A 56771-nucleotide genomic window follows, 5' to 3' on the forward strand; every position below is an offset into this window, starting at 1 on the left:
GTGGTGCTGGTGCCGGACGACGAGCTGCTGGCCAAGAACACCGCCACCATCGAGGAGATCAAGGCGCGCGGCGGTCCGGTCATCGCGGTCACCGACGCCGAGCTGCCGCCCGGTCTGGCCACCGACGTCATCCGCGTGCCGAAGGCGCACGACGCCTTGGCCCCGATCACGCTCTCGGTGCCGTTGCAGCTGTTCGCCTACCACCTCGCGCACGCGCTGGGCCGTGACGTGGACCGGCCGCGCAACCTGGCCAAGAGCGTGACCGTCGAGTAGCCACCCGGCCTGGACCGTTCAGGCGCGGCCATTCGCGTGACGGCATCGGGGATCGCTATCGGCTCATATCGGGCGGGTCGGGGTGGGTGTTGACCGGCGTCGTCCCCGCACGGAACTGTTTGCGTATTTTCGCCGACACAACCCGCGGGGGACGCCGTGAACCACCTATCGTTCGGGATCACGCTGGCCACACCGGCCACGCACGACGCGCTCGTCGAGGCCTGCCGCACGGCCGAGGGGTTCGGGTTCGACTCCGTGCTCGCCGTCGACCACCTCGGGCCGAACCGGACCTCGCCGTTCTCGGTGCTGAACCTCGCCGCCCAGGTGTCGCCCACCCTCAAGGTCGGCACGTACGCGCTCAACGGGGCGTTCTGGAACTCGTCGCTGCTGGCCAGGGAAGTGCAGACGGTGCAGCGGATGAGCGGCGGGCGGCTGCAGCTCGGGATCGGCGCGGGGATCATCAAGCAGGAGTTCGACCTGGCCGGCATCCCGTGGACGCCGATGGACGCCCGAGTCGCCCACGTCGGCTCGCTGCTGGACGAGCTGGGCAAGCTGCTCGACGCCGAGCCCGACGTCGAGCACCCGCCGGTGCTGATCGGCGGCACCGGTGACCGGATGCTGCGCCTGGCCGCCGAACGCGCCGACGTCGTCAGCGTGGGCGGCATCAGGCACATCAAGGGCAAGGCGACGGGGAACTTCCGCGTCATCGGCTCGGACGAGACCGAGGAGCGCGTGGCGTTCGTGCGGGACGCGGCGGCGGGGCGCGAGGTCGCGCTGAACGCGTTCGTCCAGGTCGTCGAGGTGACCGACGACCGGGAGGCGGCGGCCGAGCGGATCGCCGCGGACTGGGAGCTGACGGCGGAGGTCGTGCTCGACTCGCCGTACATGCTGATCGGCACCGCGGCCGAGATCGCGGAGCAGGTCGTGGCCTCGCACCGCCGGTTCGGGTTCACGTCGTTCTGCGTGCAGCGGCCGTACCTCGACGCGCTGGGGCCGTCGATCGCGCTCGCCCGCGCCGCCGCATGACGGCGACGAAGGGCGGTCGGCTGACCGTCGGCCAGGGCACCGCCATGTACGTCGGCGCGGTGCTGGGCACGGGTGTGATCGCGCTGCCCGCGCTGGCGGCCGAGATGGCGGGTCCGGCGTCGCTGCTGGCGTGGCTGGCGCTCGTGGTGCTGTCGGCCCCGCTGGCGGCGACGTTCGCGGCACTGGGCGCGCGGCACCCGGACGCCGGCGGCGTGTCGACCTACGCGCGGCTGGCGTTCGGCGAACGCCTCTCCGCCGTGGTCGGCTGGTGCTTCTACTTCGCCGTGCCGCCGGGCACCACGGCGGCGGCGCTGTTCGCCGGCGCGTACGTCGAGGAGGCCGTCGGCGGCGGGCAGTGGACCGTCGTGGTGACCGCGCTGACGCTGCTGACCAGCATGGCCGTGACGAACTGGATCGGCCTGCGCGCGTCGGGCGCGGTGCAGTTCGTGCTGGCCGCGCTCCTGGTGTTCCTGGTGCTCGGCTCGGTGCTGCTGGCGGTGCCGCACGTGGACATGGGCAACCTGACGCCGTTCGCGCCGCACGGCTGGCTCGCGATCGCGCCGGCCGCGGGCCTGCTGGTGTGGAGCTTCGCCGGGTGGGAGGCGATCACGCACCTGGCGCAGGAGTTCCGCAACCCGCAGCGCGACCTGCCGCGGGCCACGGGCATCGCGGTCACGATCGTGGGCCTGCTGTACCTGTCCGTGGCGTTCGCGATCATCGCGGTGCTCGGCCCGGCCGCCGCGGACGGCGAGGCGCCGCTGGGCCAGCTGATCGCGCGCACGGTCGGCGGCGACGTGAAGGTGGTGGCGGCCGTCGCGGCGGTGCTGCTGACCATCGGGTCGATCAACGCCTACATGGCCAGCGCCTCGAAGCTGAGCGCGGCGCTGGCGCGCGACGGCGCGTTCCCGCGCAACCTGTCCGGCGGCACGGTCGCGGGGGAGGTGCCCCGCCGCAGCCTGGTGGTCGTGGTGGCGCTGTGCTTCCTGTCCCTGGCGGTGGCCATGGGCACGGGCACGGGCGCGAAGCTCTTGGTCCTGCTCACGACCGGGCAGTTCGTGGCGGTCTACCTCATCGGCACGGCGGCGGCGCTGAAGCTGCTGCCGACGCGGTCGCCCGCGTGGTACGCCGCGCTGGTGGCGTTCCTCGGCGTGGTGGGGCTGACGGTCGCCACGGCGGTGTACATGCTGTGGCCGCTGGTGGTAACCGCGACGGCGCTGCTGTTCCTGCGGTGGAACCGGAAGCGGCGCCGGGACCCGGTGGAGGAAGTGGTCACGTGACAGGTCGTCCGGGGTCGCCGCGGTGGGCGGCGACCCCGGACGACGTGGTCAGACGGAGCCGGTGAAGCGGTCGTCCAGGTACGCGAGCTTGGCCTGCTCGTCGCGGTCGGAGTAGAGGTAGCGGATCCAGGCCTGCTGCTCGTGCAGCAGCGCGCCCATCTCCCACACGCACAGCACTTCGCGGTGCTTGCCCTGCTCCAAACGGCGGAAGCTGTCGTGCTGCTTCATGTCCCGGATGTAGACGGTCTCCCACATCTCGTTCTCGTTGCGCCAGGTGCAGACGATGAGGAAGTAGAAGTCGCCGCGGCACAGGTGGTGGATGACGAAGCCGAGGTCGCCGGAGATGTCCAGCTCGCCGGAGGCCGCTTCCGCGCGCAGGAACGACTTGGCCTGGTCGCGCAGCGCCGGGTCGACCACGTCCTGCGGCTCGCGCACCTCGTACCACTTCAGGTGCGCGTCGGGCAGGGCCAGGTCGTCGTCGGGCAGCGCGACGACGTCCTTGGCGTAGTGGCGGTAGTCGGCGTCGACGTTCGAGATGGCCGCGAGGTGCGACAGGTTCCTGGTCACCGGGCGATCCTAGGCAAACGCGCCGGGCTCGGACAGGAGCTTGACCGTGCTCTCGGGCACGGGCACCAGCGCCGTGCTGTAGTCGGCCATCATCTCGTTGATCGGGCCGTCGAACCGCGCCCACTCGGGCCGCTCGTACAGCGAGCCGGCGAGGCGGACGCGCTCCTCCATGCCGGGGAACGCGCGCACCAGGTGCCACTCGTCCTCGTCCAAAGGGGACGGTCCGAACGCGAGCACCGTAATGCCGATGCTGCGCATGAGCGGGATGGTGCCGTCACGGCTGATGCGGTCGAACTCGGCCCGGGTGCCGGGCTTGAGCTTGAACACGCGGGTTTCCAGCAGCCAGGGTTCGGTCATTCGGGCACTCCAAGGACGCGGCGGTAAGCCGAAGCGGGTTTGGGGTGCGCGCGGCTGGGGCGGGCCGAACGCCGGGCTCGCCGACGTTTCTACCGACGACGACACCGGCGCGCAAGGGGTGAACTAGGGTGCCGCGTCGTGAAACCGGATCTGAGCACCCTGCGCGCCGCCGTGTCCGAGTTCGGCGGCTCCACCACCCCGGAGAAGTCGTGGACGGTCCTGACCGCCGCCACCGCACCGGCGTTCGACCTGGGCGTCGCCGCGCACCGGGAGGCCGCGCACGTGTGGCTCAACGCGTGGGGTTGCCGCATCCGCACGCCCCGCCCGGGCGAGCCGCGCGTGCTGGACGAGGGCCTGGCGGCCTGGTGGGAGACGTGGCGGGACGCGCTGCCCGACGCCGGGACGTGGCTCGCCGACCTGACCGACGAGCAGGTGCGGCGGCTGGCCGAGGGCTTCGCCGCGCTGTCGGCGAGCACGGCGGCGGCCACGCCGCGCGGCACCCGGACGCTGGGTCCGACGGCGGCCTCCAAGCTGCTGTTCGCGTTGCGGCCCAACAGCCTCCCGCCGTGGGACAACATGATCGCCGACCGGCTGCACGGCGCCCGTGACGGCGCGGCGTACCGGGCGCACCTGCTGCTCACCCGCGGCTGGGCGGCGGACCTGCTGGCCGAGGCCGGCGTGCCCGAACCCGAGCTGCTGGCCGACCTCGGCCGGCCGGGGCGCTCGCTGGCGAAGGTCATCGACGAGTACTGCTACCTGGCGTTCACCCGCGGCTGGACGGCGCCGCGCCGGGGCGTGACCTCCGACGACGTGCGCCGGATCGCCCGGTCGCTCCCCCGCACGGAGGAAGCGCTGGTCCGCGATCGGGTCAAATTCCGCATCGGGCGCATCGTGTACCTCGCCCTGTCACCCGATGAGCTGACGATGGGATTCGCGTTCCCCAAGGAGGAGCGAGCGGCGCTCATTGCCTCGGACCCCGACAAATTCCATCCGCCGGTGACTTCGGACGAGAGGTACAACTGGGTTCGGGCCACTCTGTCTCGATTGGACGAGGCGGAGTTGACCGAGTTGGTCGTGGATGCTTGGCGCATGTGCGTGCCGAAACGCGTCGCGCGCGACTACCTGGGGCGATAGCGGCCCCGATACCGCCGGACGGGCGAAACGGCGGTATCGGGATGCTGCCCGAGCGGGTCATCAGCATTTCTTGGGCAGACCCTATAAGGGAACCGAATTGGGCCGTTGACGTGGCACAAGGCGTGTTTACGATCCTCCCTACCAAGCAGGAGGGGGCGCCGCATGGCCAGTTTGACCCGATCCGAAGCAGCCGCACGGGGCGCTTTATTGGAGGTCGACTCGTATCACGTGGACCTGGTGCTGACCGGCGACGGGAAAGTGTTTCGGTCTACGACGAAAATCGCTTTCACCGCCGAGCAGGGCGGGTCGACGTTCGTGGACGTGAAGCCGGAGGTGCTGCTGGGGGCCCGGCTCAACGACCGCGAGCTGGACGTGTCCGCGCTGGTGGACGGCCGGTTGCCGCTGACCGGGTTGGCCGCCGACAACGAGCTGGTCGTCGTCGCGGACATGGCGTACTCGCGGGAGTCCAAGGGGCTGCACCGCTACGTCGACCCGGCCGACGACCAGGTGTACGTGTACGGAGCGGTGTTCCTCGACCACGCTCCGCGCATCTTCGCGTGCTTCGACCAGCCGGACCTGAAGGCCCCGTTCACGTTCGACCTGACCGTCCCCGACGAGTGGACGGTCCTCGGCACGGGTGCGGCCACGAAGCTCGCGCCCGGCCGGTGGCGGGTCGTGCAGGAGGTGGCGCAGGCGACGTACCTGACCACGGTCGTCGCCGGCCCGTACGCCTCGTTCGAGACCGTGCACGACGGCGTGCCGCTCGGCGTGCACTGCCGCGCGTCGGTCGCCGAGGCGCTGGAGGCCGACATCCAGGAGGTCTTCGACGTCACGGCCCAGTGCCTCGACGAGTTCCACCGCCTGTTCGGCGTGCGCTACCCGTTCGGCCGGTTCGACCAGGTCTTCGCGCCCGAGTTCAGCTACCTGTCGCTGGACCACCCGGGGTGCGTGCTGCTCAAGGAGCTGTACCTGTTCCGGACGCCCGCCCCGCGCAGCGAGCACGAGACCCGCGCGGTGGTCATCGCGCACGGCCTGTCGCTGATGTGGTGGGCCGGCCTGGTGACCAACAAGTGGTGGGACGACCTGTGGCTGGGCCAGGCGTTCGCCGACTACCTGGCGCACCGGGTGCCCAGCGAGGTCACCGAGTTCACCGGCCCTCTGACGACGTTCTCCGCCCGCCGCAAGGGCCAGGCGTACACCGCCGACCAGCGACCCTCGACCCACCCGGTGTGGATCGACGGCGCGGACGCCATGTCCGCGCTGCTGGACCTGGACCGGATCTCGTACTTCAAGGGCTCCTCGGCGCTGCGGCAGCTCGCGCACCACATCGGCGACGACGCGATGCGCGAGGCGCTGCGGATCTTCTTCGCCCGGCACGCCTACGGCGCGGCGACGTTCTCGGACTTCAACGCGGCGATCGGCGAGGCCGTCGGCCGGGACATGTCCGACTGGGCGGCCCGCTGGCTGGGCACCGCGAACGTCACCACGCTGGCGCCGGACTTCACCGTCGCCGACGGCGTGATCACGTCGTTCGCCGTCACGCAGACCGCGCCGCCGTCGCACCCGACGCTCCGGCCGCACACCATCGACATCGGCCTGTACGGCGACGCGCACGAGACGGTCCGCGTGACCGTGGACGGCGAGCGCACCGAGCTGCCCGAGCTGGTGGGCCGCAAGGCCCCGAAGTTCCTGCTGCTCAACGAGAACGACCTGACCTACGCGAAGATCCGCTACGACGGCGCGTCGCGCCGGGCGCTGCCCGAGGTGCTGCCGACGCTCGCGCCGATCAACCGCGCGATGGTGTGGGCGCAGCTGTTGCAGGGCGTGGTGGACGGCGCGGTGCCCGCGACCGACCACCTGGACCTGGTGACGCGGATGCTCGGCTACGAGACCGAGCTGTCGATCGTGATCGAGGTGCTCGAACAGGCCCGCGTCGACGTGGCCGACCGGCTGCTGGACCCCGACCTGCGACCGGGGCTGCTCAAGGCCGTGGCGGACGCGGCACGCGACCGGCTGTCCCGCACCGCGCCGGAGGACGAGCTCGGCCTGGCGCTGCTGCGCGGCCTGGTGGAGTTCACCTCCGACACCTCGGAGCTGCGCGGCTGGCTGGACGGCGTGCCGCTGCCCGCCGGGCTGGAGCTGGACGCCGACCTGGCGTGGCGCGTGCGGTACCGGCTCGCGGTGCTGGGCGCGTTCACCGAGGCGGAGATCGACGAGGCCTACGCGGCGGACCCGAGCACGCACACCGAGCAGTTCGCGGTGAAGGCGCGGGCGGCGATCCCGACGGTCGAGGCGAAGCAGGCCGCGTGGCGCGCGATCACCACCGACGCCGAGCTGTCGAGCTACCGCCTGTGGTCCACCGCCGAGGGGTTCTGGCAGCCCGAGCAGCGGGAGCTGACCGCGCCGTACGTGGCCCGGTTCTTCACCGAGATCGTGGACGTCGCGCGGCTGCGCGAGGACAAGGTGCTGGACACGCTCGTGCTGTGGCTCTACCCGCGCTACGCCGCCGAACCGGGGACGATCGCGCGGGCCGAGGAGCTGTTCGCGCGCGACGACCTGCCCCTGCCGCTGCGCCGACGCGGCGCGGACCTGACCGACGACCTGCGCCGCGCCGTGCACGCGAGGCACGGGTGAGAGCGGCGGTGGTCGGCGGCGGCGTCGCGGGGGCGGCGCTGGCCTGGCGATTACGGGGCGCCGGTGCGGACGTGACGGTGTACGCGCCCGGTGCGGCCGACGCCTCGGGCGCGTCCGGTGGGCTGGTCCGCGGGTTCGAGGTGGACGCGGGCGCGGCCCGGGACGCCGCCGAGTCGCTGGCGGAGCTGCGGTCCGACGAACGGGTCCGGGACTGGGCGGGCTACCGGGAGACCGGGTCGGTGTACGTGACGGCCGACGACGTCACGCCGTCCGTGGACGCGGTCGAGGCGGTGCTGCCGGGTTCCGCGTCCGTGGTGGACGGCGTCGAGCTGGCGCGGCGCTTCGGGTTCCGGGACCTGCCGGCGGACGCGGCCGGGGTCGTGGAGCGGCACGCCGGGCACTTCTCCCCCGACCGGTTCCGCGGGAACGTGCTGCGGTGGCTGGGCGGGCACGGCGGCGACGTCCGCACCGAGCGGGTTGCCGAAGTCCTGCCGGGGCCCGCGGTGCGGACTTCCGCCGGCGTGACGGCGTTCGACGCGGTGGTCGTCGCGGCGGGCGCGTGGACGCCGCGGCTGGTCGGCGGCGAGCCGTTGCGGGCCAAGCAGATCCAGTACGGCCTCTACCGGCTGCCGATACCGTGCGTGGCGTCGTTCGTGGACGACCGGACCGGGCTGTACGGGCGGCCGGACCGCGACGGCGCGTTCCTGCTCGGCCTGGGGTGCGACCGCTGGGACGTCGACCCCGACGGGGTGACGCCCGACCACGACCTGGCCGCGCGGGTGCTCGACACGGCCCGCCGCCGGTTCGGCGTCGCGGACGGCGAGGTCGTGGCCGACCGGGTGGTGGCGTCGTTCGACTGCTACCGCTCACCGGGCGGGCTGCGCCTGGTGGACGTCGGCGACGGGGTGTCCACGTTCACCGGCGGCAGCGGCGGCGCGGCGAAGACCGTGCTGGCGGCGAGCCGGCGGGCGGCGGCGGAGCTGGTGGCGTCGTGATCCTCGGCATCGACCACGTCGGCCTGCTCACCGCGGACCCCGAGGGGGTGGGCGCGCTGCTCGCCGTGCTCGGTCTGTCCAAAGTGGACGGCGGGGCCGCGGACGACTACGGCGTCTCGTGCGACTTCTGGCAGGTGGGCGCGGATCCCGCGGCGCCGGCCGTGGAGGTGGTCGCGCCGACCCGGGAGGACTCGGCGGTGGCGGGACGGCTCGCGCGCGGACCGGGGCTCTACCACGTCGCGTTCGAAGTGGACGACCTGCGAGCCGAAGCGTCCCGCTTGCGCGCCAACGGTTTCGCGCTCGTGGACGCGGAGCCGTGCCGCGGCGCGCGGGACGGGATGGCGGTGCAGTACCTGTACGCGCCCAAGCCCGCCGGCGTGCTCGTGGAGCTGGTCCACTACGCCACCGCGCGCCGGGGCCTATCGCGGCCATCGGGAATCCCGATCGGCGCACCACCGGAAACCGGTCACTGAACATTGCTTCCGCCGCACTGGCGGTAAATAATTAACCACAGACGGTTGAGTAGCTGGCCAAGCAATCCGGCCGACTGGGCTCGTCGAATCCAGGGTTGCGTTTCATCGCACCATCTACGCACGTCAGCGCGTCGCGGCCGTCAGGGGTGACGTCTTCGACGCACATCTTCCCGCTTTCCCGACAATTATCGCCAGGCCCGGGACGAATGTCCGGGGCGGACCTTCAACGTGCCGAAAAGCAGTCACAGGACAGGAGTGCTCCATGGCCAGCCAGCTCGTGGATTTCGGAGTCGCGGGCTTCGGGTACGCCACCGGCGAGGACCAGGACGTCGCGCAGACGGCCGGTGACTACGTGGGCGACCCCGAACGCGTCGTCCGGTGGGGCTACCACACGTTCCACCGCGCACCCGACGGCATGACCGCGACCGACCTGGCGACGCTCGCCGGGCAGGACGCGCTGGACCGCCTCGGCCTCGGGCCCAACGACGTCGACCTCGTCGTGGTGGCCGCCTCCGAGGTGCCCGACTACCACCACTGGGACACCTCCGCCGCCGTCGCGCGCCGGCTCAAGGTCGAGGGCACGACGCAGACGCTGCTGCTCACCGAGGGCTGCGCGTGCGGCGTCACGGGCCTCGGCTACGTCGCCGGTCTGCTCGCGCTCCAGCCCGAGCTGCAGACGGTGCTGTTCATCGCCGTCAACCGGGTCAGCGAGTTCCACCGCAACCGGATGAACGTCAACAACGCCGTGCACAGCGACGGCGCGGTGGCCGCCGTGCTCAAGCGCGGCCACGAGAACGTGAAGTGGCTGGCCACCGACCAGTTCGTGGACCCCGACCTGTCGGACTTCTTCCGCACGGAGGTCGGCGGCGCGGCGAACCCGCTCCCGTTCGACGGCTGGACCGCCAAGGACGCGCCTCCCGGGCACGCCCGCATCCAAGCGCACTTCGACAAGGACCCGGCGAAGCTGCGCGAGTTCGTCGCCACGCTGAACCAGCGCATCACCGACACCGTGGACAACGCGCTGCGCCGCGCCGGGCTGACCCGGGACGACCTCAAGCACGTCATCTACATCAACGACTCCACCGACACGATCGAGGAGGTCGCGGAGCCGTTCGGCGTCACGGTCGAGCACACCAACGCCGAGCTGTCGCTGGGCCACGGCCACATGGGCGCGGCGGACCAGCTGTTCTGCCTCGGCGAGCACATCGAGCGCGGCGACGTGAAGCCCGGCGACGTCGTGGCGCTGTGCGGGATCTCGATCGGCATGCGCTGGTACTGCACGTTGGTGCGGATCTGATGGGCGACCGGCCGGAGCTGGTGGAGTCGTTGCGCGCGGCCGTGGCCGAGGGTCGCGCGCCGTCACCCGCGGACCTCACGCGGCTGGCGAGCGTGTCCGACCCGCTCGTGCTGCGCAAGGCGGGCAAGCTGTTGGCACGCCTGGAGGACGCCGAGGGCCTGCGGCCGCTGCGCGTGGCCGTGCTGGCGACGTGCACGATCGGCTCGTACGAGCAGATCCTCCGGGCGAGCCTGGTGTCGGCCGGCGTCCTGCCGGACCTGGCGCCCGGCCCGTACGGGCTGTTCGAGCTGACGCTGGCCACCGACCCGTTCGACGGCGTCGAGTTGATCACGCTGCTGCTGGACGAGACCTGCTTCCTGCCCGACGACTGGGCCGCGACGGACGTCGACGGCCTGGCCGGGCACCTCGAAGCCCGGCTGGCGGACCTGCGGGGCCTGGTGCTCTCGGCGGTGGAGCGCTCGACCGCAACCGTGCTGCTGCACACCGTGCCGCTGCCCGCCCAGGTGCGCGACTCGGTGATCAGCTGGCGGGCGCGCGCCGCGCTGTCCAAGGCGTGGGCGAAGCTCAACGAGGGCCTGCTGGACCTCGCCGCGCAGCACCGCCAGGTGGCCGTGACCGACCTGGTGTCGGTGCTCGCGGACTCGCCGTTCCCGGCGCGCGACGACCGGCTGCACCGCTACGGCGACCTGCCCTACACCGACGGCGCGCTGTACCTGCTGGCGCGCGAGGTCCGGCGGTTCGCCCAGGCGCGGGCCGGCCTGTCCCGCAAGGTGCTGGCGCTGGACCTGGACAACACGCTGTGGGGCGGCGTGCTCGGCGAGGTCGGCGCGGAGGGCGTGCAGCTGGGCGGGCTGTACCCGGGCAACGCCTACCGCGAGGTGCAGCGCACCGCGAGCAGGCTGCGCGACCAGGGCGTGGTGCTGGTGCTGGCCAGCAAGAACGACGCCGACCTGGTGGACGAGGCGCTGACCGCCCACCCGGAGGTGCTGCTGCGGCCGGAGGCGTTCTCCGCCAAGGCGGTCAACTGGTCGCCGAAGGCGGGCAACCTGCGCGAGGCCGCCTCCGCCCTCGGCCTGGGCATCGGGTCGTTCGTGTTCCTGGACGACTCGCCGTTCGAGCGCGGTCACGTCGAGGAGGAGCTGCCCGAGGTCGTGGTGCTGGCCGCCGACGGCGACCCCGCGCACATCGTCCGGACGCTGCTGGCGCAGGGGTGGTTCGACGTCGCGGAGCTGACCGAGACCGACCTGGCCCGGCCGGAGCTGTACCGCAGCCGGACGCTGCGCAACGACTTCGCCGGCGGCTTCGGCTCCTCCGAGGACTACCTGCACGCGCTGGGCGTGCGGCTGGTCGTCGCGGAGGCGGACGGCTTCGCCGTGGCGCGCGTGGCGCAGCTGGCCGCCCGCACCAACCAGTTCAACCTGACCGGCCTGCGGTTCGACGAGGCCGAGACCGGTCGGCGCATCGCCGACCCGGACCACCTGGTCGTCACGTTCGCCGTGGCCGACCGGTTCGGCGACGAGGGCGTCATCGGCGCGGCGTGGGTCGACCGCTCCGCCGCCGAGTGGCACGTGGACAACCTGGTGCTCAGCTGCCGGGTGCTGGGGCGGGGCGTGGACCTGGCGATCGCCGCGTGGCTCGCCCGCCGGGCGCACGCCGCCGGCGCCACCGCGCTGCGCGGCCGGTACGTGCCGTCGAAGAAGAACGGCCTGGCCAAGGGCTTCTGGACCGACGCCGGGTTCGCCGACGAGGGTGACGGCGCGTACGCGCTGGCCCTGGACACCGGGCTGCCCGACGTGCCCGCGTGGATCAACCTGCTGGAAGGGAACGAGGTGGCCCGATGACCGACACCCCGACGACCGACACCACGGTGGAGCAGTCCGTGCTGGAGATCCTGGCCGGCGCGCTCGACGTGAGCGTCGACGTGCTGCGGGGCGATCCGGTGCTGGCCCGGCACGAGTGGGACAGCATCAGCTCGCTGGACGCCTTGGCCCAGCTGGAGAACCGGTTGGACGTGACGCTGGACCTGCGCGCGTTCCACGCCGCCCGGACCGTCGAGGACGTCGTGGCGCTGGTGCGCCCCGCTCCCTGACCCCGCCCTCCCGACGCCGGGGCCGCACGACGTACCCGGCGACGCGGACCGGGCCGCGCACCCGCGCCCGGTCCGCACGTCCCGCACTCCGGCACCGCCGCCGCGGCGCCACCCGACAAGGCTTGGAGACTGTGTTGGACCACCAGGATGTAGAACTGCTCGCGATCGGAGCGGGCCCGGCGAACCTGGCCCTCGCCGTCGCGCTGGAGGAGCTGTCCCCCGACCTCGCCGCACGCGCGCTCGTCGTGGAGCAGCACGACGACATCGTGTGGCAGCGCGGGATGCTGCTGCCCTGGTCGCGCAGCCAGGTGTCCTTCCTCAAGGACCTGGTGACGCTGCGGAACCCGACCAGCCCGTACTCGTTCGTCAACTACCTGCACTCGACGGGCCGCCTCGACGAGTTCATCAACCTCGGCACCTTCACGCCCTACCGCCTGGAGATCTCGGGCTACCTGGCGTGGGTGGCGCGGTCGTTGACGAAGGTCCGGCTCCAGCACGGACGGCGCGCGGTCGCCGTCGAGCCGCAGCACGGCGAGACCGGTTCGGTCGACCGGTGGCTGGTGCGGTTCGCCGACGGCAGCACGGTGTCGTGCGCGACGCTGGTCATCGGCGTCGGCCGCGACCCGCACCTGCCGACGGAGTTCGCGGCGCTGCCCAGGGAACGCGTGGTGCACAGCACCGAGTTCGTGACCCGGATCGGCGCGCTCGACCCGCAGGGCGAGCACCGCATCGTCGTGATCGGCGGTGCGCAGAGCGCGGCGGAGATGCTGTGGTCGGCGCACGAGACCTTCCCGCGCGCCAAGGTGACGATGGTGATGCGCTCGATCGGCCTCAACGGCTACGAGAGCAGCAAGTTCACCAACGAGCTGTTCTACCCGTCGTTCGTGGACAAGTTCAACGAGGCGCAGCCCGACGCGCGGACGCAGCTGCTGCGCGAGATGCACCGCACCAACTACGCGGGCCTCTCGCCGGCCATGCTGGACAACCTCTACCACACGATGTACCTGGAGAAGCTGACCGGCACCCAGCGGCTGTCGATGGTGACGATGGCCGAGGTCGTCGACTCCGCGCTGGTGGACGACGAGGTCGTGCTGACGCTGCTGGACCGCCGCACGGGTGAGCACAGCGAGCTGCGCTGCGACCGGGTGATGCTCGGCACCGGCTTCGACAAGCGGATGCCGACCCTGGTGCGCTCGATGGCCGCCGAGGTCGGCCAGGAGGACTTCACCGTCACCCGCAACTACCGCCTCCAGCTGCCCGAGGCCGTGTCCGCCCGGGTGTACCTGCAGGGCGTGAACGAGGCCACGCACGGCATCGCGGACTCGTTGATCAGCGTCCTGGCGATCCGGGCCGCGGAGATCGTCGCCGACCTCGCCGACACCGGCGAGGACACCGTGCCCGTGGTGCCGCAGCGCGTCACCGAGCTGTTCGCCGAAGCACCCCAACCCGCCTGACCCGAGAGGAGCCGTCACCATGATGGAAATCCGCCCCCTGGACCGGGACAACCTGAAACTCGACAACGGCCTGGTCGCCCAGCGCCTGATGCCGTGGGACCTGGTCAACGCGCCGTTCGAGGGCTCCTGGTGCGTCGTGCGCCCCGGCGCCGAGTCGGGCGCCCACGGCCACCACGAGTACGAGATCTGGGTCGCCATGACCGGCGAGGCCGAGATCATCACGCAAGCGGGCGCCACGCCGTTCAAGGCCGGTGACGTCGTGCACTTCACGCCGCACGAGAAGCACCAGGTCGTCAACAAGGGCGCGGAGGACTTCCAGTTCTACGCGATCTGGTGGGACGCCGAGCTGGCCGGGAAGTTCGCCGCCCGCCACGAGGGAGCCGCCTCGTGACGACCCGTTCCCGACCGGCGATCGTCGTCGCCGCGACGCCCACGTCGAACGGCGACCTGCACGTCGGTCACATGTCGGGCCCGTACCTGGGCGGCGACGTGTACGCGCGCTACCTGCGCGCCACCGGTCGACAGGTGCTCTACACGACGTGCACCGACGACAGCCAGAGCTACGTGGTGTCCACCGCGCACCGCCGCGGCCTGGCGCCCGACGAGCTGGTGCGCACGTCGATGGCGAAGATCGAGCGGTCGCTGGACGCGATGGGCACGCTGATGCCCGGCCTGCCGCCGATCGACGACCGGTACCGCGCCACGGTGCTGGACTTCCTCAAGGAGCTGCACGCCGCCGGCCGGTTCCACCTCCGCAAGGTGCAGCTGCCCTACGCGCGCAACGCGGGCGCGTTCCTCTACGACGGCCTCGTCACCGGCACCTGTCCGTCGTGCCTGGCCGGCAGCTGCGGCGGCGCGTGCGAGAACTGCGGCCACCCGAACAACTTCGACGAGCTGCTCGACCCGAAGTACACCATCGACCCGAGCGACACCGTGGTGTACCGGGAGTGCGAGATCCTCGTGCTGCCGATGGAGGACTACCGCGAGCGGCTCACGTCCTACTACGCGGCGCGCACGCCCCGCTGGCGGCCGCACGCCCGGCAGCTGATCGGCGAGCTGCTGTCCAAGCCGCTGCCGGACATCCCGGTGACGATCCCCGGCACGTGGGGCATCGCCGCGCCGTTCCCGGAGACACCGGGCCAGATCGTCTACCCGTGGGTCGAGGCGATGCCCGCCTCGATGTACGCCACGTGGTGGACGGCGACGCAGCTGGGCCGTCCCACCGCGGGGGTCGACGAGCTCTGGCGCGCGGGCCACGACGCGGAGCTCGTGTACTTCCACGGCTTCGACAACGTCTACCACTGGGGCCTGGTCGACCTGGTGATGCTGCTCGCGCACGGCGACAAGTACACGACGCCGGAGTCCAACGTCTGCAACGAGTTCTACGACCTGGACGGCGAGAAGTTCTCCACCAGCCGCAACCACCTGATCTGGAGCGCGGACCTGCTGGCGGAGGTGCCGCGCGACCTGGTGCGGTTCTACCTGGCGCTGACCGGTCCGGAGTTCCAGCGGGCGAACTTCACCCGCGACGCGCTGCACTCGACGACCACGCGCCGGCTGATCACGCCGTGGAACGAGCTGGCCGAGGCCATCGCGCTGGCCATGGTGGGCGTGGACGGCACCCGTCCGCTGCCCACCACCGAGGCCGGGCGCTGGCGCGCGGCGACCGTGCTCAAGCGGTTCCGGCTGTGCTACGACCTGCCCGGGTTCAGCATGGGCCGCGCCGCGGAGACGATCGTGACGCAGCTCGGGCGGCTGCGGTCGCTGGCCGACGCGGTGGACCACCGCCGCAACGGCAAGGCGCCGACGCAGCCCGGCGACCTGCTGCTGGAAGCGCGCACGCTGCTCGCGTGCGCCGCGCCGATCCTGGTCGACGTGGCGGCCGACGTGTCCGCGCAGGGCGTCGACCTGGCCATCAGCGACGACATGCCGGCCGAGATCCGGCCGTTCCGGTTCCCGTCGCTGCCCGGCACGCACGCGCGGGCCGAGCAGCACGCGGCCCTCGACGGCGTGAGCTAGTGCCGTGACCGGCGACCTTCGCCGCGCCTTCAGGGCGCTCGGCGGGGCGCCTCACGGCACCGGCCCCACACCCACAGCCAACCAGGATGAGGAACGCGGGGCCGGCACCGCGATCCACCCGTCCGACCGTCGGAATCCGGGGCGAAGGCCGCCGGCCGCGGCACTAGGAGGCGACCCACCGTGAAGCTGCTGACCATCGAGACCCGCCAGTACCTCGAGTACTACCACTCGCGCTACCGGCAGGTGCAGGACCTGGGCGTGGACCTGTACGTGCTCAACGGCGAGGGCACCGAGGACTTCTGGCCCGCCGACCGCTACCGCCTGGTGGGGTCGAAGAACATCGACGAGATGATCGCCACCGCCAAGCAGTGGCACGCCACCGAGTCGTTCGACGGCGTGATCACGTTCTCCGAGGCGGCCGTGGTGGCGGTCGCGGCGATCGCCGAGGCCCTCGGGCTGCCCGGCATCGGCGTCGAGGCGGCGCTGAACAGCCGCAACAAGTACCTGATGCGGCAGGCGCACGAGAAGGCCGGCGCGCCGATCCCCGGCTTCCGGTTCGTCACCTCGCTGGCCGAGGCGAAGGCGGCGGCGGACGAGTTCGGCTACCCCGTGATCGTCAAGCCGACGCTGGGCGCGGGCAGCCACTTCGTGTTCCGCTGCGACGACGACGCCGAGCTGACCGAGCACTACGAGCAGGCCGCGCAGGGCATCCAGGACCTCTTCTGGGCCAACTCCGAGGCGGACGGGATCGACCTGGGCCCCAACGGGCTGCTCGTCGAGTCCTTCCTGGACGGCAAGGAGTACCTGATGGAGGCCGTCGCGTGGGACGGCGAGGTGTACCTCGGGTCGGTGGTGGACCGCATCACCGCCGAGGGCGGCACGTTCGACGACGACGTGCACCACGCGCCGACGTCGATGAGCCCGGACGACCTGAAGGCCGTGCACGAGGTCGTCACCGCGGGCGCGCTGGCGCAGGGCCTCACCAACAGCGTGATGCACGCCGAGGTCCGCTTCCACCAGGGCAAGCCGTACCTGCTGGAGATCGCGGCCCGGGTCGGCGGCGGCGGGCTGGACATGATCGCCCGCATCACCGCCGAGCACGACCCGATCGCGGCCGTCGTGGACATCGGCGCGGGACGGCGGCCGAACGTCCGCCACTTCCGGCCCACCGGCACGCACATCGCCGCGATGTGCCTGATCTCCGACGCCGGGGTGGTGCGGGAGGTGCGCGTGCCCGAAGAGGTGTCCACTTCGGACCGCGTGTTCCTGCTCAAGATCACCGCACGACCCGGCGACGTGGTCAAGCGCCCGCCGGACGGCAACACGATCATCGGCTTCCTCGGTGCCACCGGCACGTCCGAGGCCGACGCCTTCGCCCTGATGAACGACTACGCAGCCAAGATCGAGGTCGATTTCCAGTAGCGCCACACCGCAGGCGTCGCCGGCCCTCCGCGTCACATGTGGCGGACCGGTGGCGCCACCGGCCAGAGAGGACTCCACCGCCGTGTCCGAGCCCGAGCAACGCACCGCGCGCCGCCGCAGGTACCTGATGTGCCCGCCGGAGCACTTCGACGTCTCCTACTCCATCAACCCGTGGATGAACCCCGAGAAGCCGACCGACGCGTCCATCGCCCTGCTCCAGTGGAGCCGGCTGCGGTCGCTGTACCTCGACCTCGGCCACGACGTCGAGCTGATCGAGCCCGAGCCCGGGCTGCCGGACATGGTGTTCGCCGCGAACGGCGCGACCGTGGTGGACGGCCGGGTCCTGTCGGCGCGGTTCCGGTTCCGCCAGCGCGAGGCGGAGGGCCCGGCGTACCTGGAGTGGTTCCGCGAGCACGGCTTCCGCACGCACGAGGCGTTCTGGGTGAACGAGGGCGAGGGCGACTACCTGCTGGTGGGCGACCGGATCCTGGCCGGCACGGGCTTTCGCACCGACCAGCGCTCGCACGTGGAGGCGGCCCGGTTCTTCCGGCGCGAGGTCGTCACGCTCGACCTGGTCGACCCGCGGTTCTACCACCTGGACACCGCGCTGGCGGTGCTGGACGACGACCTGATCATGTACTACCCCGAGGCGTTCTCGACGTGGAGCAGGGGCGTGCTGCGCTCCCTGTACCCGAACGCCGTGATCGCCGGCGACCACGACGCCGAGGTGTTCGGCCTCAACGCCGTCAGCGACGGCAAGCACGTCCTGCTGGCGCAGGAGGCCACGCACCTGGCCGACCAGCTCGCCGACCGGGGCTTCACGCCCATTGGTGTCGACCTGTCCGAACTTCTCAAATCCGGCGGCAGCGCGAAGTGCTGCACGCTCGAACTGCGTGGGGAGCCAGCTCGATGATCAACTACGACGGCAAGAGGTTCCACCCGGTCACCGGTGGCGGTCCCGAGGAGAGCCGGGTCGCCGTGTACCACCAGGACGGCGACCTGCTCTGGGGCGAGTTCCTCGGCGGCAAGGCCCGCCGCGGCGCGCTGACCGGCACCGCGAAGCCCGACGGGGCGCTGGACTTCGCCTACTGCATGGTGCTCGACGACGGCCAGGTCATCTCCGGGCACTGCCGCAGCACGCCGAAGGTGCTCGACGACGGTCGCATCCGCCTCGACGAGGTGTGGGAGCGCTTCGGCGAGCACGCCGCGTCCGGCGTCTCGACCATCGAGGAAATCCCCGCCCAGACCGCGAACTGACCCGAGAGGCCGACGAGCAGCCATGACTTCCGCGAGCACCATCACCGCCCGCCCGGAGGGCACGCCGCGCAAGGGCGGCGTCGTGACGTGGGCGTGCGCGCCGGGCTTCCCGCCCGCCGTGATCTTCCCGTTCACGCCGGCCGAGCGCATGGGCACCCGCAACATCCTGGAGTTCCAGGCGCTGATGTACCGGACGCTGTACTACTTCGGCAGCGACGGCACCCCGAACGTGGACTACGCGCAGAGCATCGGCGAGGAGCCGGTGTGGAGCGAGGACGGCCTGACCGTGCGGGTCAAGGTCAAGCCGTGGAAGTGGTCCAACGGCGAGACGCTGTCCGCCGAGAACGTGCTGTTCTGGGTGAACCTGATGAAGGTCAAGGGCTCCCGGTACGGCGAGTACGTGCCGGGCTACTTCCCGGACAACCTGACCGACTACGGCAAGGTCGCCGACGACGAGGTGTTCTTCACCTTCGACAAGGCCTACTCCAAGCACTGGGTGCTCTACAACCAGCTCAGCACGATCACGCCGCTGCCCAAGGCGTGGGACCGCACCGAGGCGGGCCCGGCGAACGCCTCCGGCGACCTCGCCGACGTCGAGGCGGTCTACGAGTACCTGATGGCGCAGCAGGGCAACATCGTCGACGAGGGCAACGCCCACCGCACCAAGTGGGCCGACAGCCCCATCTGGAGCATCGTGAGCGGCCCGTGGCGGCTCAAGAGCTACACGCTGGAGGGCGTGGTCACGTTCGTGCCCAACGAGCACTACTCGGGGCCGAACAAGCCCTACCTGGACGAGTTCCGCCAGGTGCCCACGTTCTCCGACGAGGAGCAGTACGAGATGCTGAAGGCGGGCCCGGACGCCGAGAACGGCATCCAGGTCGGCTACCTGCCGCTGAGCTTCGCCACGGAGCCCGCGGTCGACCCGGTGGTCGGCGGGCCGAACCCGTTGACCGAGTACACGATGTTCCCGCAGTCGGCGTTCTGCATCCGGTACATCTCGCTGAACTTCAACAACCCCACCGTGGTCGGCAAGATGTTCGCCCAGACCTACCTGCGCCAGGCGTTGCAGACCTGCCTGGACCAGGACACCGCGGTGCGCGACATCTACCAGGGCTACGCGTACCGGCAGAACGGCCCGGTGCCGATGTACCCGAAGACCGACTACGTCTCGCCGCGCCAGCGCGAGGGCGCGTGGCCGCTGCCGTTCTCCCCCGGGAAGGCCAAGGCGCTGCTGGAGGCGAACGGCTGGGACACCAGCGTCACGCCCGCGGTGTGCGTGCGGCCGGGCACGGGTCCGGGCGAGGCGGGCGCGGGGATCCCCGCGGGCACGAAGCTGTCGATCCTGCTGCGCTACGTGGAGGGCCGCCCGGCCCTGACCCGGGTGATGGAGAACTTCCGCGACGCCGCCGCCGAGGCGGGCATCGAGCTGCGGCTCGAGGAGGTGTACGGGTCGATCCTCGTGGCCGAGGACGCGCCGTGCGAGCCGACCGCCACGACGCCGTGCACGTGGGAGATGTGCTGCTGGAACGGCGGCTGGGCCTACCACCACCCGACCGGCGAGATCCTGTTCTCCACCAAGGCGGGCGGCAACTTCGGCTTCTACACCGACCCGAAGGCCGACGCGCTGATCGAGCGCACCGTCACCAGCGACGACCTGGACGTGCTCTACGAGTACCAGGACTACATCGCCAACGAGGTGCCGGTGATCTTCACGCCGAACTTCCCCATCCGGCTGTTCGAGGTCGCCAACACCCTCGGCGGCTTCGGGCCGATCAACCCGTACGGGATGATCAACCCGGAGAACTGGTACTACCGCGACTGATCCCCGAGGCACGGGGTCCGCACCGGGCCCCGTGCCTCTTCTCCACCGCTCAACAGGGGGTCCCGCCCGTGGTCCTGTCCGCCGCGCCGCCGAGCACGCTCGGCGCGCATCCGCTGCTCATGTTCCTGCTCCAGGTCGCCGTGCTGCTGGGCGCGGCGATCTTGCTCGGGCGGCTCGCCGTCCGGTTCGGCATGCCCGCCGTCGTCGGCGAACTGGCCTCCGGCGTCGTACTCGGGCCGTCGCTGCTGGGCGCGTTCGCCCCGGTGTTCGACGTGCCGGCCCAGCTGCACCTGCTCGACGCCGTCGGCCAGTTCGGCGTGCTGCTGCTGGTGGGGTTCACCGGCATGCACCTCGACCTCGGCCTGGCGCGCCGACAGCGCCGGGCCGCCACCTGGGTCGGCGCGGGCGGCCTGCTCATACCGCTGGGGCTCGGCGTCGGCGCCGGGTTCCTGCTGCCCGCCGCCATGCTCGGCCCGGCGGCGGACCGGCCGGTCTTCGCGCTGTTCCTCGGGGTGGCGGTGTGCGTGAGCGCCATCCCGGTGATCGCCAAGGTGCTGCTGGAGATGAACCTGCTGCACCGCGACATCGGGCAGCTCACCGTCACGGCCGCCGCCGTGGACGACGTGGTCGGCTGGTCGCTGCTGGCCGTGGTGTCCGGGATGGCCGCCTCCGGGCTGACCGCCGGGCACGTGGCGTGGTCGCTGGGCGCGCTGGCGCTGGTGCTCGTGCTGGCCCTGGCGGTGGTGCGGCCGGTGGCGCGCGGCTCGCTGCGGCTCGCCGAGCGCTCCGGCGACCCGGGGGTGACCGTGGCCGTGGTCGTGCTGCTGGTGATAGCGTCCGCCGCCGGCACGCACGCCTTGGACTTGGAGCCGGTGCTGGGGGCGTTCGTGTGCGGCCTGGTCATCTCGTCGGTCGGCGGTGTCGCCCGTGAGCCGCTGGCGGTGCTGCGCACGTTCGTGATGGGCGTCCTGGCGCCGCTGTTCTTCGCGACGGCGGGGCTGCGGATGGATCTCACGGCCCTGCGCCACCCCGCCGTGCTCGGCACGGCGCTGGCCGTGCTGCTGCTGGCCGTGGTCGGCAAGTTCACCGGCGCCTACGCGGGCGCGCGGCTGGCCGGGCTCGGCCACTGGGAAGGTCTCGCGCTCGGCGCGGGGCTCAACGCGCGCGGTGTCATCGGCGTGATCGTGGCGCTGGTCGGCCTGCGGCTGGAGGTGCTGTCGACCGAGGCTTACACGGTCGTGGTGCTGGTGTCGGTCGTGACGTCGCTGATGGCGCCGCCGACGTTGCGGTACGCGGCACGGCGGATCGCCGTGACCGACGAGGAACGCCGGCGCGAGAAGGCGTTCGGCGGTGTGCACGTCCTATCGAAAGTGGAGCCCCGTTGACGTCCTCCCCTCCCTGAAGGGAGGGGTTTCCCCGTCGGGCTCACGCCCGACGGTTCCTGTTTCCGTTCCCCGAGGGGAGGTTGCGCCGGATGCCTCGTCGACTAGCGTCGGGTCGGTCTGACTCCGGCTCCACAGGCAGTGGCCGCCCGTCCGGCGGCCAGGATGTTGCGCGACGCGTTGACGTCGCGGTCGTGCGTGGTGCCACAGCCGGGGCAGGTCCAGGCCCGGACGTTCAGCGTCAACCGGTCCAGGAGGTGCCCGCAGTGCGAGCAGGTCTTCGTGCTGGGGAACCAGCGGTCGACCACGACCAGCTCGCGGCCGTACCACTCCGCCTTGTACTCCAGCATCTCCCGGAACGTGGTCCAGGCCGCGTCGGAGATGGCGCGGGCCAGCTTCCGGTTGCGGACCATGTTGCGGACGGCCAGATCCTCGATCACGACCACTTGGTTCTCGCGGACGAGTCGGGTCGACAGCTTGTGCAGCAGGTCCCGACGGCGGTCGCCGATGCGGGCGTGGACCCGTGCGACCCGCAGCCGGGCCTTGGCCTGGTTGTTGCTGCCCTTCTCCTTGCGCGCCAGCACCCGCTGGGCGCGGGCCAGGCGGTCCCGGTCACGGCGCTCGTGCCGGGGGTTGGCGATCTTCTCCCCGGTCGAGAGGGTCAACAGGCTCGTGAGCCCGGCGTCGATTCCGACCCACTCCCGCGCGGGCGGCAGGTGCTCGATCGTGGTCTCCACCAGGATCGACACGTGCCAGCGGCCGGACGGGTCCAGCGACACCGTCACCGTGGACGGCTCCGCTCCCTCCGGCAGGGGCCGCGACCACACGATGGCCAACGGCTCTGCCATCTTCGCCAGCGTGAGCCGGCCGTCGCGCCACCGGAATGCGGACTTCGTGTACTCGGCGGACGCTCGGCCGCGCTTGCGGGACTTGAACCGCGGGTAGCGGGACCGCTTGTCAAAGAACGCGGCGAACGCAGACTGGAGGTGCCGCAGGCCCTGCTGCAACGGGACCGAGGAGACCTCGTTGAGGAACGCCAGCTCGTCGGTCTGCTTCCACTCCGTGAGCAGCGCGGAGGTCTGCGCGTAGTTCACGCGCCGCTGTTCGGTGTACCAGGCGGAGTTCCGGGCCTCCAACGCCCGGTTGTAGACCAGGCGGACACACCCGAACGTCCGACGCAGCTCCGTCTCCTGAGCAGGGGTGGGCGCGAAGCGGTACCGGTACGCCCGCTTCACCACCGACCGCCTCACGCCTCACATACTACCACCTGAATAGGTAAAGCCCTCGACGCCCGTCGTGACCGGGGCATCGATTCCTTCCCCGCCTGAAGGCGGGGGTTCCCACCGACAGGAGCACAGATGAGCAAGACCGACCAGCGGCCCCTCCTGCTCGTGGTCGCGACCGGCATGCGGTTGTACCGCGAGTACCTGCTGCGCTCGATCAGCGCGGAGTACCGGGTGCACCTGTTCCTGACCGCCGAACCCGACTGGGAGAAGGAGTACGTGTCCGGCTGGACCGTGCTGCCCTCCACCACCGACGGGCCGGCCATGGCGGCGGCAGCGGCGGAGATCCACGCCGGGACGCCGTTCTCCGGTGTGCTGTGCTGGGACGAGGTGCGCATCCACGCCACCGCGTTCGTCGCGCGCGCCTTAGGGCTGCGCAACGGCGACCCGGACGTGATCTGGCGCCTGCGCGACAAGGGCGGCACGCGCGCGGCGCTGAAGGCGTCGGGCGTGCCGCAGCCCCGGTCGATCCCGGTCAAGACCGTGGACGAGGCGGTGGCGGCGGCGGCCGAGGTCGGGTACCCGGCGATCCTCAAGCCGCGCGGCCTCGGCGCGAGCCTGGGCGTGATCAAGGTCCACGACGAGGACGAGGTGCGCGCGAACTTCGCGTTCACCGAGGCGGCGCGCGGGCCGGAGCCGGTGGTGTTCGACACCGACCAGCCGATCCTGGTCGAGGAGTTCGTGTCGGGCGAGGAGATCAGCGTCGACTCGGTGGTGCGCGACGGTGTCGTCACGCCGCTGTTCGTCGGCCGCAAGGTCGTCGGCTACCACCCGTACGCCGAGGAGGTCGGCCACTTCGTGGACGCCTCCGACCCGCTGCTGACCGACGACGTGCTGCTCGACGTGGCCCAGCGGACGCACAAGGCGCTGGGCTTCACCGACGGCATCACGCACGCCGAGTACATGCTGACCGCCGAAGGTCCCAAGGTCATCGAGGTCAACGGCCGCCTCGGCGGAGACATGATCCCCTACCTCGGCCTGCTCGCCACGGGCGTCGACCCGGGTCTGGTCGCGGCGGGCGCGGCCACCGGCGGCGCGGTGGACGTCGAGCACGCGCACGACCGCGTGGCGGGCATCCGGTTCTTCTACGTCGCGGAGGAGGACACCACGCTCGGCTCGCTGGCGTTCGACTCCGCCAAGCTGCCCGAGGGCATCGACCGCGTCGTCACGGTCGCGCAGCCGGGGGCGGTCGTCTCACCGCCGCCCAAGGGCACGGTCTGGGGCCGCATCGCGTTCGCCATCGCCACCGGCGCCTCGCGCGACGAGGTCGCCGCCCGGCTCGACGCGGCCGAAGCCGCGCTGGACGTGACGAGCGCCTGATGACGACCGCGAAGAACACCGACCAGGGCATCTGGCGGACGTTCGTCGAATCGCCCGCGGCCGTGAAGGCCGTGCTGGCCGGCGTGTTCGTGAACAAGGTCGGTGGTTTCCTCAACATCTTCCTGGTGCTGTTCCTGACCGCACGGGGCTTCTCGGCCGGCCAGGCGGCGACGGCGTTGGGCGTCTACGGCGTCGGCAACGTCATCGGCGTCCTGGTCGGCGGCGCGCTGGCCGACCGGCTCGGCGCGCGCAACTCCACCGTGCTCAGCATGGGTGGCGCGGCGGTGCTCACCGCCGCGCTGCTCTATCTGCCGGACTACGCGCTGCTCGTCGGCGCGGTGGCCGTGCTCGGCGCGGTCTCCCAGGTCTACCGGCCCGCGTCGGCCACCCTGCTCTCCGAGCTCACGCCCGACGACCGGCAGGTCATGGTGTTCGCCATGTACCGGTTCGGCCTGAACCTGGGCACCACCGCCGCGCCGCTGATCGGCTTCGGCCTCTACCAGCTCGGCGGTGACGACTACGGCCTGCTGTTCTGGGGCGAGGCCGCGGTCGCGGCGGCGTACGCGCTGGTCGCCTACCGCGTGCTGCCCGCCAGGACCGGGGCGAGGCAGGCGGCGGGCGAGGAGCCCGCGCCCGCGGGCAGCTACGTCGACGTGCTGCGCGACCGGCGCTTCCTGGTGTACCTGGTGGCGACGTTCTTCCACGCGGTGGTCTACGTGCAGTACCTGTCGACGTTGCCGCTGGACGTGCAGGCGTCCGGGGTGCCGATCTTCTGGTACACGCTCGCGGTCGCGGTGAACGGCGGCGCGGTCATCCTGCTCGAACTGGTGGTGACCAAGAAGACGCAGCACATGCGGGCCAACCTGGTCGTCGCGGTCGCGTTCGTGGTGATCGGCGTCGGCTTCGCGCTGTACGCGCTGCCGCTGGGCCCGGCGGTGATCGTGGCGGGCACGCTGGTGTGGACGCTGGGTGAGATCATCGGCGGCCCCATGCTGTTCGCCTACCCCGGCATGGCCGGCCCCGCGCACCTCAAGGGCCGCTACATCGGCAGCTTCCAGTTCGTCTACGGCCTCGGCGCCGCCGCGGGCCCGATCGTCGGCGGGTTCCTGTTCCTCCAGCTGGGCCACGGCGCGTGGCCCGTGCTGGCGGCGGTGGAGCTGGGCGCCGCGGTCGCCGTGTACGCGGCCATCCGCAACCGGGCGGGAGGGCCGGACGGTGGGTGACTTCGACTTCCTCATCGGCCGCTGGTCGATCCACAACCGCAGGCTGCGGCGGCGGCTGGTGGGCAGCGACGACTGGGAGGAGTTCGCCTCCTCCTCGGACGTGCGCCCGATCTTCGGCGGCGCGGGGAACGTGGACGAGATCACGTTCCCCGACGGGACGTCCGGCCTGACCGTGCGGCTGTTCGACCCCGCCACCGGTCGCTGGTCGCTGAACTGGGCGAGCAGCGACTCGGGCGTGTTCTTCCCGCCGCTGTTCGGCTCCTTCGCCGACGGCGTCGGCACCTTCCACGGCGACGAGGTGCAGGACGGCGTCCCCGTCCGCATCCGCTTCCTCTGGCACCGCGTCACCGGCGACTCGGCGCGGTGGGAGCAGGCCATGTCGGCCGACGGCGGGCGGACGTGGGAGACCAACTGGTACATGGACATCACGCGCCGGGCCTGACCCCGTGCGGCAGCCCCCGTCCCGGATCGAGGACGGGGGCTTCACCGCGTGGTCAGGCCGCGACGGGCGCGTCGGCGTCGACGGCGTCCGGGTCGGGTTGCAGCGCCACCAGGACGACGGCGCCGAGGGTGAGCGCGACGCTGGCCAGGATCACCGGCAGGTAGCTGCCCGCGGCGTCGGCCAGGACCGCGCCGAGCTGGCTGCCGACCGCCACGGCGACCATGTGCAGCGCCCACAGCACGCCGATCGCGGTGCCCTTGCGCCCGCGCGGCAGGATCTTCGCGATCCACATCGTGGTGGCGACGACCGTGACGAGGTAGCTGGCGCCGAACAGCGCGCCGAACACCAGCACGGTGAACTCGGCGGCGAAGAACGGCGCGATCATCATCGACGCGGCGCGCAGCGCGTACCCGCCGATCAGCGTGGCCCGGATCAACCCCTTGTCGCACAACCGGCCCGCCACCAGCGAACCGGCGATCTCCAGCCCGCCCAGCAGCACGAACGCCAGCGAGCTGGTCACCGGCGCGACGCCGTGGTCGTGCATGTGCGGGAACAGGTGGACGTCGATGAACGCCATCGTCGTGCCGCAGGCGAAGAACGGCAGGATGAGGCCGCGCACCCGCTTGTCCGCCAACGCCATCCGGATGCCGGCCCAGAAGCCGTGCTCGGCGGGCGCGGACGGCGCGGCGTTGCGGTTCGAGTAGCGCACCAGCAGCAGCGACAGCGGCAGCATCACGACCAGGAACACCACGCCGACGCCCAGCAGGATCTGCTGCCACGACGTGACCGTGCCCAGGAACGTCCACAGCGGCACCAGCACCATGAACCCGACCGCCGCGCCGTTGGTCAGCACCGCGTACAGGAACCCGGCGTTGCGGCCCTGGAACAGCTGGTCGGCCAGCACGCCGAGCGGCACGAACGACAGCATCGTGCAGCCGACCGCGCCGAGGATGCCGTAGGTCGGCACGAAGACCCAGATGTCCGTCGCCAGCGCGCAGACCACGAGCACCACACCGGTGATGCCCGCGCCGATCGCCAGCACCGGCACCGCGCCGATCCGGTCGGCGAGGTGGCCCACTGCAGACGACGCGAGCGCCGTCACCACGGCGAACAGCGTCGTGCCGACCGCGAGCGTGCCGCGGCTGACGTCGAAGTCGTCCGCGATCGGCAGGAACAGCACCTGGACGGTGGACTTCATCGACGAGCCCGCCATGGAGATGACGAAGCTGACGGTGGTCGCGAACACCGCGAAAGCGGTGATGCCGGACGCGACTTTCGGCACGGTGCTCATTGTTCTCCAGATCCGCCCGCGGTAGCCGCCCGCCGGGCCCGTTCATGCTGCCATGCGCGTTGTCCTGCGAAAACACCGCTTCAGCTATCGCCGGTTGAGCCGAACAGCTCAATCCCGGAGGACATTCGACGGGGTATGCGGCGCGCGCCCATAGGAAATCCCGATGCGGACGACCGGCAGCATTCCCGCTGGGCCGCTCGCAGGCATTCGCCTCACCTATCCTGTCGCCGTACGAGGCCGGTCGACGGGGAGGCTCGGGAGATGTCGAGGATCGTCAAGGCAGTCGTCGCCACGGGCAAGGGCGAACCGGTCGGCATCCACGACATCGTCGTCCCCGACCCCGGACCGGGCGAGGTGACGGTCCGCGTCCTGGCCTCCGGTGTCTGCCACACCGACCTGCACTACCGCGACGGCGTGATCGGCGACGCCTACCCGTACCTGCTCGGCCACGAGGCGTCCGGCATCGTCGAGCAGGTCGGCCCCGGCGTGGACGGCGTGGCGCCCGGCGACTTCGTGGTGCTGAACTGGCGCGCGGTCTGCGGTCGCTGCCGCGCGTGCCGCCGCGGCCGGGCCGAGGCCTGCGTGGACGACCACACCGCGTCGACCAGGATGACCCTGACCGACGGCACGCCGCTGCACCCGGCGTTGGGCATCGGCGCGTTCACCGACCTGACGCTGGTGCACGCGGGCCAGTGCACCCCGGTCTCGCCCAAGGCGGACCCGGCCGTCGCCGCCCTCCTGGGCTGCGGCGTCATGTCGGGCCTGGGCGCGGCGATGAACACGGGCGGCGTCACCACCGGCGACACGGTCGCCGTGATCGGCGTGGGCGGTGTCGGCTGCGCGGCCGTCGCGGGCGCCAAGCTGGCCGGCGCCACCACGATCGTCGCGGTGGACATCGACGAGCGGAAGCTGTGCCACGCCCGCGTGCTGGGCGCGACGGACGTGGTCGACGCCCGGCAGACCCCGGACGTGGTGGCCGCCATCCGCGCCCTGACCGACGACCTCGGCGCGGACGTGGTGATCGACGCCGCCGGCACGCCCGAGACGTGGCGGCAGGCGTTCTACGCGAGGGCGCTCGGCGGCACGTTCGTGCTGGTGGCCCGCCCCGACTCCGGGATGCGACTGGAGCTGCCGCTGCTGGACACGTTCCTGCGCAACGGCACCTACCGCACGAGCTGGTACGGCGACTGCCTCCCGTCGCGCGACTTCGCGCCGCTGGTCGACCTGCACCTCCAAGGCCGCCTGCCCCTGGACCACTTCGTCACCGAGCGCATCGGCGTGGCCGAGGTGGAGCAGGCGTTCGCCGCGATGCGGGCGGGTGACGTGCTGCGCAGCGTCGTGGTCTTCGCCTGAGCGCTTGTTTAGGTTAGCCTAACCTGCATGCCTCGGTATTCGACGTTGGAGCAGTTGCAGCTCAAGGTGCTCACCAAGGCCGTCGGCCTGGTCGCGGCGACGCCCAACCAGCGCGAGGTGTTCGACCAGTTCGCCATGACGGTCGCCGCGGTCGCCGACGTCACGCCGCACCTGCGCCGGGTGACGTTCCGGGCGCCGGAGTTCGCCGAGTACCGCGTGACCGGCCCGGACGAGTGCTTCGGCCTGCTGATGCCGCCGGCCGACCGGCCGTTGACCATGCCGAGCGCGGACCGCGTCAACGTCCGCACCGCGATCCGCGCCCTGCCCGCCGAGGACCGGCCGGACCTGCGGTGGTACACGATCCGGGCCCACCGCCCCGAGCGGAACGAGGTCGACGTGGACTTCGTCCTGCACGGCGACGCCGGGCCGGGCACCCGCTGGGCGACCAGCGCCGAGGTGGGCCGGTCCGTCGGCTTCCGCGCGGGCAACTCCGGCTACCGCCCGCCGTCGGGCGGCGCGGTCCTGCTGGCCGCCGACGAGACCGCGCTGCCCGCCCTGTGCGCGATCCTGGAGTCGGGCGTGCCCGCGGACGCGCGGATCTTCGCCGAGGTGCCCGACGAGGGCTACCGGGTGGCCGTCGACGCACCCGTCACCTGGCTCTACCGCGGCGCCGACGCCCCCGGCTCGCACCTGCTCCGCGCCGTGGCCGACCTGCCCTCCCCCGCACCGGACTACGCCTGGGTGTGCGGTGAGTCGACCCTGGCCACCACCGTCCGCCGCCACTTGGTGAAGGAACGCGGCGTCGACCGCCGCTCGGTGATGTTCAGCGGCTACTGGAAGCTCGGCGCCGCCCGGCTGTGACCGCCGACCCGCGCTACCAGCCGCGCCGGGCGGGTCGGTTGCCCGGCCGCTCGTCACGGCTGCGGTAGACGATGTAGGGGCGGGTGAGGTAGCCCAACGGCATCGAGAACACGTGCACCAGGCGGCTGAACGGCCAGAACGCGAACAGCGCCCACGCCACCAGCGCGTGCAGCTGGAACCCCAGCGGCGCGGCGGCCATCAGCTCCGGCTTCGGCCGCAGGTAGAAGATCGACCGGAACCACGGCGACACCGACTCGCGGTAGTCGTGCGGGTGGTCGGTGAGGTTGCCCAGCACCGTCGTGCCGAGACCCAGCACGATGGCGCCGACCAGCAGCACGTACATCACCTTGTCGTTGCGGGTGGTCGCGGAGAACACCGGGCCGACGGTCCGGCGCCGGTAGACCAGGATCGCCGCGCCCACCAGCGTGCAGGCGCCGGCGAGCACGCCGAGCACGACCGCGACCACGTGGTAGGCGGTGTCGCCGATCCCGACCGCCTCGGTCCACGACTTCGGCACGAGCACGCCGCCGACGTGGCCGAGCACGACGACCAGGATGCCGAAGTGGAACAGCGGGCTGCCCAGCCGCAGCAACCGGCTCTCGTAGAGCTGGGAGGAGCGGGTGGTCCAGCCGAACTTGTCGTAGCGGTAGCGCCAGAAGTGGCCCACGACGAACACCGCGATCGACACGTACGGCACGACGACCCACAGCATGATGTCGAGCGTGCTCGGCCCGGTCATCGCGACCCTCCTCGCGGCAGGTGCTCGGGTGGGCCGAACGGGGCCAGGCCGACCTCCTCCTCGGGAGGTCCCTCGGCGATCAGCCGGGCGATCGCGTCGTGCTCGTGCCGTCCCAGCGGGGGCAGGGTCGCCGACACCGACTCCAGGACGTGCGCCCACGGCGAGCCGGCCTCGCGCAGGCCGAGGCGGATGAGCTCCAGCCCGGCCCGGTGCTCGCACAGCAGCCGCAGCCCGGTCGCCGGGTCGCCGGTGGCGGCGAACTCCAGCACCACGGCCAGGTGGTCGGGCAGCTCGCCGTCGTCGAGTTCGAGCCCGGCGGCGCGGTAGGCGTGCTTGAACCGCAGCAGCGCCATGCCGCGCTTGCGCGTGTCGCCGTACGCGAAGTAGGTCAGGTAGGGGCTGAACCGCTTGCGGTGGTCGAACGTCGCCACGTAGTCGGCGGCCAGCTCGATCGGCGGCGTGGCCGCCACGTGGTCCAGGAACGCGTCCAGCGGCGCCGCGAGCGGCGCGGGCAGGGTCCGGGTCGCGGCGCGCAGCAACGGCAGCCGGGCGAACGACGGCTCGTCGGGGTAGCCCAGCGACAACGACTGGACCTGCCACGCGGTGGCGCGCTGCGCGTCGGTGGGCGTCACGGCTTCGGCTCGACCTCGCCGGCCGGGTCTCCCCCGCCGGGCGGCTCACCACGGTCGGGCCGACCTCCCCCGCCGGCCCGACCACCCCCACCCGGCCGGTCGGTCGGCGGGAACAGCCCTTCGGGGCGGCCCTTGCCGTCCCAGTTGAGCAGGTTGACCCGGTTGCCCTTGTCGACCGGCGCGGCGAGGGTGTCGGACGTCTGCCGGTCGCGCAGCATCCGGAAGTTCTCCACCGCGATCGGCGACGTGCCGCCGGAGCCCTCGCCGAACGGGCCGGAGCCGCCCATGCCCGGCCCGCCCTCGTAGTCCAGGCTGCACTCGGTGGCCAGTTCCTCCAGCCCGTGCGCCTGCTCGGCGTGCGCGGGCGGGATGACGTAGCGCTCGTCGTACTTCGCGAGGGCGAGCAGCCGGTACAGGTCGTAGACCTGCTCGCCGGTCATGCCGACCTTCGCCGCGATGGCCTCCTGCGGTTCGCGGCCGAGGTTGATGTCGCGCATGTAGCTGCGCATCGCGGCGAGCCTGCGCAGCACGGCGTCCACCGGCTCGACGTCGCCCGCGGTGAACAGCCGGGCCAGGTACTCGACCGGGATGCGCAGCGCCTCGACGGCGGCGAAGAGGTTGCCGTGGTCCTCGGCGTCGTGGCCGGTGTCGCGCACGACGTCGACCACGGGCGAGAGCGGCGGGATGTACCAGACCATCGGCAGGGTGCGGTACTCCGGGTGCAGCGGCAGCGCGACCTTGAACGTGGTGATCAGCGCGTGGACCGGCGACCGCTGGGCCGCCTCGATCCAGTCGCGCTGGATGCCCGCGCGCTCGGCCTCGCGGACCACGACGGGGTCGTTCGGGTCGAGGAACACCCGTCGTTGCGCCTCGTACAGGTCCTTGTCGTCGGGCGTCGAGGCCGCTTCGAGCACCTTGTCGGCGTCGTAGAGCACCAGCCCGATGTAACGCAGGCGTCCCACGCAGGTCTCCGCGCAGACGGTGGGTATGCCGACCTCGACCCGGGGGAAGCAGAACGTGCACTTCTCGGCCTTGCCGGTGCGGTGGTTGAAGTAGACCTTCTTGTACGGGCAGCCGGACACGCACATCCGCCAACCCCGGCAGCGGTCCTGGTCGACGAGCACGATGCCGTCCTCGGTGCGCTTGTAGATCGCGCCGGACGGGCACGACGCGGCGCACGAGGGGTTGAGGCAGTGCTCGCAGATGCGCGGCAGGTAGAACATGAACGTCCGCTCGAACTCGAACTTCACCTTGTCGGCGATGCCCTTGAGCAGCGGGTCCTGGTCACCGTGGTCGGGCGAGCCGCCGAGGTCGTCGTCCCAGTTCGCCGACCAGGTGATCTTCGTGGGCTCGCCGCTGATCAACGACCGCGGCCGGGCGACCGGGGTGTGCTCCTGCAGCGGCGCGCTGGTCAGCGTGTCGTAGTCGTAGGTCCAGGGCTCGTAGTAGTCGTCGAGGCCGGGCATCTTGGGGTTGCTGAAGATGGTGAGCAGCTTGCGCAGCCGGCCGCCGCCCTTGAGCTTGAGCCGGCCGCGCCTGGTGAGCGCCCAGCCGCCGCGCCAGCGCTCCTGGTCCTCGTAGCGGCGCGGGTAGCCCTGCCCTGGACGGGTCTCGACGTTGTTGAACCAGACGTACTCGACGCCGGAGCGGTTGGTCCAGGCCTGCTTGCAGGTGACCGAGCAGGTGTGGCAGCCGATGCACTTGTCCAGGTTCATCACCATCGCCAACTGGGCCATCACGCGCATCAGTACCGCACCTCCTGGCCGCGACGGCGGATCACGGTCACCTCGTCGCGCTGGTTGCCCGTGGGGCCGAGGTAGTTGAACGCGAACGACAGCTGGGCGTAGCCGCCGATCAGGTGCGAGGGTTTGACCAGCAACCTGGTCAACGAGTTGTGGATGCCGCCGCGCTTGCCGGAGGTCTCCGCGCGCGGCACGTCGATCAGCCGGTCCTGGGCGTGGTGCATGTAGACCGTGCCCTCGGGCATCCGGTGCGACACGACCGCCCGCGCGACCACCACGCCGTTGCGGTTGACCGCCTCGATCCAGTCGTTGTCGGCCACGCCGATCTTCGCCGCGTCCTCTTTGGACATCCAGATGGTCTGCCCGCCGCGCGACAGGCTGAGCATGAACAGGTTGTCCTGGTACTCGGAGTGGATGGACCACTTGGAGTGCGGCGTCAGGTAGCGCACGGTGATGCCCAGCTCGCCCTGGTCGCCGACGCGGGGTTCGCCGAACAGCGCGTGCATGTCCAACGGCGGCCGGAACACCGGCAGCTGCTCGCCCAGCTCGGCCATCCAGTCGTGGTCGAGGTAGAAGTGCTGGCGGCCGGTGAGCGTGTGCCAGGGCTTGAGCCGTTCGACGTTGATCGTGAACGGCGAGTAGCGGCGTCCGCCGGTCTCCGACCCCGACCACTCGGGCGAGGTGATCACCGGCACCGGCGCGGACTGCGTGTCGGCGAAGGTGATCCGCTTGCCCTCGTGCTCGGCGGCGAGGTCGGCCAGCGGCGTCCCGGTGCGGTGTTCGAGCGTGCGGAAGCCCTGGGTGGCGAGGTGGCCGTTCGTGGTGCCGGACAGGGCGAGGATCGCCTCGCACGCGTGCACGTCGCGCACCAGCGACGGTCGGCCGTCGGCGGGGCCGCCTCGGATCGCGCCGTTCTGGCGCCGCAGGTGCTCCACCTCCCGTTCGACCCGGTAGGTGACGCCCTTGGTGGTGGCGCCGAGCGACTCGGCCAGCGGGCCGAGCGCGCCCATCTTGGCCCCGATCGCGGTGTAGTCGCGCTCCACCACCGCGAGCCTCGGCATGGTGACGCCGGGGACCGGCTCGCACTCGCCGGCCTTCCAGTCGCGCACCACGCCGTGCGGGGTGGCGAGCTCGTCGGGGGTGTCGTGCAGCAGCGGGGTGGCCACGACGTCCTCGCGCACGCCCAGGTGCTTCTCCGCCAGCTTGCTGAAGACCTGCGCGATGGCCAGGAACGCGGCCCAGTCCGTGCGGGTCTGCCACGGCGGCGCGATCGCCGGGTTGAACGAGTGCACGAACGGGTGCATGTCGGTGGTGTTGAGGTCGTGCTTCTCGTACCAGGTCGCGGCGGGCAGCACGACGTCGGAGAACAGGGTGGTGCTGGTCATCCGGAAGTCCAGCGACAGCAACAGGTCCAGCTTGCCGACCGGCGCCTCGTCGTGCCAGAGGACGTCCTTCGGCCGGTGCTCCGGCGGGGTCTCCGGCGCGCGCAGCGAGTGGTCGGCGCCCAGCAGGTGCTTGAGGAAGTACTCGTTGCCCTTGCCGGACGAGCCGAGCAGGTTGGCCCGCCAGATGCTCAGCACGCGCGGGAAGTTCCGCGGCGAGTCGGGGTCTTCACAGGCGAAGCGCAGCCGGCCCGCCTTGAGCTCCGCGACGACGTGCTCACCCACCGGCAGCCCGGCGCGCCGTGCGTCGTCGGCGAGGTCGAGGGGGTTGCGGTCGAACGTCGGGTAGGACGGCATCCAGCCCATCCGGGCGGACTGGGCGATCACGTCCGCGGTGGTCTTGCCCGCCAGTTGTCCGCCCGCGGTGGCGGACGCGAGGGTGTCCGCGCCGAACCGGTCGTAGCGGAACTGGTCGGTGTGCAGGTACCAGTACGCGGTCTGGATCATCTGGCGCGGCGGGCGCGACCAGTCCAGGCCGAACGCCAGCTGCGACCAACCGGTGACCGGGCGGCACTTCTCCTGCCCGACGTAGTGCGCCCAGCCGCCGCCGTTGACGCCCTGGCAGCCGGTGAGCGTGGTCAGGGCCAGGAACGCGCGGTAGATCGTGTCCGAGTGGAACCAGTGGTTGGTCCCCGCGCCCATGATGATCATCGACCGGCCGCGGGTCTCCTCGGCGTTGGCGGCGAACTCGCGGGCGATCCGGGCGGCGGCCCGCGCGGGCACACCCGTGATCGTCTCCTGCCACGCGGGCGTGCACGGCTGCTCGGCGTCCTCGTAGCCGCTGGGCCAGACGCCCGGGAGGCCGTCGCGGTGCACGCCGTACTGCGCCAGCAGCAGGTCGAACACCGTGGTGACCAGGTGCCCGCCGACCCGGCGCACCGGCACCCCGCGCCGCAACGCGGACGTCGAGCCGTCCGGGGCGTCGAAGCGCGGCAGCTCCACCACCGCGGAGTCGGCGCCCCCGACCGTCAGCAGCGGGTCGACGTCACCCAGGTCGAGGTTCCACCGGCCCGCGCCCTGCTCGCCGAAGCGGAACCCGAGCGAGCCCGCGGGCACGACGGGGGCGCCGGTGGCGGAGTCGAGCAGCACGGTCTTGAACGCCGCGTTCTCCTGGCCGGCCTGGTCGGGCAGGTCGGCGGCGGTGAGGAACTTCCCGGGCCGGTGCACGGCGCCGTGCTCGTCGAGCCGGACGAGGAACGGCAGGTCGGTGTAGCGCTTGACGTACTCGGTGAAGTACGGCGCCTGGCGCTCGACGAAGAACTCGCGCAGGACCACGTGGCCCATCGCCATGGCCAGCGCGCCGTCCGTGCCGGGCTGGGCCGCCAGCCACTCGTCGGCGAACTTCACGTTGTCGGCGTAGTCCGGCGAGACCGCGACGACCTTCTGCCCCCGGTAGCGGGCCTCGGCCATCCAGTGCGCGTCCGGCGTGCGGGTCACCGGCAGGTTGGAGCCCCACATGATCAGGTAGCCGGCGTCCCACCAGTCACCCGATTCAGGGACGTCGGTCTGGTCGCCGAACACCTGCGGCGAGGCCACCGGCAGGTCCGCGTACCAGTCGTAGAACGACAGCATCGCGCCGCCGAGCAGCGACACGAACCGCGCGCCCGACGCGTGCGACACCATCGACATGGCGGGGATCGGCGAGAAGCCCGCGACGCGGTCCGGCCCGTGGGCCTTGATCGTGTGCACGTGCGCGGCGGCGACCAGCTCGGCCGCCTCGTCCCACGACGCGCGCACCAGGCCGCCCCGGCCCCGTGCCGCCTTGTACCGCCGTGCCCGCTCGGGGTCCTCCACGACGTCGGCCCACGCCAGCACGGGATCGCCGGTGCGCGCCTTGGCCTCCCGGTACAGCTCCAGCAGCACGCCCCGCACGTACGGGTACCGCACGCGGGTCGGCGAGTAGGTGTACCAGGAGAACGCGGCGCCGCGCGGGCAGCCGCGCGGCTCGTACTCCGGGCGGTTCGGGCCGACCGACGGGTAGTCGGTCTGCTGCGCCTCCCAGGTGATGATCCCGTCCTTGACGTAGACCTTCCACGAGCACGAGCCCGTGCAGTTCACCCCATGGGTGGAACGCACCACCTTGTCGTGGCTCCACCGGTCCCGGTAGAACTCGTCCGCCTGCCGCCCGCCGATCTCGTGCAACGTGCGCAGGTCCGGCGAGATGTCGGCGCGGGTGAAGAACCGGCGGGTGCGCACGAGGGCCTCGGCCAGCCCGCCGTCCAGCCCGGCGCTCGCGGGAGGCGGTCCGGTCCCGGTGCTCATGCCGTCACCCCTGCGCCCGGGGCGACCGCGCGCACGGCCCGGCGCACGGCGGTCGCGGTGAACAGCAGCGAGGCCAAGGCGACGACGGCGAGCGCGGCCAGCCCGAGCGCGTACGAGGACAGCGCGCCGTAGAGGGCGCCCATCACCAGCGGCGGCACGAACCCGCCGAGCCCGCCGGCCGCGCCGACCACGCCGGTGACCGAGCCGACCTTGTCCGCCGGTGCGAGCAGCGCGACCAGCGCGAACACCGCGCCGCTGCCCGCGCCGAGCGCGGCGGCCATGGCCAGGAACGCGATCGTGCCCAGCGGTGCCAGCGCGGGCGTGAACGCCTGCACCACCGCGCCCGCGGTCACCACGGCCAGGCAGGCGACGAGCACCCGCACCGGGTCCGACCGGTCCGACAGCCATCCGCCCACCGGACGCATCACGACCGCGAGCAGCACGAACCCGGCCATCCGGTTGGCCGCGTCCGCCTGCGTCAGGCCGTAGGCGGCGCCGAGGTAGGCGGGCAGGTACACCGAGAACGCGACGAACCCGCCGAACGCCACCGCGTACAGCGCGGACGCCTGCCACGTGACGGGCAGCCGCGCGGTGGCCGCCATCCGGCCGGCCACCGACCCGGTCGGCGCCGTCCGCCCCGGCGCGTCGCGCAGCAGCACGGCCGCGACGACCGCGTAGACCGCCAGCACGACCGCCGTGACCACGAACGGTGTCGCCACGCCCCACCGCTCGACCAGCTTGACCGTGGTCAGGGCGCTGATCGCGGTGCCGCCCATGCCCGCGCCGAAGATCCCGATCGCCAGGCCACGCCGCTCGGGCGGGAACCAGAGGTTGACGAACGGCACGCCGACCGCGAACGCCGTGCCGCCCACACCCAGGAAGAACCCGCCGACGAGCAGCGCGGCCAACGATGTGTGCCCGACCAGCCCGAGGAACAGCACCGGCACGATCGTCACCGCCGAGACCAGCGGGAACATCACCCGGCCGCCGAACCGGTCGGTGAGCGCGCCCACCGGTATCCGCCCGACCGATCCCACCACCACCGGGACCGCGACCAGCAACGCCTGCTGGAACGCGCTCAGCCCCAGGTCGGCCTGGAACCGGGGCCCCAGCGGGCTCAGCAGCGCCCACGCCCAGAAGTTGAGCGCGAACCCGACCGTCGCCAGGCCGAGCATCAGCGCCCGCCGACCGGTCGTCGGCGGGCCGTCCGTGGTCGGCACTGCTGACAAGCCCATGACCGAGTCCTCGTCCGTGCTCCGGGTGCGCCCCGGCCATCGTCACCTGGACTCGGCGTCGTCGCACTTCGGCGGACCCCGCCGCGCCTACCCGGTGGTCACGCCCGCCCGGTCGTCACAGCAGGCCGCGTCGGTAGGCGGCCACCAGTCGGCGCGGCACGGTGAGCTTGCGGTCGTCGAGGGTGGTCACCGGGACGAGGTCCGGCGCGGAGGCCTTCCACTGCGACCGGCGGTGGCGGGTGTTGCTGCGCGAGGTCCTGCGCTTCGGCACGGCCATCAGCGGGCCCTCTTCCCGTAGCGGCGGTTGAACTTCTCCACGCGGCCGGCGGTGTCCATGACCCGCTGGTTGCCCGTCCAGAACGGGTGGGAGTCCGAGGTGATGTCGACGGTGATCAACGGGTAGGTGTTGCCGTCCTCCCAGTCGATCGTGCGGGTCGACGTGGCCGTGGACCGGGTCAGGAACGCCTTCCCGGTCGCCTGGTCCTGGAAGACCACCGGGTGGTAGTCGGGGTGGATGCCCTGCTTCACAGCTCCTCCATCTGGTCGTGCCACTCGGCGAACGGGTCGACGAACTCCAGCTCGTCGCTCAACGCCGACTCCTCGTCGGTCACCAACGCCTCGCGCAGCGCCGCCGTGATCCCGTCCGGCTCGGCGGAGGCGGTGATCACCACCAGCTCCTGCGACCGGTCGCCGTACTCCGCGTCCCAGCCGGCCGCCGCCGAGGCCCGGCGCTCGGCGTCCACTTCGGACCAGTCCTCCACAGCCGCCAGCCACGGGCCGAGGTTGCCGACGTTCAGCGCGCCCCCGGCGGATTCCAGCCACAGCGCGACGTCCGGCTGGCTCGCGACCCAGAACCGCCCGCGGGTGCGCACGACGCCGTCGAGCAGGACGTCCAGGGCGTGGTGCAACCGCATCGGGTGGAACGGGCGCCGTGCCGTGAAGTGGACGACGGACGCGCCGTGCGCCGGCGTCAACGGCGGCTGACCGCGCAGCAACGGCCCGAAACCGTCGTCGACGCGTCCCCGGCGCGCGCCGGGCGGGATCGCGGCGAGCAGGGCGGGCACGTCCAGCGTGCCGAGGTCGTGGCGCGGCGCGCGCGGCGACAGGCGGTCGAGCACGGCGTCCAGCACCTCGCCGCCGCCGACGCCCGTCATCACCAGCGCGTCGGCGAACTCGGCCTGTCCCACCACGACCTGCGCCACGGTGCGCTCGTCGCCGGCCGCCGCGGCCATGCCGCGCTCGGCCAACGTGACGTCCCCGGTCGCGTCGGTCAGCCACGTGGTCCGGTCGACCACCGTGATCACGGCCTCGACCCGGATGTCGAGCCCGCGCAGGGCGAAGCAGACGGCTTCCGGCTCCAGCGCCGGGTCCAGGTGCACGACGACCCGTCCGCCCAGGCTTTGCAGCAGCGGCAGGAGGTCCAGGCGCAACGTGCACGAGACGCAGCCGTGCGCGAGCTCCAGCACGGTCAGCCGACCGTCGACCCAGCGGCGCACCACGCCCTCGGCCAGGCCGCTCAGGTCGTGGCGCACCAGCACCGATCCCGGTGACGCGCGCCAGACCTCGTCGGCGACGTCGTGGTGGGCGAGCCCGGCCACCAGTACCACCTCGGTTCCCATGTGGGGTACGGTAACTGGAAACGATTGTCATTTCAATTCAGGAGGTCGTGTGTCCTCGCGCCACTGCCGGCTGACCGGCCGCAAACCCGGCTTCGGCAAACAGGTCTCGCACTCGCACCGGCGCACGTCGCGCCGGTGGCTGCCCAACACGCAACGCCGCCGGTACTGGCTGCCCTCGGAGAACCGGCACGTCGTGCTGACCCTGTCCACCAAGGCGATCAAGACCGTGGACCGGCGCGGCATCGAGTCGGTGGTCGCGGAACTGCGCGCCCGCGGGGAGAAGGTCTGATGGCGAAGGGCAACGACGTCCGGCCGATCATCAAGCTCCGCTCCACGGCGGGCACCGGCTACACCTACGTCACCCGCAAGAACCGGCGCAACGACCCCGACCGCATGGTGCTGCGCAAGTTCGACCCGGTGGTGCGCAAGCACGTCGACTTCCGCGAGGAGCGCTGATGGCCAAGAAGTCCAAGATCGCGAAGGACCGGCAGCGGCGCGAGGTCGTCGCCCGGTACGCCGAGCGCCGCGCGGAGCTGAAGGAGATCATCCGCACCGATCCCGTGCGCCGCGACGAAGCACAGCGGGCGCTGCAGAAGCTGCCCCGTGACGCCAGTCCCACTCGGCTGCGCAACCGGGACGCCGTGGACGGTCGCCCCAGGGCGTTCCACCGCGCGTTCGGCCTGTCCCGCGTCCGGCTGCGCGAGATGGCGCACCGCGGCGAGCTGCCCGGCGTCAGCAAGTCGAGCTGGTGAGCCCGGTGGCCAGGACCGAACGCACGCCGAAGCGCCGGGTGAACCTGCTGAGCAAGGAGGGCGTCACCACAGTGGACTGGAAGGACGCGACCCTGCTGCGGAAGTTCATCTCCGACCGCGGCAAGATCCGCTCCCGCCGGGTCACCGGCCTCACACCGCAACAGCAACGCCAGGTGGCCACCGCCATCAAGAACGCCCGTGAGATGGCGCTGCTCCCCTATCCCGGCACGGGGCGGTGACCGGACGGGCCGCCGTCGTCGGGACGGCGGCGGCCCGTCCCACTTCTTGACCATCGCTTTACTCAGCGGGCGCGGTGCCCGATACTGGCGTCGAGGGGAGTACTTCCCAAGTGCCCGGCCGGTCAGTACGGACATCCCGTGAGGTGTCCCCGGTGGGCCGCCCGCCAGGGTGAAGGAGACCTCGGACTTCCACGTTCGAGGAGCCTTGATGCCTGTGCACGTCGCCGTCGCGGCGAGCCCCGCCGACTCCATCGGGTCGCCGGTCCTGTGGTTGGTCAGCATCGCCGTCCTGGTCGTGCTGCTGGTCGCCGACTTCGCGGTCACCCGCCGTCCGCACGAGGTCTCGATGCGCGAGGCCGCGGGGTGGTCGGTGTTCTACCTCACGCTGCCGGTGGTGTTCGGGCTCTGGCTGTGGCACGCCGCCGGCAGCGACCGGGCGCTGGAGTTCATGACCGGGTTCGTGGTCGAGAAGTCGCTGTCGGTGGACAACCTGTTCGTGTTCATGCTGCTGCTCGCGGCCTTCGCCGTCCCGTCCGCCGTGCAGCAGCGCGTGCTGCTCTACGGCATCGTCGGCGCGTTGGTGCTGCGCGGCGTGTTCATCGCGGCCGGTGCGGCGATGCTGTCGGCGGGCACGTGGGCGTTCCTGGTGTTCGGGCTGGTCCTGTTCGCCTCGGCGGTGAAGCTGCTCCACGACGCGGTCAGCGGACCCGCCGCCGAGCGCGACGTGTCCCGAATGCGGTCGGTCCGGCTGTTGCGACGGCTGATGCCCGTCACCGACGACTACCGCGGCACCCGCCTGACCGTGCGCGAACACGGCCGACGCGCGCTCACGCCCTTGGCGGTCGTCGTGGTCGCGGTGTTCGCCACCGACGTGGTGTTCGCCGTCGACTCGGTGCCGGCCGTCTACGGCATCACCGACGACCCCTACCTCGTGTTCGCCACGAACGCCTTCGCCCTGCTCGGCCTGCGCGCCCTGTACTTCGTGCTGCAGTCCGCGCTGGCCAAGCTCGTCCACCTCAACCACGGACTCGCGATCATCCTGGCGTTCATCGGGGCGAAGCTGGTGCTGCACTGGGCGCACGGCATCTGGCCGGGTGTGCCGGAGATCCCCACACCGGTCTCGCTGGCGGTGATCATCGGTGTGCTCGCCGTCGTCACGGTCACCAGCCTGCGCAGCCGGCGACGCGCCGACGAGGAGGAGGCCGCCTCACCGCCGGGCTGACCGGCCGCCCGCGCCGACGACCGCGGGCACGACCGCCAGTGCCAGGACACCGCCGCCCAGGGCCAGGACGGGGTAGCCGGCGGCGCTGACGACCAGGCCCGAGGTCAGGCCGCCGGCGGCGCCCGAGACGGCGACGGCGACGTCGACCAGGCCCTGGCTCCTGGCGCGGGTGGCCGGCGGCGCCGCGTCGGTGGTGATCGCGGTGCCCGCGACCAGGCCGAGGTTCCAGCCGACGCCCAGCAGGGCCAGGGCCACCGCGGACGAGGCGGCGGAGCCGGTGGGCGCGAGGGCCGCGACGAGCCCCGCGGCCGACAGGGTCAGGCCGGACGCGGCGGCGACCGCCAGGCCGCCGTGCCGGTCGACGAGCCGGCCGGACAGCGGTGACGACAGGTACATCGCACCGACGTGGACGGCGATCACGAGCCCGGACGCGGCCGCGCCGTGACCGTGGCCGTGCAGGTGGACGGGCGTCATCGTCATGATCGCGACCATGACGAGCTGGGTGAGCACCATGACCAGCACGCCGACCCGCGCACCGGGGCGGTGACGTCCGACCTCCGGGGGCGGCCGGTCGTCCGGCTGGTCGAACGTGCGGGCCAGCAGCAGCGGGTCGGGGCGCAGCCAGGCGGTCAGGACCATGGCGGCCACCGCGTAGGCGACGCCGGCGAGCAGGAACGGCCCGACCAGGCGGGGCAGGCCGAGGGCGGCGGCGAGGTCGCCGGTCGGCGCGGCGAGGGTGGGGCCGACCACACCGCCCAGGGTCGTGGCGACGAGCACCGTGGACACGGCGCGGGCGCGGTGCGCCGGGGCGGCCAGGTCCGCCCCGGCGTACCGGGCTTGCAGGGTGGTCGCCGCGCCCGCGCCGTAGACGAACAGCGAGGCGAACAGCAGCACGGCGTCCCCCAGGACGGCGGCGGTGATCACGCCCGCGCTCCCGATCGCACCGGCCAGGTACCCGGCGGTGAGGCCGGGGCGGCGCCCGCGTGCCTGGGAGAGCCGCCCGACCGCGAACGCCGCCAGCGCGGTGCCGGCGGTGCCCACGGCGCTGGGCAGCCCCGCGAGGCCGGTGGAGCCGAGCACGTCCTGCGCGAGCAGCGCGCCGACCGTCACGCCGGCCGCCAGTCCGGCGCCGCTGAGCACCTGGGCGACGCCCAGGACGATGAGGCTGCGGCGCTGCGCGGCCGTGATGTCCCCGGCCGGCGTCGGCCTCGACCTGGTCAGCCCCGGTCGCCCAGGTCGAGGCGGTCGAGCAGCCCGGCGGCGGTGAACGCCTCCACCAGGTCGTCACGGCCCTCGGTGAAGTGCGCCCAGCTGTCGTAGTGCACGGGCACGACCTGGCGCGCGCCGAGGATCTCGGCGGCCTCGGCGGCCTGGGCGCTGTCGAGGACGATGGCCGCGCCGTCGAAGAGGATCGGGAACCGGGGAGCGCCGGCGAACAGGATGGCGGTGCCCACCGGGCCGAAGCGCTCGGCGACCTGCCGGACCACGTCGAGCGAGGCGTTGTCGCCGCTGACGTAGACCGCGGGCAGGTCCTCGCCGGTCAGCACGAAGCCGACGACCTGGCCGGTGAGCGGTTCGACCTCGGCCCGGGCCAGCGGACCGTGGATCGCGGGCACGCCGGTGACGGTGACCGTGCCGCCGTCGGGGCGGTCGAGGCGGACGGACTCCCAGTCGGCCAGTCCCCTGGCCCGCCCACCCAGCCGCTGCCCGCCACCGGGCGTGGTGAGGGTGAGCGGGACGTCGGCGAGCAGCGCCCGGCCGGCGTGGTCGAGGTTGTCCGGGTGCTCGTCGTGCGAGAGCAGGACCACGTCGACGGCGCCCAGGTCGGCCGGTGCGGCGGCGGACGGCGCCGTCTTGGTCAGCTTGCCGCGCGGCACGGCGTAGTCGCCCGGCGCGTCGAACGTCGGGTCGGTCAGGAAGCGCAGGCCGCCGTACTCGAACAGGGCGGTCGGGCCGCCGAAGACGCGGACGGCGAGCCGTTCGCCGGTGGTGCGGGTCATCGTAACCTCACGGATGATCAAGGGGCTATCCGTGAGGGACGGTAGCCCTTTCTCACGGAAAAGCACAACTCGTACCATGAGAGCCATGACGGACGCCCTGGCCGACGACGCCGCGCCGCCGCCCGCCCCCGGCGCGGAGGACTACCTCGCCCTCGACTTCGTCAACAGCGCCGTCGCACTGCCCGGCGGGCAGTTCACCGACCTCCTCGGCACGCCCGAGGGCACGAACCAGTGGCTCTTCGACCGCGGCCTCGCCCCGGCCGACGCCGGGGTGCGGGAGATCTGCGCGTCGCAACTGCGCTCGTTGCGCGAGCAGCTCAGGTCGCTCTTCGCCGCGCGCGTCGCCGGGGTGCCCGCCCTGCCGGCGGCCCTGTCGGCCGTCAACGACGCGTTGAGCAAGGCGCCGACGGCCGCGCTGCTGCAGTGGGACGAGCGGACCGGCCCTTACCGCGCGACACCGTGCCCCACCAACGAGATCCTCGACCGCGCGCTCGCGACCCTGGCCGCCAACGCCGCCGACCTCCTCACCGGCCCCGACGCCGACCGCCTGACCCACTGCGGCTCGACCCCGTGCAACCGCTACCTGCTGCGCCACGGCCGCCGCCACTGGTGCTCGACCCGTTGCGGCGACCGCGCCCGCGCCGCCCGTGCCTACGCCCGGCGCACCCGGCAGGCGAGCTGACTAACCGTCACCGGACCGGCCGCCCACTATCCTCTGTGGACAACTGCGGCTCGCGGTCCCCGGTCGCAAGTGGACGCGAAGGCCATTCACCCGACGTGACGGAGCGTGGCCGAGCGGCGCGCGTCATCCCACGTTGGTGGGATTCGGGCCGGCGACGGGTCTTTCCGCGCCGAAGAGTGGCACCGTGGTCCCCGGGGGGGGATTGCGATGAGCGCCGAAATGCGCCGGTTCCGGCGGGATCCGTTGGCTTCGATCGAACGCCTGCGCCGCCGCGCCCCGGCACCGGTGTTCCGGCTGCCGTGGGGCGACTGGTGCGTGGGCGACGCGGACCTGGCGCGGACGGTGTTGCACGAGCCCGCGTTCCACGGCGGGATGTCCGCGTTCTTCGGGAACCTGCTGCCCTCCCGGTCGGATCAGGAGGCGGTCGGGCGCGCGGTGCGGGACCTGCTGCGGGCGCGCGTGCCCGACTTCCACGCGGGGCTGGCCGCGGCGGTGGCCGAACTGCCCGCGGTCAGCAGGTGGCCCGCGGCCGGGACGGCGCTGGTGCACCGGTCCGCGGCCGACCTGCTGCTGCACCCGCGCACGCCGTCCGGGCTGCGGCGGTCGGTGGAGCGGGCCGCACTCGGCGGCGCGCTGATCCGCCCACCGCACGTGTGGCAGCGGGCGCGGGCGGAGGTGCTGCGCGGCAGGTTGCTGGCCGGCGTGGCCGCGGAGGTGGCGGCGCGTCGGGTGGTCGGGACCGGCGAGCCGCGCGACGTGCTGGACGCCGTGATCGGGACGTGCCCGGACGGGATGGCCGACCAGGCCGTGGCCGAGCTGTTCGTGGTGCTGTTCCGGGCGATCGTGGCGCCGGTCGGCTGCACGGTGGCGTGGTCGGTGCTGCTGGCCTGCCTGCACGCGCCCGGTTCGCGGTGGCCGTGGCCGGTCGACCGGGTCGTGCGCGAGGCGTTGCGGCACCGCCCGATGGCCTGGCTGGTCGTCCGGTCGACGCCGGCCGGGTTCGGCGAGGTCCCCGTGCGGCCCGGCGAGGTGCTGTCGGTCAGCCCCTACCTGGCGCACCACGACGAGCGGCACTGGACCGACCCCGACGTGTTCCGGCCCGACCGGTGGGCGCACCCGGGCGGGCACGGCCCCTACCTGCCGTTCGGCACGGGTCCGTTCACCTGCGCCGGCGCGTCGCCGGCCCAGGTCCTGATCACCGCGACGGTGACCGCGCTGGCCGACGACGCCCACCTGACCGTCACCGGGGGCGACGAGCGGCCGGTCCTGGCCGACGGCCTCGTACCCAGACCTTTCACCCTGCACCGGAGCGCGAGGGACGTGGACGACCACGACCGCCGCGTTGCGACGCGTCTTCACGGACCGGACCGGCCGTAGGTGGATCCGGGAGCAGGGCCCACCGGCCCGAGCGGCCTACCCGGGCCGGCCCGTCAGCGCGGCGTGGGCGGCGTCCACCACAGCCGTGCGCAGGGCGTCGAAGGGCTCGTCGGCGAAGAGCAGGAGGCAGTCGGCCAAGCCGCTCAGCGCCACGGCCGCCCGGGTCGCGTCCGCCAGCGACGGGTTCTCGCCGACCAGGAGGGCCGTCACCCGCGAGCGCAGGTCCAGGATGCGGTCGACCAGGCCCAGGTCGGCGAGCGCGGCCGACTCCCGGACCAGCAGCGCGACCGCCTCGCGGTGCCTGAAGTGGAAGGTGAAATAGCCTTCCAGCAACGGTCGCGGGCCGTCGGGCGGGCGGGCCTCCAGCTCCACCACGAACGCGTCGCCGTCCTCGATCAACGGCTCGACGATGCTGCGCACCAGCGCGTCGCGCGACGGGAAGTGGTAGTAGAGCGCCGGTTTGGTGACTCCCAGGCGGTCCGCGATCTCCTGCAGGCTGGTGCCCCGCACGCCCCGCTCGAGGAAGAGCTCGCGTGCCACTGCCTGCGCACGCGCCTTCGTGTCGACCCCCCTGGCCATGCCACCCAGTTTACCGAGCGTTCAGGGCGGCGTTGCGCGCCGAACGCGGTCGCACCGGCCCTCCGTGATCGGGTCGGGCGCCACGCGCCGATCAGGTGAGCCGGTCGACCACCTCGGCCGGTGAGGGCATGGTGGCGATCTCGATCGCGAGGCGGCGCGCGCCCGCACGGGCGGCGTCGTCCACGAGCAGCGCGCCCGCCGCCGCCGTCACCGCTTCACGGCTGACCTCACCGGGCAACAGGCGCGCGCCGGCGCCCGCGTCGAGGACGGCCTGGGCGTTGCCGAACTGGTCCGCGCCCTGCGGCAGGAGCAGTTGCGGCACGCCCGCGGCGAACGCGCCGAGCATCGTGCCGCTGCCGCCGTGGTGCACGACCAGGTCGACCTCGCGCAGCAGGCGGTGCTGCGGCGTCCACGCCGTCAGCCGCACGTTGTCCGGGGCCGGGCCCAGCGCCGCCACGTCCACCACCGGCCCGGTCGCCACGACGACGTCCACCGGCAGCGCGGCCAGCCCGTCGACCGCCTGCCGCAGCACGTCGGTCGAGGCGCAGGCGGTGCCCAGGGTCAGGTACACGAACGGCCGGGAGCCGCGTTCGGGCACGTCGCCCGGCCGCGACCAGCCGACCGGGCGCAGCGGGACGCGGTCGGTGGCGCGGAACTGCGGCGACTGCACCGAGTCCGGGCAGATGTCGACGCTGCGGGCCGGCGGGAGCGTGACGCCGAGTTCGGCGGCCAGCGCGTCGAACGCCGCCACCATCGCCTCCGACATCGGCCCCGGCGACACCCGGCCGAACGTGTGCGCGATCGCGGGCACGCCCGCCGCCGCGCCGGCCAGCGCCGCGCCCAGCGTGGCCAGGTCGTGGACGAGCAGGTCCGGCCGGTGGGCGCGCAGCAACGGCGTCAGGTCGGCGAACCACCGGCGCGGCAGCACGTCGCCGATGACGTGGCCGATGCCCCGGTCGGTGGGCTCGACCCCGGCGAACGCCTCCGCCATGCCCATCCCGGCGGGCTCGGCGCGCAGCCCGGCTTCGCGCAACGCGGGCAGGAACGGCTCACCGGCGGCGAACACCACGTCGTGCCCGGCATCGCGGGCGGCCAGGGCCAAGGGGATCGAGGGGTAGGTGTGTCCGTGGGCTGCGAGCGCAGCGAACATCAAGCGCACTCTCCAGCCTAGCTCCGGGAATCAGCACGCCGCCGGCACGCGCCACCCGGCCAGGTGACACCCGATAAGCTCCACCGTGGGGGCAGGTCGCCGGACGCAGGGGGAACCGCGGTGCTCAGAGCTGTGATCTTCATCGTCTCCGGCGTGGCCTTGATCGCGTTCGGCGGCTGGCTCGTGGTGGACGACCGGCGCCTGGTCGACACGCAGGCCGAGGTGGTCAGGGTCGCCCAAGCCGACGGCGGCGACTGGAAGTCGACCGTGCGGTTCACCACGGCCGACGGCGAGGAGGTCACCGAGACCCTCCCGCCGTCCGACCGGAAGCCGGCGCCGGGCGACCGGGTGGAGGTCAGCTACCGGCCGAACAACCCGAGCGCCGCCCACTTCCCGGAGGACGGGCAGAACCTGTACCTCTGGCCCGCGGTCGGGCTCGGGCTGATCGTCGTCGGCGTGGGGTCGATTCTCTGGTTGCGGCGCCGTCCCGGCTGACGTCCACGACCGGATGTCTCACCACCGGACGTCGCTCACCACTGGATGTCGCTCACCACTGGGTGTCGCTCACCACTGGATGTCGCTCAACGCCTCCAGCGGTGCGCGCTCGTCCAGGGATTCCGGCACGACCAGGGTGTCCGCCGCCGTCAGCGCCGCCGGGAACGTGAAGCCGCAGCGCTCCTCGACCTCGCCCAGCCGCACCTGGAAGACGCGGAACTCGTCGAGCTCCAGCGATTCCAGCTGGTTCAGGTTCTGGGTCAGCACGAACGCCCGCGCCTTCAGCGTGCCCGCCGAGGTGAACGCGATCACCTTCCAGTACTCGCGCGGCAGCGCCACCCCGCGGAAGACGCGGTCGTCGGACCGGAACACCGGGCCGCCGTAGACGCTCACCCGGAGGTCGTCGACGTCCACGTCGGCCAGCACCGCGTCCTCGAGCCTGCCCCACAGGCCCTGCCGCATGCTCTGGTTGAAGTCGTCCATCTGGGGCGTGATGTTGGTGAAGAAGAACGAGTCGACGTTCGCCTTCTGCGCCACCGCCTTCGGGCCCCACAGCAGGTCGGCGCGCCGGGCCAGGTGGCCGCGGTCGAGCCGGTTGCCCCGGTACAGCTCGTCGCCGACCTGGAACTGCGCCGGCAGCCGCGGGTCGAGCACGAACGGGATGCCGGTGCGGTTGATCGACTTCAGGTCGCCGCCGTCGATGTTCCACGCCACCCAGAAAGCGAACCGCCGCGACCTGCTCTGCGCCAGCGAGAAGTGCGTGTAGTCGACCACCACCGACCCGTTCAGCTCGACCGCGTCGGCCCGCGCCGCCTCGCCGAGCTCCGGCACGCCGGCCGGCGTGCCGAGGAAGTTCTCGTCGAACCCGACCAGCGCGGCGGCCTCGACCTTGCGCGGCGGCGTGAGCGTGATGCCCAGCTTCTCGAACACCGAGCCGGGCAGGCACGCCAGCGCGTGCTCGTCGGGGCTGTCGCCCGCCTCGCCCGCGAAGTGCAGGCCCGCCATGGTCTTGCCGGTCTTGCCGTTGGACGCCTTGAACACCCACGCGGAGCCGGAGTCGCCGCCCATGCTGATCTCGCCGTCGGCGGCGGGCCGCGCCGGGTCCGGCCCGATCTCGAAGCAGCCGATCTGCCGCTGGCCGACGCCGGGGCCGTAGTCGATCTTGACGAGGGTGTCCACGCGGCGGACCACGCCGTGCGTCACGCCGGTCGTCCGACCGCTCTTGACGACCTTGTCGCCCAGTTCGGGCTCGCCGATCCGGTCCACCCGCACGCCGAGGTCGAGGATCTCCGCCTCGAACCGCCGGTCCTCGATGGTGGCGATGGCGCAGTCGCCCGCCGCGCCGAGGTGCGACCGCACGAGCCGGCCGAGCCGGTTGCGGTCGGTGCGGTTGTCGTCGTGCACGCCGGGCTGCACCACGTCCTCGCCCAGCGCGCCGTTCGGGCCGTGCAGGACGTGCCAGTTGCTCAGCGCGTACGGGGTGCCGTCGACCCGGTCGTAGACGACGCAGCCGAACGTGCCCGCGGAGACGCGCACGTGGCCCACGCTCACGCCCGGCGACACCGGGTCGACCCGCGTCTTGCGCACGTCGCTGACCGTCTCCTCCACCACGTGGAAGTCGACCCGGTAGTCGCGTTGCAGCACGTCGGTCGGCACGGGCACGCCGTCGACCTCGATCGTCTCGGGCAGCAGCGCCGTGCCGAGCGCGCGCAACGCCTCGGGCTCGGCCTTCTGCCGGACGGTGAACTGGATGGCGATCTCGTCCGTCGGCTTGCCGTCGGCCACCTTGTAGCCGATGCCGATCGAGGACACGTTCGGGTCACGCAGGTAGTCGGCGCCCTTGGTGCGCACGAACCGCCTCAGCGACGCCGGCAGACCGTTCTTCTTCTTGACCATGAGCGCAGACCCCCTGTGTGTGCGCGCCGGTGGCCTTGCTGTCGACGTCACCTGATCCGGTGTTAGCGCAACCCTGCTGCGTTCACCCATTCGGCCTAACGACTGACCACCGAATGCAGTCTGCACCCCCGAGAAGGCTGAAAGTTGACCATCGGGCGACTGATCGTTGAACTCTGATCGGACCTGTCGCCGCTCCCGTGCACGTGCTGTGGTTCAAGGACGAGCACGTTCCCCGACGAAACCCTGCTTGTTGGAGGAGCCGTGAAGATCAGACACGTGACGGTGGCGGGCGCGCTGCTGGCCGGCCTCGTCACCCCGACCGCGTACGCCGCCCCGGCGCCGCACGCCGCCCCCGTGCTGCCCGCCGACCGCGCACAGGCCGTCGCCGGCAGCTACATCGTGGTGTTGAAGCGGCACGAGGACCTGGCCGCGACGCGATCCACCGCACCGAACGTCACGTTCACCTACCGGACGGCCCTGCCCGGGTTCGCGCTGCGCGCCACCGCCTCGGAGGTCGCACGGCTCGCCGCCGACCCCCGCGTCGCCTACATCGCCCAGGACGCCCGCGTCCGCCTCACCGCGCAGGACCGCACCGCGCGGCCGGCCACCGGGCCCAACCTCACCGCGCAGGACCTCGTGGTCCAGCCCGACCCGCCGTCGTGGGGCCTGGACCGCATCGACCAGCGCTCCCTGCCGCTGGACAGGAAGTACTTCCACCCGAACACCGCGCCCACCGTGCGGGCGTACATCTTCGGCACCGGCATCCGGTACACGCACCAGGAGTTCGACGGCGCGGCCGTGCCCGGGCTCGACACCGTCGGCGGCGTCACCCCGCCCGGCAACGACTGCAACGGCCACGGCACGCACATGGCGGGCACGGTCGGCGGCCGGACCACCGGCGTGGCGAAGGACGTGACGCTGGTGTCCGTGCGGGTGCTGAACTGCCAGGGCTCCGGCACGTACTCGCAGATCATCGCGGGCATCGACTGGGCGACGCAGGACGCGGCGGCGAGCGGCCGGCCGGCGGTCGCGCTGATGACGCTCGGCGGTGGGGCGAACCAGGCGTTCAACGACGCCATCACCCGGTCGATCAACGCGAACGTGCACTACTCGGTGGTGTCCGGCAGCTCCAACGCCAACGCGTGCGGCTACTCGCCCGGCAGCACGCCGTTGGCCACCACCGTCGGCGCGACGGACGCCAACGACGTGAAGGCGAGCTTCTCGAACTTCGGCACGTGCATCGACGTGTGGGCGCCGGGGGTGAACATCACGTCGGCGTGGGGCACCTCGGACACCGCGTACTCGACCATCAGCGGTTCCACGGCGTCCGCGCACGCGGCGGGCGTGGCGGCGCTGTGGCGGCACCGGTTCCCGGGTGACTCGGCGGTGGCGGTGGCCGAGGCGTTGCGGGCCAACGCCACCCCCGGCGTGATCACGAACCCGGGCGTCGGGTCGCCGAACCTGTTGCTGTTCATGGGGATGGTCCCGGTGTAGGCCTGTGCCGGCCTACAGGAGGCCCCGGTCACGGGCGTAGACGGCGGCCTGCGTGCGATCGCGCAGGCCGAGCCGTCCGAGAATGCGGGAGACGTGGTTCTTCACCGTGCCCTCGCTGAGGTGCAGGCGTCCGGCGATCTCGCGGTTCGTGCGTCCGCCGGCGACCAGGCGCAGCACGTCCACCTCGCGTTCGGTGAGCCCGTCGGGCCGTTCGGTCCCCAACGCGGACGCCAGCCGTGCCGCCGCGGCCGGGTCGAACTGCACCACGCCCGAGTGCGCGAGCCGCACCGCCGCCGCCAGCTCGACGGCGGGCCGGTCCTTGAGCAGGTAGCCGCTCGCACCCGCCTTCAGCGCCCGAACCACGTACGCCTCGTCGTCGAACGTCGTCAGCATGACCACCCGTGCCCGCGCACCACGACGGCGCAGTTCCGCGAGCGCGTCGATGCCGTCCATCACCGGCATCCGCACGTCCATCAGCACCACGTCCGGATCCACCGCGACCACCGACTCGACCGCGGCCTCCCCGTCACCGGCCGTGCCGACCACCGCGATGCCCGGCTGGAGGTCGAGGAGGGCCGCGATGCTCTCGCGGATGAGCCGCTGGTCGTCCACCACGACCACGCGCACGTCACCCCCGCCGCCCTTGTTCTCGTCACCCACACCATCCGTGTCTCTCACACCATCCCGGCCTCTCACACCGTCCCCCTGGGCACGACCACCGTGAGCCGGGTGCCCGAACCACCGTCCACCTCGACCGACCCACCGACCAACCCGATCCGCTCGCGCACCCCGCGCAGGCCGAAGTCTTCCCGTTCCACCGAGAACCCGGGCCCGTCATCGGCCACCACCAGCCGTGCCTGCCGGGGTCCGCAGTGGACGGTCACGGTGACGTCCGAGCCGGCGGCGTGGCGCATCGCGTTGGTGATCCCCTCCTGCGCGGCCCGGTAGAGCGCCAGCAGGGTGCGGGGCGCGTAACGGGACTCGTCACCCGTGCAGGCGACGGACACGCCAAGCCCACCGGCCAGGCGCGTCAGCGACTCGGCCAACCGGAAGGGCTCCCGCATAGCCCGGACGGACGTGCGCACGTCCTCCAACGCCCGCCTCGCCGACTCCCGCGCGTCCTCGATCGCCTGATCCGCCACCGCCGCGTCCCGGTCCCGGAAGGCCGACGCCTTCTCCAGCAACACCGACACCGCGGTCAGGTGGTGCCCAATCCCGTCGTGCACGTCCCGCGCCACCCGATTCCGCTCCGCGGCGGCCGACAACTCGGCCATGGCCAGCGCCAGCACCAGCCCGATCCCGAACATCAACAGGTCGGACACGTGCTCGACCGACCGCGTCCACCCCGGCACGGTGAGCTGGAACGCGACCACCAGGAAAACCGCCGTACCCACCCCAACCCCAACCGCCACCACCCGCCCGAACGCGAAGTACGCGCCGAACGGCAACAACAAGAACAACACCCGCGCCATACCCGACCCGTCGGCGAACGCGATCACCACCACCAACCCCGCCTGCACCACTAGCACAACCGCCGCCCGCCCCCGCGCCCCACCCACCAACCGCCGCAACCCGACCACCGAATACCGCACCCCGCCCGCCGCACGCTGCACCCCGCCCGCCAAGTGCCGCGCCCCAACGGCCGCGCGCCGCGACCCGAGCGCCGCGAACCCCGAACCGAACACGTCGACCAGCACGAGCGCGACGAGCCCGCCGACGAACGGCAGCCACCGCGTCTCCCCGAGCCCAGCGAGCCCCGCATAGCCACCAGCCACCATCACCACGCCGCACAGCAGCGGCGATAACCACGACACAGGACGCACCCCCGCAGGCTACGTCGCACACCTCGGATCGCGCGCCTGCCGCCGACGGCCCGGAACTGGCCGCCGGGACCGGTGGCCGGGAGTCGGCGGGTCGAGGCTGTGTCGGGGGCGGGTCGAGGCTGCGTCGGGGGGCGGGGCGGGGACGGCGGTGCGGTCGGGTGCGGGGTGGGGTCGGGGGCGGGGGTGGGTGGTGGTCGGAGGCAGGGGCGGGGGTTGAGGGCGGCCTCTTTGTTCAACCGACGTTCGGGGGCATTGGAAACGGCGTTTTGATTGATCCCTTTTTTGCAGATCACCCGATCGTGGAAGTCGGCGGCACGTGCCGATCGGCACCCCGGCACTGGCCGCTCGGCACTCCCGGGGCCCCGACCTGCGCGAATACCGTCCCCACCCATGACGTTCCTGCTGCGATTCGGCGCCCTCTGCGGCACGCTCTCAGGCCTCTTCATCGCCCTACCGGGAGCGGTCGAGGGGTTTGTCGGGGAGACGACCGCCACCAGCCTGGTGCTCGGCGTCTCCCCCGCCCTGGCCGCGCCGCTCCTCACGGCCCTCTACCTCAAACAACCCCGCACCACCCTGGGCACGGCCGGCTACGCGGCGAACATCGTGGGCCTCGGCCTGTTCGGCGCGGCGGCCTACGCGGTGAACATCGTCCTGTTCCACCTCGACCAGCCGACGCTCGCCGCACCCACCACCGCGGTCCTCACCGCCAGCGCCCTGGTCTTCGCCCTCGGCACGATCACCTTCGCGATCAGCATGATCAAGAGCCGCGCCCACCCGTCCGTCCCGGCGTGGACCTACGCCATCGCCGTACCCGTCTTCACCTTCGCCACCCGCCTGCCAGACTCGCTGCTCACCAGCGCCCTGCACGTCGTCGTCGGCGGCGCGCTCGTCTGGCTCGCCCGCTCGGTCTACCCCGCCAACCGCCCGGCCACCACCAGCAGCAGCACGATCACCGCGAGCGCCGCGTAGGGCACGTACACCCGAGGCCGGCCGCGGGTGCCCGCCCACGTCAGCACCGCCGACACCGCCCACACCAGCGCGGTGCCGCCCGCGGCCACGATCATCGGCACCCGCCCGTACGAACACACACCCGACACGGAGTAGTCGCAACTACCCGTCGGGGTGAACGCCATCAACCCGTACACGATGGCGATCGGCGCGAGGACGCACAGCAGCACCATGCCGAGCACGGCGAACCCCTTCATGGACCCGCACGGTAGCAGCACCACCGCGCGGGTCCACAAAGGACCACCAAAGACCACAAAGGACCAAGGGCTACGGAGCCCAAGGCGCGGTCACGGCCCAGCTCACGTCCGCGTCATAAGACGTCGGGTTGTCGTACGCGTGAGCACCGCCGTTCACCGCCACCCACACCTCCTCCGCGTAGTGCCGCACGCTCGCGCCCAACTCGTTCACCGACACCAACCGCACGCCGCCGACCCCGGGCTGGGCGCAGAACGTCGCGTCCCGCCGGAACAGGTCGCTCCCGTCCGACGCGCCCAACCTCACCCGGAACGACGCGTGCCGCAGGTACTGCCCCGGGAAGTTGCGCGACTCGAACGAGTAGCACGACGGCTCCGACAGACCACGCCGCACGACGAAGGTCGCGTCACCCTTCAGCAACGCCGAACTGCCCGCGTTCACCACGTCGGTGCGCGCCACGCCGTCCTGGTGCCGCAGGTACCGGTCCGTGAAGCCGGCCGTCGTCACCCGGAACGACCGCGCCTGGTCCAGCGGGAGGTCCGCACCGCTGCGCCACAGCGGCACGACCGCCGCCCACGTGGTGTCGGCCGTGAAGCTCGTCGCGCTGTCCCACGGGTTCGTCCCGCCGGACCGCGCCAGGTACACGCCCTCCTGGTAGTGGCGGATGAACTGGCCGGGCAGGTTGCGCGACTCCAGCACCGTGCCGCCCGCCCCGGCCCGCGCGCAGAACGTGGCGTCCCCGGCGAACGCCGCCGACCCGTCGTTGGCGTCCGACCGCACCCGGGACGCGGAGTGCCGCAGGAACCGCCCCGGGAAGTTGCGCGACTCGAACGACAGGCACGCCGCGTCCGACAACCCGGGCCTGGCCCAGAACGTCGCGTCCAGCCGACCGGTGTCGTCGGAGATCACGTCGGTGCGCGCGAGCGCGTCCCGGTGCCGCAGGTGCCGGTCGGTGTAGCCGGACGTGGTCACCCGCAACGAGATCACCTCGCCGCGCCCGACCTCGGTGCCGTTGGCCAGCGCGAGCACCCGCTGGTTGACCTCGCGCACCCGCGCCTCGGTCATCTTCAGCACCTGGCGGTCGTAGGTGTAGAAGCCGTTGACCTCGTTCTCCACGTCGTACGGCTCGGTGTAGACGGATGCCGACAGCCCGCGCGTGTGCACGAAGCGCCCGACCTCCTTGGTGATCTCCACGTACCGCCCGGTCAACGACGCCTCGTCCGGGAACAGCTCGCCGTAGGCGAACCCGGCGCCCGGCTGCCACTCGTGGCCGACGACCCGCCGACCGAGGCCGCCGAACTCGCCGAGCACGGCGACCCGGTTGGCGTCGGGCAGCCGGGTGGCGCCGGACATCTGGTAGGCGTGGTCGTCGATGACGTCGCCGTTGCCCGGGTCGGGGTCGGAGACGCAGCAGTTGGAGCCGGAGTTGTGGTTGATCAGCCGGGTGTTGTCGATCGACCGGACCAGGTTCACGATCCGGCCGGCGTCGTACTCGCCCCAGCCCTCGTTGAACGGCACCCACTGCACGATCGACGTGATGCCCTTGAGCTGGTCGACGATCCGCCGCAGCTCGGACTCGAAGTGGGTGCGCCCGTTGGGCACCTCGTCGACGGCGTCCAGCGACGGCATGTCCTGCCACACCATCAGGCCGAGCCGGTCGGCGTGGTAGAACCAGCGGGCGGGTTCGACCTTGATGTGCTTGCGCACCATGTTGAAGCCGAGCGCCTTCTGCCGCTCCAGGTCGAACCGCAGGGCGGCGTCGGTGGGCGCGGTGTAGATGCCGTCGGGCCAGTAGCCCTGGTCGAGGGTGCCGAGCTGGAACACGAACTTGCCGTTGAGCAGCGGCCGCATCACGCCGCCGACCATCGCCTTGCCCAGCGACCTCATGCCGAAGTACCCGGTGACGACGTCGCTGCCCAAGGTGACCCGCAGGTCGTAGAGGAACGGGTCGTCCGGCGACCAGAGCCTCGCGTTCGGCACGGGCACGCGGAGGTGACCGCCCACGGTGCCGCTCGCCGTGCCGACGACCTGCCCGCCGGAGAGGACCTCGGCGCGCACCGGCTGGCCGGCCGTGCCCTGCACGACCAGGTCGAGCACGCCCGCCGGCACGTCGGGCGTGGTGTCCAGGCGCGTGATGTGGTTGGCCGCGACCGGCTCCAGCCACACCGTCTGCCAGATGCCGGACGCCGCGGTGTAGAAGATGCCGCTGGGGTCGCGCCGCTGCTTGCCGATCGGGTACTGGCTGCCGTCGATCGTGGACCGCACGCCGACGATCACCTCGTTCGCGCCCGCACGCAGCGCGGAGGTGATGTCGAACGAGAACGCGTCGAACCCGCCGGTGTGGGTGCCGACGCTGACGCCGTTGACCCAGACGCGGGTCTCCCAGGTGACCGCGCCGAAGTTCAGCTTCACGCGGCGGCCGTTCCACCCGGTCGGCGTGGTGAACGCGCGGCGGTAGAACATGTGGTCCTCGTGCCGCTTGATGCCCGACAGCGCGGACTCGATCGGGTAGGGCACCAGGACGCCCTCGGCGAGCGTGCGGCCGAACGGCGGCGAGGACAGGTTCGGCGCGCCGGCGAACTCCCACACGCCGTTGAGGTTGAGCCAGTCGGAGCGGACCAGCTGCGGGCGCGGGTACTCGGGCAGCGCGTTGGTCGGCGACACCTGCCCGGTCCACGGGGTGGTGAGCGGCGCCGGTTTGGGCTGCCAGACCGCCGCGGTGGCGGTGCCGGGCAGGGCGACGAGGAAGGTGCTGAGGAGGGTGCTGAGGGCCAGCAGTCCGGTCAGGCCGGACGACAGCTTGCGCATGGGTGGCTCCACGATCGGCAGGGTGCTGGTGACGTGGGTGCTGTGCGGTGAGGTGGTGCCGGGTGCTGCGGGTGGGTGCTGTGCGGTGAGGTGGTGCAGCGAGCGGGTGGTGCAGCGAGCGGGTGGTGC

Annotated in this window: 54 protein-coding genes (1 of these 54 running past the window's edge); 33 read left to right on the forward strand and 21 right to left on the reverse strand. The window is 72.3% G+C overall.

Going from position 1 to position 56771, the window contains the following annotated elements:
- The 3 genes from glmS to AB0I91_RS10760 all read left to right on the forward strand — a co-directional run.
- Positions 1–273 carry the end of a glutamine--fructose-6-phosphate transaminase (isomerizing) gene (gene glmS / locus AB0I91_RS10750; RefSeq protein WP_498772918.1) on the forward strand. The gene continues 1551 nt to the left of window position 1, outside the view, so 273 of the gene's 1824 nt are visible here — the last part of the coding sequence; the start codon falls outside the window, past its left edge; its stop codon occupies positions 271–273.
- Positions 274–429: 156 nt separating this feature from the next.
- Positions 430–1299: a TIGR03621 family F420-dependent LLM class oxidoreductase gene (locus tag AB0I91_RS10755; protein WP_498772917.1), complete on the forward strand. Its 870-nt coding sequence runs from the start codon at positions 430–432 to the stop codon at positions 1297–1299.
- Complete coding sequence (locus AB0I91_RS10760) at positions 1296–2576, forward strand: APC family permease (RefSeq protein ID WP_498772915.1); 1281 nt, start codon at positions 1296–1298, stop codon at positions 2574–2576. Before AB0I91_RS10755 ends, AB0I91_RS10760 begins: the two co-directional genes overlap by 4 nt.
- Positions 2577–2624: 48 nt before the next feature.
- Here the strand turns inward: AB0I91_RS10760 and AB0I91_RS10765 are convergent, their stop codons facing one another.
- Positions 2625–3143: a hypothetical protein gene (locus AB0I91_RS10765; RefSeq protein ID WP_498772913.1), complete on the reverse strand. Its 519-nt coding sequence runs from the start codon at positions 3141–3143 to the stop codon at positions 2625–2627.
- A 9-nt stretch (positions 3144–3152) separates the two neighbouring features.
- The gene (locus AB0I91_RS10770; RefSeq protein WP_498772911.1) at positions 3153–3500 is read right to left on the reverse strand and encodes an NIPSNAP family protein; all 348 of its coding nucleotides are present in this window, start codon (positions 3498–3500) and stop codon (positions 3153–3155) included.
- A 795-nt stretch (positions 3501–4295) separates the two neighbouring features.
- Between AB0I91_RS10770 and AB0I91_RS10775 the strand changes: the two genes are divergently transcribed.
- The 15 genes from AB0I91_RS10775 to AB0I91_RS10845 all read left to right on the forward strand — a co-directional run bounded on the left by AB0I91_RS10775 (position 4296) and on the right by AB0I91_RS10845 (position 21481).
- Complete coding sequence (locus AB0I91_RS10775) at positions 4296–4634, forward strand: MmcQ/YjbR family DNA-binding protein (RefSeq protein WP_498773448.1); 339 nt, start codon at positions 4296–4298, stop codon at positions 4632–4634.
- 162 nt (positions 4635–4796) lie between these two features.
- Positions 4797–7268 (forward strand): aminopeptidase N, encoded by a 2472-nt coding sequence (gene pepN / locus AB0I91_RS10780; RefSeq protein WP_499636488.1) that lies wholly within the window; start codon positions 4797–4799, stop codon positions 7266–7268.
- Positions 7265–8263: an NAD(P)/FAD-dependent oxidoreductase gene (locus AB0I91_RS10785; RefSeq protein ID WP_498772908.1), complete on the forward strand. Its 999-nt coding sequence runs from the start codon at positions 7265–7267 to the stop codon at positions 8261–8263. The genes pepN and AB0I91_RS10785 overlap by 4 nt, the downstream gene beginning before the upstream one ends.
- Positions 8260–8736, forward strand: a complete 477-nt coding sequence (locus tag AB0I91_RS10790; RefSeq protein ID WP_499636490.1) for a VOC family protein — start codon at positions 8260–8262, stop codon at positions 8734–8736. The genes AB0I91_RS10785 and AB0I91_RS10790 overlap by 4 nt, the downstream gene beginning before the upstream one ends.
- 262 nt (positions 8737–8998) lie before the next feature.
- A complete protein-coding gene (locus AB0I91_RS10795; RefSeq protein WP_498772904.1) occupies positions 8999–10033 on the forward strand; it encodes a 3-oxoacyl-[acyl-carrier-protein] synthase III C-terminal domain-containing protein in 1035 nt (344 codons plus the stop codon).
- Positions 10033–11874, forward strand: coding sequence for an HAD-IIIC family phosphatase (locus AB0I91_RS10800; RefSeq protein ID WP_499619071.1), 1842 nt, complete (start codon positions 10033–10035; stop codon positions 11872–11874). Before AB0I91_RS10795 ends, AB0I91_RS10800 begins: the two co-directional genes overlap by 1 nt.
- Positions 11871–12122 (forward strand): acyl carrier protein, encoded by a 252-nt coding sequence (locus AB0I91_RS10805; protein ID WP_498772900.1) that lies wholly within the window; start codon positions 11871–11873, stop codon positions 12120–12122. The genes AB0I91_RS10800 and AB0I91_RS10805 overlap by 4 nt, the downstream gene beginning before the upstream one ends.
- Before the next feature lie 131 nt (positions 12123–12253).
- Positions 12254–13576, forward strand: a complete 1323-nt coding sequence (locus AB0I91_RS10810) for a lysine N(6)-hydroxylase/L-ornithine N(5)-oxygenase family protein (RefSeq protein ID WP_499636549.1) — start codon at positions 12254–12256, stop codon at positions 13574–13576.
- A 19-nt stretch (positions 13577–13595) separates the two neighbouring features.
- On the forward strand, positions 13596–13967 hold the full coding sequence (locus AB0I91_RS10815) for a cupin domain-containing protein (RefSeq protein ID WP_498772898.1): 372 nt from the start codon (positions 13596–13598) through the stop codon (positions 13965–13967).
- On the forward strand, positions 13964–15595 hold the full coding sequence (locus tag AB0I91_RS10820) for a class I tRNA ligase family protein (protein WP_498772896.1): 1632 nt from the start codon (positions 13964–13966) through the stop codon (positions 15593–15595). Before AB0I91_RS10815 ends, AB0I91_RS10820 begins: the two co-directional genes overlap by 4 nt.
- A gap of 180 nt (positions 15596–15775) precedes the next feature.
- Positions 15776–17017: an ATP-grasp domain-containing protein gene (locus tag AB0I91_RS10825; protein ID WP_498772894.1), complete on the forward strand. Its 1242-nt coding sequence runs from the start codon at positions 15776–15778 to the stop codon at positions 17015–17017.
- Positions 17018–17099: 82 nt separating this feature from the next.
- Positions 17100–17930 carry a dimethylargininase gene (gene ddaH / locus AB0I91_RS10830; RefSeq protein ID WP_498772892.1) on the forward strand — a complete coding sequence of 277 codons (831 nt, stop codon included), beginning with the start codon at positions 17100–17102 and terminating at the stop codon, positions 17928–17930.
- Positions 17927–18274, forward strand: a complete 348-nt coding sequence (locus AB0I91_RS10835; protein ID WP_498772890.1) for an avidin-fold protein — start codon at positions 17927–17929, stop codon at positions 18272–18274. Before ddaH ends, AB0I91_RS10835 begins: the two co-directional genes overlap by 4 nt.
- Before the next feature lie 22 nt (positions 18275–18296).
- Positions 18297–20096, forward strand: a complete 1800-nt coding sequence (locus AB0I91_RS10840) for an ABC transporter substrate-binding protein (RefSeq protein WP_498772888.1) — start codon at positions 18297–18299, stop codon at positions 20094–20096.
- Positions 20097–20164: 68 nt separating this feature from the next.
- Positions 20165–21481, forward strand: a complete 1317-nt coding sequence (locus AB0I91_RS10845; RefSeq protein WP_499636492.1) for a cation:proton antiporter — start codon at positions 20165–20167, stop codon at positions 21479–21481.
- A 101-nt stretch (positions 21482–21582) separates the two neighbouring features.
- Here the strand turns inward: AB0I91_RS10845 and AB0I91_RS10850 are convergent, their stop codons facing one another.
- On the reverse strand, positions 21583–22728 hold the full coding sequence (locus AB0I91_RS10850) for an RNA-guided endonuclease InsQ/TnpB family protein (RefSeq protein WP_499636494.1): 1146 nt from the start codon (positions 22726–22728) through the stop codon (positions 21583–21585).
- 108 nt (positions 22729–22836) lie between these two features.
- Here AB0I91_RS10850 and AB0I91_RS10855 point away from each other — a divergent pair, with 108 nt between their 5' ends.
- Genes AB0I91_RS10855 through AB0I91_RS10865 form a run of 3 tightly spaced genes read left to right on the forward strand, consistent with a single transcriptional unit; the run spans position 22837 to position 25746 of the window.
- The gene (locus AB0I91_RS10855; RefSeq protein ID WP_498772882.1) at positions 22837–24081 is read left to right on the forward strand and encodes an ATP-grasp domain-containing protein; all 1245 of its coding nucleotides are present in this window, start codon (positions 22837–22839) and stop codon (positions 24079–24081) included.
- Positions 24081–25304 carry an MFS transporter gene (locus AB0I91_RS10860; RefSeq protein ID WP_499616142.1) on the forward strand — a complete coding sequence of 408 codons (1224 nt, stop codon included), beginning with the start codon at positions 24081–24083 and terminating at the stop codon, positions 25302–25304. The genes AB0I91_RS10855 and AB0I91_RS10860 overlap by 1 nt, the downstream gene beginning before the upstream one ends.
- Entirely contained in the window at positions 25297–25746 is a 450-nt protein-coding gene (locus tag AB0I91_RS10865; RefSeq protein WP_499616139.1) for a hypothetical protein, read from the forward strand. Before AB0I91_RS10860 ends, AB0I91_RS10865 begins: the two co-directional genes overlap by 8 nt.
- Positions 25747–25798: 52 nt before the next feature.
- On the opposite strand, the gene AB0I91_RS10870 is transcribed toward AB0I91_RS10865, so the two are convergent.
- Positions 25799–27028, reverse strand: coding sequence for an MFS transporter (locus AB0I91_RS10870; protein ID WP_498772874.1), 1230 nt, complete (start codon positions 27026–27028; stop codon positions 25799–25801).
- A 270-nt stretch (positions 27029–27298) separates the two neighbouring features.
- On the opposite strand from AB0I91_RS10870, the gene AB0I91_RS10875 reads away from it, so the two are divergent.
- Together AB0I91_RS10875 and AB0I91_RS10880 are read left to right on the forward strand one after the other, a co-directional pair.
- On the forward strand, positions 27299–28390 hold the full coding sequence (locus AB0I91_RS10875) for an S-(hydroxymethyl)mycothiol dehydrogenase (protein WP_499616133.1): 1092 nt from the start codon (positions 27299–27301) through the stop codon (positions 28388–28390).
- A 27-nt stretch (positions 28391–28417) separates the two neighbouring features.
- Positions 28418–29251, forward strand: a complete 834-nt coding sequence (locus AB0I91_RS10880; RefSeq protein WP_499616130.1) for a siderophore-interacting protein — start codon at positions 28418–28420, stop codon at positions 29249–29251.
- A 13-nt stretch (positions 29252–29264) separates the two neighbouring features.
- Here the strand turns inward: AB0I91_RS10880 and narI are convergent, their stop codons facing one another.
- The 8 genes from narI to mrf form a co-directional block, all read right to left on the reverse strand.
- Entirely contained in the window at positions 29265–29990 is a 726-nt protein-coding gene (narI, locus tag AB0I91_RS10885; protein WP_498772868.1) for a respiratory nitrate reductase subunit gamma, read from the reverse strand.
- Positions 29987–30622 (reverse strand): nitrate reductase molybdenum cofactor assembly chaperone, encoded by a 636-nt coding sequence (gene narJ / locus AB0I91_RS10890; protein ID WP_499636496.1) that lies wholly within the window; start codon positions 30620–30622, stop codon positions 29987–29989. The genes narI and narJ overlap by 4 nt, the downstream gene beginning before the upstream one ends.
- On the reverse strand, positions 30619–32367 hold the full coding sequence (gene narH / locus AB0I91_RS10895) for a nitrate reductase subunit beta (RefSeq protein WP_498772864.1): 1749 nt from the start codon (positions 32365–32367) through the stop codon (positions 30619–30621). Before narH ends, narJ begins: the two co-directional genes overlap by 4 nt.
- Positions 32367–36068, reverse strand: coding sequence for a nitrate reductase subunit alpha (locus AB0I91_RS10900; RefSeq protein WP_499636498.1), 3702 nt, complete (start codon positions 36066–36068; stop codon positions 32367–32369). The genes narH and AB0I91_RS10900 overlap by 1 nt, the downstream gene beginning before the upstream one ends.
- Positions 36065–37303, reverse strand: coding sequence for an MFS transporter (locus tag AB0I91_RS10905; protein WP_498772860.1), 1239 nt, complete (start codon positions 37301–37303; stop codon positions 36065–36067). Before AB0I91_RS10905 ends, AB0I91_RS10900 begins: the two co-directional genes overlap by 4 nt.
- Positions 37304–37418: 115 nt before the next feature.
- Complete coding sequence (rpmF, locus tag AB0I91_RS10910; protein WP_499636500.1) at positions 37419–37580, reverse strand: 50S ribosomal protein L32; 162 nt, start codon at positions 37578–37580, stop codon at positions 37419–37421.
- On the reverse strand, positions 37580–37831 hold the full coding sequence (locus tag AB0I91_RS10915; RefSeq protein ID WP_498772856.1) for a type B 50S ribosomal protein L31: 252 nt from the start codon (positions 37829–37831) through the stop codon (positions 37580–37582). The genes rpmF and AB0I91_RS10915 overlap by 1 nt, the downstream gene beginning before the upstream one ends.
- Complete coding sequence (mrf, locus tag AB0I91_RS10920) at positions 37828–38922, reverse strand: ribosome hibernation factor-recruiting GTPase MRF (RefSeq protein ID WP_499616117.1); 1095 nt, start codon at positions 38920–38922, stop codon at positions 37828–37830. Before mrf ends, AB0I91_RS10915 begins: the two co-directional genes overlap by 4 nt.
- A 49-nt stretch (positions 38923–38971) precedes the next feature.
- Between mrf and rpmB the strand changes: the two genes are divergently transcribed.
- The 5 genes from rpmB (at position 38972) to AB0I91_RS10945 (ending at position 41135) form a co-directional block, all read left to right on the forward strand.
- A complete protein-coding gene (rpmB, locus tag AB0I91_RS10925) occupies positions 38972–39211 on the forward strand; it encodes a 50S ribosomal protein L28 (RefSeq protein ID WP_498772852.1) in 240 nt (79 codons plus the stop codon).
- A complete protein-coding gene (rpmG, locus tag AB0I91_RS10930) occupies positions 39211–39378 on the forward strand; it encodes a 50S ribosomal protein L33 (RefSeq protein WP_498772850.1) in 168 nt (55 codons plus the stop codon). Before rpmB ends, rpmG begins: the two co-directional genes overlap by 1 nt.
- Entirely contained in the window at positions 39378–39674 is a 297-nt protein-coding gene (rpsN, locus tag AB0I91_RS10935; protein WP_499636502.1) for a 30S ribosomal protein S14, read from the forward strand. The genes rpmG and rpsN overlap by 1 nt, the downstream gene beginning before the upstream one ends.
- 5 nt (positions 39675–39679) lie before the next feature.
- Entirely contained in the window at positions 39680–39913 is a 234-nt protein-coding gene (gene rpsR / locus AB0I91_RS10940) for a 30S ribosomal protein S18 (RefSeq protein ID WP_498772846.1), read from the forward strand.
- Between the two features lie 208 nt (positions 39914–40121).
- A complete protein-coding gene (locus tag AB0I91_RS10945; protein WP_499636504.1) occupies positions 40122–41135 on the forward strand; it encodes a TerC/Alx family metal homeostasis membrane protein in 1014 nt (337 codons plus the stop codon).
- Here AB0I91_RS10945 and AB0I91_RS10950 read toward each other — a convergent pair.
- Complete coding sequence (locus tag AB0I91_RS10950; RefSeq protein ID WP_499636506.1) at positions 41121–42275, reverse strand: MFS transporter; 1155 nt, start codon at positions 42273–42275, stop codon at positions 41121–41123. The two genes, AB0I91_RS10945 and AB0I91_RS10950, sit on opposite strands and share 15 nt — an antisense overlap.
- Positions 42276–42352: 77 nt before the next feature.
- Positions 42353–43135, reverse strand: coding sequence for an MBL fold metallo-hydrolase (locus tag AB0I91_RS10955; RefSeq protein ID WP_499636508.1), 783 nt, complete (start codon positions 43133–43135; stop codon positions 42353–42355).
- An 85-nt stretch (positions 43136–43220) separates the two neighbouring features.
- Here AB0I91_RS10955 and AB0I91_RS10960 point away from each other — a divergent pair, with 85 nt between their 5' ends.
- Positions 43221–43817, forward strand: coding sequence for a CGNR zinc finger domain-containing protein (locus AB0I91_RS10960; protein ID WP_498785410.1), 597 nt, complete (start codon positions 43221–43223; stop codon positions 43815–43817).
- Positions 43818–44024: 207 nt separating this feature from the next.
- Entirely contained in the window at positions 44025–45194 is a 1170-nt protein-coding gene (locus AB0I91_RS10965) for a cytochrome P450 (protein WP_498785408.1), read from the forward strand.
- 36 nt (positions 45195–45230) lie between these two features.
- On the opposite strand, the gene AB0I91_RS10970 is transcribed toward AB0I91_RS10965, so the two are convergent.
- Together AB0I91_RS10970 and AB0I91_RS10975 are read right to left on the reverse strand one after the other, a co-directional pair.
- Positions 45231–45773, reverse strand: a complete 543-nt coding sequence (locus AB0I91_RS10970; RefSeq protein ID WP_499616100.1) for a TetR/AcrR family transcriptional regulator — start codon at positions 45771–45773, stop codon at positions 45231–45233.
- Positions 45774–45864: 91 nt separating this feature from the next.
- Positions 45865–46923 (reverse strand): glycosyltransferase, encoded by a 1059-nt coding sequence (locus AB0I91_RS10975; RefSeq protein WP_499636510.1) that lies wholly within the window; start codon positions 46921–46923, stop codon positions 45865–45867.
- 120 nt (positions 46924–47043) lie between these two features.
- On the opposite strand from AB0I91_RS10975, the gene AB0I91_RS10980 reads away from it, so the two are divergent.
- Positions 47044–47418 carry a DUF3592 domain-containing protein gene (locus AB0I91_RS10980; protein ID WP_498785399.1) on the forward strand — a complete coding sequence of 125 codons (375 nt, stop codon included), beginning with the start codon at positions 47044–47046 and terminating at the stop codon, positions 47416–47418.
- 69 nt (positions 47419–47487) lie between these two features.
- Here the strand turns inward: AB0I91_RS10980 and AB0I91_RS10985 are convergent, their stop codons facing one another.
- Positions 47488–49314: a DNA/RNA non-specific endonuclease gene (locus AB0I91_RS10985; protein WP_499636512.1), complete on the reverse strand. Its 1827-nt coding sequence runs from the start codon at positions 49312–49314 to the stop codon at positions 47488–47490.
- A 261-nt stretch (positions 49315–49575) separates the two neighbouring features.
- Here AB0I91_RS10985 and AB0I91_RS10990 point away from each other — a divergent pair, with 261 nt between their 5' ends.
- Positions 49576–50808 (forward strand): S8 family peptidase, encoded by a 1233-nt coding sequence (locus AB0I91_RS10990; RefSeq protein WP_498785395.1) that lies wholly within the window; start codon positions 49576–49578, stop codon positions 50806–50808.
- A 12-nt stretch (positions 50809–50820) separates the two neighbouring features.
- On the opposite strand, the gene AB0I91_RS10995 is transcribed toward AB0I91_RS10990, so the two are convergent.
- Both AB0I91_RS10995 and AB0I91_RS11000 read right to left on the reverse strand, forming a co-directional pair.
- Positions 50821–51486, reverse strand: a complete 666-nt coding sequence (locus tag AB0I91_RS10995; protein WP_499636513.1) for a response regulator — start codon at positions 51484–51486, stop codon at positions 50821–50823.
- 14 nt (positions 51487–51500) lie between these two features.
- Positions 51501–52622, reverse strand: coding sequence for a sensor histidine kinase (locus AB0I91_RS11000; protein WP_499636515.1), 1122 nt, complete (start codon positions 52620–52622; stop codon positions 51501–51503).
- 399 nt (positions 52623–53021) lie between these two features.
- Between AB0I91_RS11000 and AB0I91_RS11005 the strand changes: the two genes are divergently transcribed.
- A complete protein-coding gene (locus AB0I91_RS11005; protein WP_499636517.1) occupies positions 53022–53600 on the forward strand; it encodes a hypothetical protein in 579 nt (192 codons plus the stop codon).
- On the opposite strand, the gene AB0I91_RS11010 is transcribed toward AB0I91_RS11005, so the two are convergent.
- Together AB0I91_RS11010 and AB0I91_RS11015 are read right to left on the reverse strand one after the other, a co-directional pair.
- Positions 53540–53836: a hypothetical protein gene (locus tag AB0I91_RS11010; protein WP_499616083.1), complete on the reverse strand. Its 297-nt coding sequence runs from the start codon at positions 53834–53836 to the stop codon at positions 53540–53542. The two genes, AB0I91_RS11005 and AB0I91_RS11010, sit on opposite strands and share 61 nt — an antisense overlap.
- Positions 53837–53906: 70 nt before the next feature.
- On the reverse strand, positions 53907–56642 hold the full coding sequence (locus tag AB0I91_RS11015) for an AbfB domain-containing protein (protein WP_499636519.1): 2736 nt from the start codon (positions 56640–56642) through the stop codon (positions 53907–53909).
- Positions 56643–56771 lie beyond the last annotated feature (129 nt).

Source organism: Actinosynnema sp. NPDC049800 (assembly GCF_040656635.1).
Lineage (GTDB): Bacteria > Actinomycetota > Actinomycetes > Mycobacteriales > Pseudonocardiaceae > Actinosynnema.

Excerpts from the sequence above, each read along its gene's own strand:
- AB0I91_RS10760 (WP_498772915.1), top strand. The coding sequence starts at position 1,296 with ATGACGGCGACGAAGGGCGGTCGGCTGACCGTCGGCCAGGGCACCGCC.
- AB0I91_RS10770 (WP_498772911.1), bottom strand. The coding sequence starts at position 3,500 with ATGACCGAACCCTGGCTGCTGGAAACCCGCGTGTTCAAGCTCAAGCCC.
- pepN (WP_499636488.1), top strand. The coding sequence starts at position 4,797 with ATGGCCAGTTTGACCCGATCCGAAGCAGCCGCACGGGGCGCTTTATTG.
- AB0I91_RS10795 (WP_498772904.1), top strand. The coding sequence starts at position 8,999 with ATGGCCAGCCAGCTCGTGGATTTCGGAGTCGCGGGCTTCGGGTACGCC.
- AB0I91_RS10800 (WP_499619071.1), top strand. The coding sequence starts at position 10,033 with ATGGGCGACCGGCCGGAGCTGGTGGAGTCGTTGCGCGCGGCCGTGGCC.
- AB0I91_RS10805 (WP_498772900.1), top strand. The coding sequence starts at position 11,871 with ATGACCGACACCCCGACGACCGACACCACGGTGGAGCAGTCCGTGCTG.
- AB0I91_RS10815 (WP_498772898.1), top strand. The coding sequence starts at position 13,596 with ATGATGGAAATCCGCCCCCTGGACCGGGACAACCTGAAACTCGACAAC.
- AB0I91_RS10835 (WP_498772890.1), top strand. The coding sequence starts at position 17,927 with ATGATCAACTACGACGGCAAGAGGTTCCACCCGGTCACCGGTGGCGGT.
- AB0I91_RS10840 (WP_498772888.1), top strand. The coding sequence starts at position 18,297 with ATGACTTCCGCGAGCACCATCACCGCCCGCCCGGAGGGCACGCCGCGC.
- AB0I91_RS10855 (WP_498772882.1), top strand. The coding sequence starts at position 22,837 with ATGAGCAAGACCGACCAGCGGCCCCTCCTGCTCGTGGTCGCGACCGGC.
- AB0I91_RS10860 (WP_499616142.1), top strand. The coding sequence starts at position 24,081 with ATGACGACCGCGAAGAACACCGACCAGGGCATCTGGCGGACGTTCGTC.
- AB0I91_RS10875 (WP_499616133.1), top strand. The coding sequence starts at position 27,299 with ATGTCGAGGATCGTCAAGGCAGTCGTCGCCACGGGCAAGGGCGAACCG.
- AB0I91_RS10880 (WP_499616130.1), top strand. The coding sequence starts at position 28,418 with ATGCCTCGGTATTCGACGTTGGAGCAGTTGCAGCTCAAGGTGCTCACC.
- narI (WP_498772868.1), bottom strand. The coding sequence starts at position 29,990 with ATGACCGGGCCGAGCACGCTCGACATCATGCTGTGGGTCGTCGTGCCG.
- narH (WP_498772864.1), bottom strand. The coding sequence starts at position 32,367 with ATGCGCGTGATGGCCCAGTTGGCGATGGTGATGAACCTGGACAAGTGC.
- AB0I91_RS10900 (WP_499636498.1), bottom strand. The coding sequence starts at position 36,068 with ATGAGCACCGGGACCGGACCGCCTCCCGCGAGCGCCGGGCTGGACGGC.
- AB0I91_RS10905 (WP_498772860.1), bottom strand. The coding sequence starts at position 37,303 with ATGGGCTTGTCAGCAGTGCCGACCACGGACGGCCCGCCGACGACCGGT.
- rpmF (WP_499636500.1), bottom strand. The coding sequence starts at position 37,580 with ATGGCCGTGCCGAAGCGCAGGACCTCGCGCAGCAACACCCGCCACCGC.
- mrf (WP_499616117.1), bottom strand. The coding sequence starts at position 38,922 with ATGGGAACCGAGGTGGTACTGGTGGCCGGGCTCGCCCACCACGACGTC.
- rpmG (WP_498772850.1), top strand. The coding sequence starts at position 39,211 with ATGGCGAAGGGCAACGACGTCCGGCCGATCATCAAGCTCCGCTCCACG.
- rpsN (WP_499636502.1), top strand. The coding sequence starts at position 39,378 with ATGGCCAAGAAGTCCAAGATCGCGAAGGACCGGCAGCGGCGCGAGGTC.
- AB0I91_RS10945 (WP_499636504.1), top strand. The coding sequence starts at position 40,122 with ATGCCTGTGCACGTCGCCGTCGCGGCGAGCCCCGCCGACTCCATCGGG.
- AB0I91_RS10955 (WP_499636508.1), bottom strand. The coding sequence starts at position 43,135 with ATGACCCGCACCACCGGCGAACGGCTCGCCGTCCGCGTCTTCGGCGGC.
- AB0I91_RS10960 (WP_498785410.1), top strand. The coding sequence starts at position 43,221 with ATGACGGACGCCCTGGCCGACGACGCCGCGCCGCCGCCCGCCCCCGGC.
- AB0I91_RS10965 (WP_498785408.1), top strand. The coding sequence starts at position 44,025 with ATGAGCGCCGAAATGCGCCGGTTCCGGCGGGATCCGTTGGCTTCGATC.
- AB0I91_RS10970 (WP_499616100.1), bottom strand. The coding sequence starts at position 45,773 with ATGGCCAGGGGGGTCGACACGAAGGCGCGTGCGCAGGCAGTGGCACGC.
- AB0I91_RS10975 (WP_499636510.1), bottom strand. The coding sequence starts at position 46,923 with ATGTTCGCTGCGCTCGCAGCCCACGGACACACCTACCCCTCGATCCCC.
- AB0I91_RS10985 (WP_499636512.1), bottom strand. The coding sequence starts at position 49,314 with ATGGTCAAGAAGAAGAACGGTCTGCCGGCGTCGCTGAGGCGGTTCGTG.
- AB0I91_RS11005 (WP_499636517.1), top strand. The coding sequence starts at position 53,022 with ATGACGTTCCTGCTGCGATTCGGCGCCCTCTGCGGCACGCTCTCAGGC.
- AB0I91_RS11010 (WP_499616083.1), bottom strand. The coding sequence starts at position 53,836 with ATGAAGGGGTTCGCCGTGCTCGGCATGGTGCTGCTGTGCGTCCTCGCG.
- AB0I91_RS11015 (WP_499636519.1), bottom strand. The coding sequence starts at position 56,642 with ATGCGCAAGCTGTCGTCCGGCCTGACCGGACTGCTGGCCCTCAGCACC.